Here is a 57,671-nt window from a genome sequence, read left to right on the forward strand (position 1 = left end):
TCTCCAACATCTTCCTTTACCAATCGGTGGTTTTTTCCCTGAACCTTGGCCTACCCTGACTCCACAACTCCGTGTTTCTCAAATCACCCTCTCTACTGCCTGATTTTTAATTCCCTACCCTTGAAAGCCTCTCCCATCCCACCCAAGCAAGTGCATCATCTGATGTTGGCTGTAAAGGCGACTCTGTTGTTACGATAATTTTATATAAGATTTTTTTAGATGTTGCAGCCTTGATCCAAGCGGAAACTTTAGAACTACTAGAATGGCATCGCCTCTGCCAGCATTTGGCGACATTTGCGGCTACTAAGCTAGGGGCGATCGCATCCACTAATTTACAAATTCCGACATCACAGTCAGTCAGTGAGCAGTTATTAGCACAGACTAAAGAAGTTTACCAACTGGAAAGTCGGCTGACTACAAGCTTATCTTTTGATGGTATTCAAGATATTGGCGATTCTATCGAACGCGCCGAACTCCGTGGGATTTTGGCTGGGGATGAATTACTGGCGATCGCAACTACCCTTGCTGGTGCGAGAAATTTACGGCGTGTCATCGATAACCAAGAAGATATACCAGTATTAACTGAGTTAGTCGCCGATTTACGCACTTACCCAGAATTAGAACAGGAAATTCACCGTTGTATTGATGAACGCGGCAATGTAGCTGATCGCGCTAGTCAAAAGCTGAGTGAAATCCGCGATGATTTGCGTAAATTGCGTAGTCAAATTAACCAAAAACTGCATAATATTTTACAAGCAAAATCCAATGCTGTTCAGGAACAATTAATTACACAACGGGGCGATCGCTATGTTATCCCAGTCAAAGCCAGTCACAAAGATGTGATTCCCGGTATTGTTCACGATACTTCTACCAGTGGCGTGACTCTGTACGTGGAACCCAATTCTATTGTGCCGATGGGTAATCAGTTGCGACAAACGCTGAAGCGAGAACAAGCAGAAGAAGAAGCAATACGCCGTGCTTTAACAGAGCAAGTCGCAGCCGTCACCCCAGACTTAGAAAGGCTACTCGCAATTGTGACTACCTTAGATTTAGCGGCGGCGCGATCGCGTTATAGTTACTGGCTAAAAGCAAATCCCCCCAGATTTATTAACCGCGACGAACAAGAAATCATCACTTTACGCCAATTGCGTCACCCTTTGTTAGTTTGGCAACAACAGCACGAACAAGGACACGCCGTAATTCCTGTAGATTTACTGGTTAGTCCTCATATTAAGGTTGTGACAATTACCGGGCCGAACACTGGCGGTAAAACTGTCACCTTAAAAACCCTGGGTTTAGCAGCCTTAATGGCGAAAGTGGGTTTATTCATCCCCGCCCGCGAACCTGTGGAAATGCCTTGGTTTGACCAGATATTAGCAGATATCGGTGATGAACAATCGCTCCAGCAAAGTTTATCGACATTTTCTGGGCATATCCGCCGCATCAGCCGGATTTTAAATGCTTTAGAAAATGACTCCCAACTCCCCACTCCCCACTCCCTCGTATTACTCGACGAAGTAGGCGCAGGTACAGATCCTGCCGAGGGAAGTGCTTTAGCGATCGCCCTCCTACAATATCTCGCGGAACACGCCCAGTTAACAATTGCTACAACTCACTTTGGGGAACTCAAAGCCCTGAAATACGAAGATGCACGGTTTGAGAATGCCTCGGTAGAATTTGATGAAGCGACTTTATCACCTACCTATCGTTTATTATGGGGGATTCCGGGACGTTCTAATGCTTTAGCGATCGCTTTACGTTTGGGCTTAAAGCCGGAAGTCATCGAACAAGCTAAAACCCAAGTCGGCGAAGCATCTGACGAAGTTAACCAAGTAATTGCAGGTTTAGAAGCCCAACGTCGCCGCCAAGAAACCAAAGCAGCCGAAGCCCAAAAGTTATTACAACAAGCGGAACGGTTATATAAGGAAGTATCAGACAAAGCCGCCGCTTTGCAAGAACGGGAAAAATCTTTGCGGGTTTCCCAAGAAGTTGCTGTGCAGCAAGCGATCGCTCAAGCCAAAGGTGAAATAGCCCAAGTCATTCGCCGCTTGCAACAAGGTACACCCACCGCCCAAGATGCCCAGCAAGCCACCAATGCGTTAAATCAAATTACTCAGAAATACCAGCCAGCCCCAGCACCTAAGCCGAAAATTGGGTTTATGCCAAAAGTGGGCGATCGCATCCGTATTTCCCAATTTGGACAAACGGCGGAAGTTTTAACCGCCCCTGATGAAGATGGCGAGTTAAACGTCCGCTTCGGCATTATGAAAATGACAGTCAAATTGCAAGACATCGAATCTCTCGATGGGCAAAAAGCCGAACCGATTGTCAAACCCAAACCAACACCAACACCAACCACTCCGCCGCCCCAAGCCGCACCAGCTATTCGTACTTCTAAAAATACAGTAGATTTACGAGGTAAGCGGGTAGCCGATGCCGAAATTGAATTAGACAAAGCCATTTCCGAAGCAAATGGCCCTATTTGGATTATTCACGGACATGGCACAGGGAAATTGCGTCAAGGTGTTCACGCCTTTTTGCAACAACATCCGCGAGTCAGCAGTTACGAACCAGCAGAACAAGCTGATGGTGGTAGTGGTGTTACTATTGCTCACGTTTCTTAAGCTTGATCATATTAACTAGAAATCTTGTCTATCTCTCATTTTTAGCAACTTAGATCATCGATCATCCTGTGCAGAATTAGGCAGAAGTTATAGCAGTAATCAAATCCTGCCTTCTGCCTCCTGCTAGATGGTTAAGTTTGCATATTTTTGCTATTTTTTTGTTTCGCTCAAAGGTGCAAAGAAAATTAGGCAAATAATGACTTGAGCAAAAGAATTTACAACCAAAGTAAAGAAAATTCCTTCCCCTTACACCCTTATACTCCTATACCCCTACACCCATTTACAAAACAGTTCTCATCAATCACAAAAATCTTGTTTTCTAACCTCTAGCCTCTAACCTCTAGCCTTTAACCCCTCACTTGAAACATCTTTGTAGTTACTTACAAAAAAAATCGCTGCAAACCCCCTCACAATTTGATACCCTAGCTAGAACAGTTTTGATAAAAGTTAACAGCGTGGACATTCAACTTGGGCGGGGAAAAACAGCTCGCAGGGCTTACGGAATTGATGAAATTGCACTAGTCCCCGGTAAAAGAACATTAGATCCTAGTTTGGCAGATACTAGCTGGCGGATTGGCAATATCGAGCGAAATATACCAATTATTGCTAGTGCAATGGATGGTGTAGTTGATGTAGGTATGGCTGTGCGTTTGTCAAAGTTAGGTGCATTAGGTGTGCTTAACTTAGAGGGTATCCAAACTCGTTATGTTGACCCAAATCCCATCCTTGATCGAATTGCTTCTGTAGGCAAGGATGAATTTGTCTCCTTAATGCAAGAACTTTATGCCGAACCTATCAAGCCAGAATTAATTGAAAAGCGCATTCACGAAATTAAAGAACAAGGCGGTATTGCGGCTGTAAGTGCGACACCAGCAGGGGCAAGTAAATTTGGTGAAGTTGTTGCTAAAGCTGGGGCAGATTTATTCTTTATTCAGGCTACAGTCGTCTCTACAGCCCATTTATCACCAGAGTCGATAGTTACCCTTGATTTGGCAGAATTTTGCCGTTCTATGCCCATCCCAGTGGTCTTGGGTAACTGTGTTACCTACGATGTCACCTTGGATTTAATTAAGGCTGGTGCGGCAGCTGTATTAGTGGGTATTGGCCCTGGGGCTGCTTGTACCTCTCGTGGTGTGTTGGGTGTGGGCGTACCCCAAGCAACAGCGATCGCAGATTGTGCCGCCGCCCGCGATGATTATTATCAGCAAACTGGTAAATATGTGCCTGTAATCGCTGATGGTGGTCTAATTACTGGTGGAGACATTTGTAAATGTATTGCTTGTGGTGCTGATGGTGTGATGATTGGTTCACCCTTCGCCAGAGCAGCTGAAGCCCCAGGACGCGGTTTTCATTGGGGAATGGCAACACCCAGCCCAGTGCTACCTCGCGGAACTCGAATCAAAGTAGGTACAACTGGCACTCTAGAGCAAATTCTCACTGGCCCCGCAGGCTTAGATGATGGTACTCACAACTTGTTAGGAGCTTTAAAAACAAGTATGGGTACATTGGGAGCCAAAGATATCAAAGAAATGCAGCAAGTTGAAGTTGTAATTGCTCCTTCTTTATTAACTGAAGGTAAAGTTTACCAAAAAGCTCAACAATTAGGTATGGGCAAATAAAGAAATTATGAAGGTTAAAAACTGGAGGATGAAATTTTAGACTTCAAACTTCAGTTAAAATTCTTGAGGAAATTTTTCCAGACTCCCAAACATTCAACTGGAAAAATCCCTTCTGTCGCCTACAATAGAGAAAGCGGAGACGCATGTTTCCGTTCACTCCTCACACCACACTCCGCCCGGACTACTGTTCGGGCGGTTCCTTATGTATATGAATATATAAATAAATTCTAGGGCTTCTTAGCAAATGTACATCCTTGCTCTTCAAAGCAGATGTTTTTGCTATGGTAGAATTTTCACGAAACTCAGAAATTTAATTGGCAAAGGTTTTTAGGCATGTCAGCAGCCGCAGCAGTTACAGATTCTACTTTTAAGCAAGAAGTACTCGACAGCGAACTACCTGTTTTAGTTGATTTTTGGGCTCCCTGGTGTGGCCCTTGCCGGATGGTAGCTCCGGTTGTCGAAGAAATAGCAGCTCAGTACAATGGTCAACTCAAAGTTGTGAAAGTTAATACTGATGAGAATCCGCAAGTCGCCAGTCAGTACGGCATTCGCAGCATTCCCACATTAATGATTTTTAAAGATGGAGCCAAAGTTGATATGGTTGTCGGTGCTGTACCTAAAAGTACATTAGCTACTACTTTGGAAAAGTATGTTTCACCTCCTACACCTTAAACTCAATCGGTAATACAATCCTTTTGAGGCGCTCTTTTGCTTTAGTTTTGTGTAAATATTTTTCAATGAGTTCATGAGGCGCGGGGTTTCGCGTCTCAATCAAACTTTCTCCACCTGTAGCAAATCTACATACAAATATCTGAGAAACTTTATTTTGCTTCTCAAATATCTAATAGCCAACATAGGCTAAATTTATGTTTCCTCAGACTAGTAGTTTGAGGAAAATTTGTTTTATTGAACAATTTTTTTCTATGATAGCTATTGATAAAGTAAATATTAAGTAGGATGTGTTACGGCTATACAAGGATTTTGGAACTTAAAAGAGTGAGAATTGAACCTAAAGTGCCATCTTTCCTAGTGCGTTAAGCTACAATTTTATAAATAATTATTGTCGGAAAATTTAATATATTTAATCTTCAATTTCACTAGTTACTAAGTACCAACAAAAACTCAAAAAGACAGGCAATATGCCTGTCTTTTGTAAAAAAAGGATTTATCAGAGAATTTTAGAAATTCATTTCAGCAGCTTGAACTTTCTCAACCTGTTTCTTCTTGAGAACTAGCATTACTTGAGCTAACATTACCAAACTGATAAAGGCAATTAGCCAAGCAACTCTGCTAGAGTCTTGCAATACAATTTCTGTATCTTTTTGACCGAAACCACCAACGTTGGGGTTATTAGTCAAAGCGTCACCAGATTTTACTGTTTGTCCTTCAGAAACAATCAGTTCTGGGCCGAGAGGAATTGTATCAGTGACCACATCACCAGCTTCGGTTGTGATGTTCACCAAATATTTCACGTTACCTTCACCATCATCTTGTTTGGCAATCTTGCTAATGGTGCCAGTAGCGGAAGCGTTGTAAACTGAGTTGTTGCTCTTTTCACCAGTAGGATAAACTTGTCCGCGTCCTCTGTTGCCACCTACGTGAACTGAGTACTTACCAAAGTGGATGTTTTTGTCAGTTGCAGGGTTAGGAGACAGAACAGGGAAGACAATTTCCTGATATTGTTCGCCAGGTAAGGGGCCAACAATCACAACGTTGTCGGAACCTTCTTTGTAGGTTTGGAAGTAGGTATCACCAACTTCTTCTTTCAGTTCTTCAGGAATGCGGTCTTCAGGAGCAAGTTTGAAGCCTTCGGGGAGCATCAAAACTGCACCAACGTTTAAGCCAACTTTAGAACCATCTGCACCAACTTGCTGCACGCTGGTATCGTAGGGAATTTTCACCACAGCTTTAAATACTGTGTCGGGCAGCACTGATTGAGGTACTTCGACTTCTGTAGGCTTGGCTGCTAGGTGACAGTTAGCGCAAACGATTCTACCTGTAGGTTCGCGGGGAGTTTCAGGGTAGGTTTGCTGCGCCCAGAAGGGATAAGCAGCAGCACTTTGAGGCAAAGCAATATCGCTAGTAAAGAAGAATGTTACTGTAGCGATCGCTATGAGCAATGTTTTGGTAATTGCTCTAGCACTGCGAGTCAAACTCGCTATTGTAAAGGCATTTCTCATCTCTATAAGGACAACGATTCTTGGATGAAGTAGTCGGTTATTGGTCATTAATCATTAGTCATTGGTCATTTGCTCAAAAGACAAATGACGAAGAACAAATGACAAAAATTAAGCCCACCAAGGTTCTTCGCCGGTGCGGAAGTCGGTTTCAGTCCAGGGTGTGAGAACAATCTTGTCGTTTTCAGCTTTGGCGTGGCTTAAAGCCAAAGAACGGGGTGCAGGGCCGCGAACTACTTTACCAGTTGCGTCGTATTGAGAACCGTGGCAAGGGCATTTAAATTTGTTTTCCGCAGCGTTCCAAGGAACAACACAACCCAAGTGGGTGCAAACAGCGTTAATGCCGTAATCGGTGATTGCTTCTTTGCTTTCGACCACAATGTAGGTGGGGTCGCCCTTCAATCCTTGAACGAGGGTGCGATCGCCTACGTTATGGCTGGATAGAAACTGACTGACGCTCACATCGTTGCCTAGGCTGTCTTTTGCGGTTGTACCGCCACCTGCCCCACCAGCAGCAGGAGGAATAAAGTAGTTAACAACGGGATACAATGCACCCAGAGCTACTCCAGTGACAGTCCCAAAGGTGAGCAGGTTCATGAATTGACGACGACCCATATCTGGCACGTCTGCTGATTCCGAAAATTGAGCCATATCCTACGCGCTCGCTCTTTGTATATTTTGTCTAAGCATTTTGACAAGAGTACTAATACTTGAGCAACTCTTGTCTGGGTCGAAATGCTAACTAACGATGCTAAACTTCTTTATTGCAAGACACTTTTAGCAGCTTTTCTGTTAGCATTACATTTCTTTATATCCTTATCATACTTGAGTTACGGAACTTAACATCATAACTAAATGTAAAATCTAATTGAGAGAAGCTATGACAGGAAAGGAATTACACCAACTGTTACTGGATAAGTGGGGACATTCTTACGATGTCCAGTTCCGCCGTACTCAAGGCAAGATATTTCTGCAAGTGATGTGGAAATATCTTGAGCAAGCTTCTTTTCCCTTAACAGAGGCAGAGTACCAAGAACATCTTGATACCATCGCTAATTATCTTAATGCTTTAGATGGTACAGCACAGGTAAAAAATTTTATCAATCAAACACGCGATCGCCCCCGTCTTGGTAAAGCTGTCAGCATCCCTCTCGATTTGGGGGAAAGAGCTTCCGAATGGATAGTGTGAACAAAGGCAGGAGGACGACACTTTGCTCAAGTCGGGAAACCTGCCCACGCAAGTGTCTCCAGAAGGCAGGAGGGAAGAAAGTTTATTTTAATTCATTCACTATATAGTTCTGCCTTCCATCTGTTCTAGCTAAATCTGTAAAATCCTGCTTTTTTTGCTGATATGTATTGATTAGTAATTGTAACTGTGATGAATTTCCCTACAAAAATTTCTACTTTTTCAAAATCACTATAAGTTATTTTTATTACTTACCTGTGAGTTTCACTAAACCAATTCCCCCCATATAAAGCCCTAAAACAGCTCCTGCTAACAAAGCTTGGGTTAAAGGGTCAGTAGAAGGTGTTAGGACTGCACCTAAAATTACAGCTGCCATAATGACATATCGCCAGCCAGAAAGCATCCGCTCAGAAGAAACAATACCTAAATTACCTAGCAATAATTGAATAATCGGAATTTGAAATGCTAAACCAGTGCTAAATAACAATAGCAATACAAATTCAAAATACTTATCAATTGACCAGATTTGTTCTACTACATCCGCACCATAGCTAATAAAAAATCTTAAGGCGGCGGGAATCAGCGCAAAATAGGCAAATACTAACCCACCAACAAATAACACACTCGATCCCAAAACTATTGGCCCCACTAGGCGACGTTCGCGGCGAGTTAAGCCTGGCAAGACAAATTGGATAATTTGATAAAGAATAAACGGGCTAGAAAGAACTAAACCACTGTAGCCAGCAACTTTTATGGAGACAAAGAAATATTCCCCTGGTGCAAGCTGGAGAAATTTCACTCCGGCGGCTGGTGCTTCTAGTAATTGCACAATTGGCTTAACAGCAACAAAACAGCCAATTACAAAAATGACTACAGCTATTAGTGAATAGAATATGCGCTGTCTTAACTCTTCTAGGTGGTCGAAAAGGGACATTTCGACTTCACCAGGCAACTCATCAAGAGGATCAGTCTCAGAGTTGCCTTGTCCTTCTAGGTCGATTTCAGGATTGATAATGGTGTCGGCTTCAGATGAAGGAGTCATGAGTAGGCTATTAGGCAACATTTGTTAACTATTCTATTACTCATGGGTGTAAGGGTGTAAGGGTAAAAGGGTATGGGGAGTGTGGGTAGTGTGGGGGAAAGATTTCTTCACCATCCTCCCATACTCCTGGATTTCTCTCTTGTGAGAAATCCAGGTAAGGGTTTTGGAGAAATACACCTTTAAATCCAATCTCTACAGCAATTTTGGTGCGTAAGTCCTGAATGAATTTGTTTGTGATTGCGGATTTTTTTCCTGTTTCCTTGTAGTTAGGCTTGCATAAGTTAATGGGAAGCCATCTTATGAGTCATGACCATCCTGTAAGCTACACAAATCTGAGGATGGAACTGATATTTTAAAAATTGCGTCTCTGCGTCTAGGTTAATTGCATCAATTGATACAATGTCAATATGCGATTATCTGTTTGGAAAGTCCGATTCATCAAGGTGGAACTGACCAAATGACGTAGGCGGAAATTGTTTGCTGAGGTTGGTATGTATAGGATATTTTGCATTGGACTCATAGCATTAACTGGTTATTTGTACAATGCGGAAGCTAGTTTAGCAAGCGGCAATAGTAATGTTTTAATTGTTACTACTAGCACAAATAAATCTAGTGTTTATACTACATCGAAGCGATCGCCACAGCGACTTGCTTCCAGAGATGATCAAACGGGGGATTGCTTGCGAATTGGTGGGTGTAGAGATTAATCGGCTGATGAGTAAACTGTGCTGGCGATCGCATCCCCAAATTCTTACCCCAATCTTTATCGCAAAATTTGGTCAATCATTCGGTTGGCTTGGGAACCATAGCCACCACCAAATAAATTGAAGTGATTCAAAATGTGATAAAGGTTATACAAAGTTTTCCGGCGTTCATAGCCTTGATCTAGGGGAAAAGCGGCGTTATATCCTTGATAAAAGGCGGCGGGAAAACCACCAAAAAGTTCTGTCATCGCAATATCTACTTCGCGATCGCCATAATAAGTGGCTGGATCAAAAATTACTGGTTCGCCTGACACAGTACAGCCAGCATTTCCACCCCACAAATCGCCATGTACCAGGGATGGTTGTACTTCGTGATTGGCTAACAATTCGGGAATCGTGGCTAATAATTTATCTTGTTTGGGAAAATTACCTCCACGCCTTCTGGCTAACTGAAATTGATAACCAAGGCGATGTGTACAGTAAAAATCAATCCAATCTGCTGTCCAAGTGTTGATTTGGGGAGTGGAACCAATAGTATTGTTCATATCCCAGCCGAAACCATTTTGGCTGGTTGCTTGGTGCATAGCCGCTAAATTGCGCCCCATTTCTGCCCAAGATTGGGTATTACCGCCACCCATTTCTAACCATTCCAAAACGATATAGCCAGAATCGCCTGATGTTCCCCAACAAATGGGCTTGGGTACACGGATAGTATTTGTGGCGAACATTTGCTTTAAACCCAACATTTCAGCTTCAAACATCGCTACTTGCGATGCTTGGTTGAGTTTGACAAAGTATGTGATTTCTCCGTTAGAAACGGCGTAACCTTGGTTAATACAGCCGCCACTCACAGAACGCCGTTGTTGATTGTGAAATTTTTCGCCAGTGACGCGGCTAATATGGGCATCAATTTCAGTCCAAAACATTCTGAAGTATGAAGTATGAAAAACATAGTTTAGTCACTAGTCAAATGACCAATGACAAATGACTATTGACTATTGACTAAAATTTACAACGGTTTCATGACCACTACACCATAAGCATCTGGACAGAGATATTGATTGGCGGCGAGGAGTAAATCGTTAGCTTCTTGTTGTTGAATGTGGAGGGGGTAGTTAAAGGCTGGTTCTAAATCACCGACTAATGATTGATAGTAACCATATAAGCCACTGCGATCGCTTGGGGTTTCGTTACCAAAGATAAATCGGTTGGCGACACGTTTACGGACACGGGCGATTTCTTTTTCTGTGACTAACTCAGTTTGTAATCGACGGATGTGTTGGGCGATCGCATCTTCAACGGCGGCGATGTTTTCAACTGCACATTTAGCAGAAATATAAAATGTACCTTGTAATAAATTGCTCATATTACTAACTGCGATCGAAGATACTAATCCTCGTTCTTCCCGCAAATCTCTAACTAATCTTGATGTCCTGCCATGTCCTAAAATGCCAGCTAAGACATCTAAAGCATAAGTCTGATTTAACTCCGCTAATCCCGGAACTCGCCACACCATGACTAACCGCGCTTGCTGAAGACTTTTATCAACAAACTCTCGCCGCACAATTTCTGTAAATGCCGATTCAAAAGTATAATTCGGCTCTTGACTCTTGATTATTGACTCTTGATTCTTGCCAACCTGAGTAAATCCTTCCGCAACGCTGGCAATTAATTGTTCTACAGGTAAATTGCCCACAGCTACAGCCGTAATCATTGGCGGTTGATACCATTGAGCATGAAAATCCCGCATTTGTTGGGGTTCTAGCCCAGATATGACCGATTCTGGCCCCAACACCGGACGGCGATAGGGTAAAGTATCAAATGCCATTTCCATTGCACGGCGAAAAGTCCGGCGGTGGGGATTATCTTCAGAACGGCGGATTTCTTCTAAAACAACAGCACGCTCACGTTCAAAAGCATCATCAGGAATACTCGGATTAAATACAACATCTATTTGCAGTGGAGCCAATTCAGCAAAATCTTGGGGCGCAGTCGTTATATAGTAATGAGTATAATCTTGACTGGTAGCAGCATTAGTCACAGCACCCCGTTCTTCAATCCGCCGCTCAAACTCTCCACTGGCTAATCGCTCAGTTCCTTTAAAAATCATGTGTTCTAAAAAGTGAGCCATCCCGTTAATCGCATCAGATTCTACAGCCGAACCAACTTTAATCCAGAGGTTGAGGTTGACAACATCAATAGGCATTTGTTCGGCAATGATTGTCAAGCCATTAGGCAAACGGTGTATTGTTGGGGAATTGAGACGAGAAGACTTTAATAGAGTTGAGGTCATGAGTAGTGGTGAGTGGACAGGGTTCTTACTTCTTTATCTTATCTGTCACTTCAAAATATCTTTGATTGTTGCATCTGAAACAGACTGAACACACAAAGATTTTGTGAGGCTGGGTTTAAGAGTTGTTCTCAATCACCCGAATACTCAGCTTTTACCACTTTGCCATTTTTGAAATAAATATTCACCACTTCCGCATCGTAATCACCATTGTTTGGGTCAAGAATATAGTTTAGATGCTGGTCATATACAAATGAGCCAATATTTTCCCGCACATCCTCATTCGCACCCATGAAGTCCCCTTGTGGCTGATAAAATCTTCCGCCTTTGGGAAAACGTTGGTTCAATCTGCTTTGCACTTCTGGAATTGTCATCCCATGTTTAATGTCGGAATGAAACTGCATAAAGGGTTTGACAGGCGAGAGAGCTACAAAGTGCAAAGCTAATAAACTGAGATTGAACCCGATAAATAGCCACAATTCTTGTTTCCGCCGAGATGGTAAGTACACTGGCAAAAGTAAAATCAAGGCTAAAACAGCCATAAATATGTAATATTGCCAAAATAAGGAAGCAGCGTATTCATACTCCAGCCAACATCCCAGCAGAAATAAGACTAATAAAAAAATCATCTCGACAATAAGCTCAATTTTATTAGCGTGACGCTTGATATATTTCATGTGACTGTATCTTGTATTTTTTTCTCAGAAACTGAAAATTTGGTGCTAGACAAACAAAGCCTGCACTTCGGCTACGCGGTTCGCTCGATTACCGCGCAGTCAAAACTCAGTAAACACCTTCCCAGGCTAATTACTACGTTAATATTCAGAGTAGGTTTTACCAGTAAAAAAGCATACTTAGCTGTATAGTGTCAGGAGAAAAAATACTTAAATTTACTCAGCCTCCTGAAAAATTCTTGGTACAAGGTTAATAACAGTAGTAAATCCGAAAAAATAAATATACAAATACAGCCATCATTCTCATACCTGTTCTTAGGCGATCGCCCCAACTTCACCACGATTAGCTTGTAAAATTATGAGTAGTAATATTAATTTTTGTAAAGCTAATCTTAATGTCACATATTGTTGCTAACCAAGGTAAACCCCGCGTAGTTGTTATCGGTGCGGGAATTGGAGGACTGACGGCGGCTGCATTGTTAGCCCATCGTGGGTACAGTGTTTTAGTCCTTGACCAAGCAATTGTACCGGGGGGCTGTGCTTCGACATTTAAACGTCAAGGGTTCACTTTTGATGTGGGTGCAACCCAAGTTGCAGGTTTGGAACCGGGCGGAATTCACCAGCGCATTTTTGCAGAACTAGAAATTGATTTACCAGAGGCTACCCCTTGTGACCCTGCTTGTGCAGTCTTTTTACCAGGGGAAAACACACCGATTAATGTTTGGCGTGACCCCGATAAATGGCGGGAAGAAAGACAACGGCAGTTTCCCGGAAGCGAACCTTTTTGGAAGTTAATGGCGAGTTTATTCGATGCTAGTTGGGAATTTCAAGGACGTGACCCAGTGTTACCGCCGCGTAATTTGTGGGATTTGTGGCAATTAATACAGGCGGTACGTCCGAGTACATTTGTCACTGCGCCGTTTACATTGTTCACGGTAGGTGATGCGTTAAGAATATGCGGTTTGGGTCATGACCAGCGTTTGAGAACTTTTTTAGATATGCAATTAAAATTGTATTCTCAGGTAAACGCTGAAGAAACAGCCTTACTATATGCAGCCACGGCTTTGAGTGTTTCCCAACTGCCCCAAGGATTGTATCACCTGCAAGGTAGTATGCAGGTGTTGAGCGATCGCTTAGTTACTGCCCTAGAAAGAGATGGCGGACGCTTATTAATGCGCCACACTGTTGAACACATCAAAGTAGAAGACGGTCAAGCCACTGCTGTTGTGATCAGAAATCAAAAAACAGGCGAAGTCTGGACAGAATCAGCAGATCATGTAGTAGCTAACGTGACAGCCCAAAACTTAGTGCAGCTTTTGGGGGATAAAGTACCATCCGGTTACAAACAGCGAGTTGAAAAACTGCCGCCACCATCAGGGGCTTTTGTGGTGTACTTGGGTGTGGATGCGAGTGCGATTCCTGTAGATTGTCCGCCCCATTTACAGTTTTTATACGATGCCAATGGCCCGATTGGCGAGAATAATTCCTTGTTTGTTTCTGTGAGTCATCCTGGTGATGGTCGCGCCCCAGAAGGTAAAGCCACAATTATTGCGTCATCTTTTGTAGATTATCAGCAATGGTGGCAAACTCCAGATTATCAAGCATTGAAACAAAAATATACCGCAGATGCGATCGCTCGTCTCAACAAATATTTTTACCTCAAACCAGAAACCATCATTTACCAAGAAGCCGCCACACCCCGCACCTTTGCTCATTACACTGGGCGCGATCGCGGTATAGTTGGGGGCATTGGGCAAAGAATACCCACCTTTGGCCCCTTTGGTTTTGCCAACCGCACCCCGATAAATTCTCTCTGGTTAGTCGGCGACTCTACCCACCCCGGCGAAGGAACGGCTGGAGTGAGTTATTCAGCGTTAACCGTAGTTAGACAAATTGAGGCGCAAGCTTGACCGGAAGAGGCAGGGGGGAAGGGAGCAGGGAGCAGGGGGAAGAAAATATATTTTTGCCCCAGTCTACCCTTACACTCTTACACTCTGATTTTGCGCTTCATTGCGTCCCGCTTGTTGGGATAACTTCTGTAGAATATCTGCCCACTTCACACCTGCGAGGCTTGGTAAGACTACATGGGCGGCACCGACACGTTCAACTGGGCCTAGTCCTACTGTCCACATACCCCCGGCTAAAGCGGCTTCTATGCCGGCGGCGGCATCTTCTACAACTACACATTGTGCTGGTTGTAGTCCTAGTTCTTTGGCGGCATATAAAAATAAATCCGGTGCTGGTTTGGGTTTTTCTACACTGTAACCATCGGCGATCGCATCTACTTTATCAGCAATCCCCAAGCGTTGAATTACAGTACAGGCATTTTTACTGGCTGAACCAATGGCGGTCTTAATTCCAGCTTGCCGTAATTCATCCAAAAGTGCGATCGCACCCGGTAATAAATCTTTTGGTGTTACATGATGGATAAGTTCTACATAGTAGTTATTTTTACGTTCCATCATTTCTTGGATTTGTGCTTCGGAATACTTGCGATCGCCAATAATCAACATCAAAGATTCCCGCCGCGACACACCCCGTAAAGCTTCATTCGCATGACGGTCAAAGGGAATACCTTCTTCATCAGCTAATTTCTGCCAAGCTTGATAGTGATACTCAGCCGTATCAGTTAACACACCATCCAAATCAAAAATTACACCACGAATCTGAACCATTCTTCCTTGTCCTCCTTGTCCCCCTTGTCTTCCTTCTTCCCCTTCTCCCTGATGTAAATCAAACTCACACCACTCACCACGCCAGTGAAGTTTAAATTTCAGTCGCGTCCAGTGAGAAGGTAGATGGGGGTTGGCTACGGGGCCGTTTTCTGTTAACTGAATGCCACCAAATCCAAAAACTACGGCTTGCCACACACCACCAGCACTCGCGCCGTGAATACCGTCGTTGGTATTCCCGCGACTATCTTCTAAATCCACCATTGCGGCTTGCATAAAACGTTTGTAGGCTCTTGTCGATTCACCGACATCAGAGGCGATGATGGCGTGAATTGCCGGGCCGAGGGATGAACCGTAGGTAATATCTGTACGGGGTGCGTAGTAGTCCCAATTTGCTTGTAGGGATTTGGAATTGTAAGGAAATTCTGCTGATTCCCGCATTAAATAAAGCAGCATCAATACATCTGGCTGCTTCAGGACTTGTCGCTTGTTACCTTCTTCGATACCTAAAATTGCTTGGATGGAACGCTGACGCGGTTCGTAGTCGTCTAAGTTAATGTCTTGGAGTTGAAAAAATCCCTCAAACTGCTCAATTAATCCGGTTTCTGGGTCGTAGAAAATCCAGATTTTGTCAATGATATCTTGCCAATGCGATCGCACTTCGGCTGTAATTTGCAATTTCTCTGCTAATTCCGTCACGCGTTCGGGGAAATTTTGCTGCAACCAATCATCAATCAATAGTGCTTTTTCTAAATGCCATTGCACCATTCTGTTAGTGAAGGTATTGTTGTGAACCAATTCGTGATATTCATCGGCTCCAATTACTCCGCGAATCTCGTAGCGTTGTTGTTCTAAGTTATACTCAACTCGGCTACCCCAAAAAATAGCGGTATCCAAAACAATCTCGGCACCGTAATCACGCAGCCACTCATCATCACCTGTAGCTAACCAGTAATACCAAACGGCATAGGTAATATCTGCACTAATATGAATTTCGCGATCGCGGCACCAAATTCTGATATCCTCACCATAAAAATCATTGGGAAGTGACCAGCGTGGTGTGACTTCATCACCAGTGTCGGCACTTTCCCAAGAGTACATCGCGCCTTTGTAACCAGAATGCAAAGCTTTGCGTCTCGCACCTGGTAAAGTGTGGTAGCGGTAAGTAAGTAGATTGCGTGCGATCGCAGGTTGAGTAAATGTAAAAAATGGCAAGATAAAAATTTCTGTATCCCAAAAAATATGACCACGATAGCCAAAGCCAGACAGAGTTTTGGCGGGAATACTTACTTTATCGTCATAGCGAGGCGCAGCAATTAACAACTGGAAAAGGTTGTATCGAATCGCAAAAGCCGCCGTATTATCACCTTCCAGCAAAATATCACTTTGTTGCCAAACTGCGTCCCAAGCTTGTTTGTGAGTCTTAACTAAACTTTCGTAGTCGGCAATTTCCGCCAGTTTTTGCTGTGCTGCGGTGACTGGTGTCTCAACTTCCCGTGAGGTAAATACTGTCACGAATTTTTCGACTGTCACTGTTTGCTGTGACTTCGCCATAAATGTCGCAGTTAAGGAAGGATAACCAGGCGCGATGTTAACCTGTATCGATGCTTCCGTTCCTGATACACTCATCTTGGCTGCCATACCAATCGTAATTCGGGAACTACGAGTACGGCTATGCAGCCAAATGCCTTGTTCAGTTTTACCTTGGTCTAAATCTACCCAATGATTGAAACCTTGGTTTTCAGGATAGCCATTGATGCTACCTTGCACTTCAATCAAGCCATCAAAATCAAGTGGTGTTAATTGACAGCGTTGCGCCAAAATATGTTGATCTGCCAGACTCGCAAAACGTTCAAAGTGAATATCGATAGTTTTGCCACTAGGACTACGCCACCGCACAGAACGGCTGAGGATTCCGTGACGTACATCTAGCCGTCGTTCATACTGTATGATTTCCCCTTGGTCGAAACGAAAGCGTTCCCCATCAATCATCACTACTAGAGGTAGCCAGTCAGGACAGTTAGCAAGTTCTGTGTAAACTACAGGTACATCATCATAAACACCGTGAATAAATGTAGCTGGCAATGCACCAGGATATTCTCTTTCAAAACAACCCCTGGTACCTAAATAGCCGTTGCCAATTGTGAAAATAGTTTCTCTAGAATGCAATTGCTCAGGGTCAAACTGGGTTTCTGTTAATGTCCAGTCTGTATAGATAAAATTGCTAGTAGTACTTTTTGTCTCCATAGGCTGGGGGTTAGGGGTGAGAGGCTAGGGGTTAGAGGCTAGGGGCTATATAGCAGTCCTAAAACATTTGTAAAATTTCTATATCTTTTTCTTCTTTCTTACCTTTGCGTCCTTGGCGTTCTTGGCGGTTCGTTAAAAATATTATTTTTTATTTACGTAAATGTTGTTCTAAAATCTTCTCTGCTCTTGGTTTAAATATGAGATGAAATAAACTTTCCATATAGCGATCGCGTGCCTCATTATTTTCCGGTGCGACAAAATTCCAGAAACTAAACATTTTCGCCAGTAATAATAATTGGTTGGTATGGGATGACCAATTATATTTATTAATAATTCGCTGACTCATCCATTCCGAAACTTCTTGCCAATGGTGCGGATGATTTTCACACTCATCAAGGAAGGATAAAATTTTATCGGCTGTACCTTCTAAATCAGTCGGATTAATAATAAATCCATCTTCTCGATTTTCGATAATTTCTAAAGCACCTCCAAACTGAGTTGCAAAAGTTGGCAATCCCGAAATCATCGCTTCTAAAATGCTTCTGCCAAAAGATTCAAACCGCGCAAAATGTACATAAATTCCTTGGCGATCGGCAATCACCCGGTACGCTTCACCAATATCTCCACCAGTCATACGCATTCCCAACCAACGAATATGATTATGGAGATGATACTCATCAATAATGTCATGTAGTCTTTGAATTTCTTTCGCTTCTTCGGCATTATGAGCATCTGAGGGCTGTAATTTACTTGTTAATAAAATTAAATTACATCGCTTTTGTAATTCTTGACTTTGACCAAAGCATTCTGCCAAGCCAGTCAGATTTTTAATCGATGATATTGGAGCTACAGCAAATATAGGTCGTTTATTAGGTTCATCTAAAATGCCTATAATTTGCGAATCTTGGCGATGAAATATTAACTCTGCAACTTGTTGGCTTTGATGAAAATCACGGTCTGTTTTTTGGGTATAGGGAAAGAAGATTTTTTGATTAACTCCTGGCGGTACTAAGTTAAATTTTGGGCTGAATAAATCAATCCCATCCACTACATGATATAGGTGCGGCATCGTGAAAAATTTATAAGATTCATACTGTCCCATCCCATCAGGTGTACCGACAATTTCTTGATAGGAAGAAGTAATAATAAAATCCGCCGCATTCATACTGATTAAATCAGCAGTGAATTGAGCAGAGAAATGATATTGGTCTTCTAATTTATCCCAATATAAATTACTAAATAGATATTTAGGCTTTTCTAAAGAATGGGCAATATTACATTGAGTAACTTTGAACCGACTAGATAGCAGCGAGGCGACTAAATTACCATCACTATAATTACCAATAATTAAATTAGGACGACCTTTAAACAAAGTCAGGAGTTCTTTTTCTGCATCATTAGTAAAGCTTTCTAAGTAAGGCCAAATCTCAAATTTAGAAATCCAATTATTAGTGATATCTGGATTAAATTCAGCAAAGGGAACACGCAAAATCCAAGCATTTTCTGTATCTTCGACTTTTTCTAGGCGCAGTCCACAGGATGTTCCTTCACAGTTGGGAATAAGTCGAGTCAGAATGATGATATGGGGTTGAATACCTAAGACATCCAGTCCCGCGAGTGTGATTTCTTGGCGGAGTTTGTTTTCTAAACTGCGTGCTTGTTCCAGAACATAAGCGACTTGACCCAAGGTTTCATCGCGTCCTATGACATCTTGTTGTCCCACCCAGCCGTGAATGGAAATCAAGACGACGCGAAACACAGCCGGAACCCTCGCCACAAATGCTTCTAATAGGGGAGGTTGAGGGGAATCAAGTAACCTATCAAGTAATGACAGAGTTTCACGGACTCGTGCTGCTGTATTTCCCCATCCTGGTGCTAAACCAAGGTCTTGGAGGTGAAAATAAAATTTTTCGTAGGGTTCGTCAGCTGGTTTGTCACTAAGAAACTTGATTGCTTCCTTGATTTGTTTAGCGAATTGATTACCAGAACGAATGCGATCGCCAATTAACAAACGTTTACCATCACACTGCACGCGCCGCAATGCTTGAAACACTACCTCTAACCAATGTTGCGGGTCATTCAACAATTGATTACACAGGTAATGATTGAGAAAGGCTAAACCTTGACCAATATTTCTGGGGTCATCAATAGAAGGAGAATCTGCGTAAAATGGTGCAAGGTCAATTTCCAGGATATGGGGTTGGTAGCGATTCACCAAGCGATCGCACACATCTAAAAACGCCTGGGGTGACATCAACTCCCACTGACTCAAGTCAGCACTCAACCGCCAGACTTCTTGGTTAGCAATTTTAGGACGTACCACAAACCAAATATTATCTTCTGACAAAACTATTTCATGGGTGTAGTGAATAAGTTTGCCAACAGAAGAAGAGTAGTAAAAATAAGCAGGCTTTTGGGAAGTATGACAATATTCTGCAAATATTTGCAGAATTTCATTCCTCAGAAAGTATTGTTTACCTGATACAGTTAATGAAGATATCAATTGCAGTAAAACAGCTTTTTCATCACTGTTCAACACAGCTTGCAGCAGTTCATTCATAACTAATTCCGCCACTTCAATAGGTCACAACCTCATTTTTTCTCCTCAACAGTAGTAATTTTCTCTATAGGCTGTTAGAGGTACATTACCGTTATTACCTCTTTTATGCTAAAGCCGCACCTTACTTCTGCCTTCTAGCTCTGGTATGAATTATACAAACCTAATTTCTCAGCCATTAACTTAGGAGAAAAGCAGGCGATCGCTCCCAAAATTTCCAAAAATTCATCCAAAAGATATATGTAATTAATTTCTCAATTAATTAAGAAAGTTTAATGCTCAAATCAATACCTTCTTATCTCTATTGTTCACATATCAAATAGAACTGCCATAGCTCATAGTCTCTGTATTATTAAGTAAGTCGGTGGAAATAAACCCAACTACATTACGAAGCATAAATAGCCTGGAAAAACTTACAAATGACCAACGACAAATCACAAATGACAGCCCTCACTAGTTATCTTTAATTCCACCGACCTGCTTACCCTAAGTATTTAGGGCTTTCACTAAAAAAGTGCCAATTTGGCTAAATTTACCGCGACTTAAATAGTATTCTGTGTATCAGGTAACTATTCATTAGGCAAAAATCTGATATAGAATCTAGATTTTTAGGAAGTTAAGCACCACTACAGGGTTAGCCATGAACTACCAAGTACCTTCTTCTCAAAACAACTGTCATAGTTTGATTACCCCTGAACAATTAGATCAAGTAATTGAAGCTATTAGTGATGGTAGATATTCTTGGGCTTGTGTATTAATTTTGCGTTTTGTCGGCTATAATCCACTTCATTTTATGCCTCAAAGAACTTACAGCCGTCTAATAAAAGAACAGAGCCAATATATGGCAGCAAAATTAAATTCAGATAATAATATTAGTCCTTCAAGTGAGAAGACGGACATCCCAGTGAAAACGCATAATTTAAATCAATCAAATTCCTTGGATCAATCTGAAATCAAACCAAGAAATATCCAAGGAATGAATGTACTATATTTAAAATCAAATATGTCTAACCTTTATTCATCAAAAGACGAAGATATACAGAACTAATCATCTTAAAAAATAACAGGTAATACCAATTTTTTATGAAGCTGCATAGAATCAGATCCCCTTAGCATCCCCTTCAAAAGGAGGGAACCGGAAAAACATATATCAAAGTCCCTCTTTTTAAGGGGGATTTAGGGGGATCAAAATATGTGCAACTTTAAATTAAATTGGTATAAGAAGATTATGCTAAATTATTACCTTGTTAAATCACACATAGCTATAATATAGGAATCCGATTTGATTAATGAACATGTTTGCGTAGGGAGGGAACAGGGAACAGGGAACAGGGAACAGTAAAAAAGGGATTTAGGAGTACACTGAGTTTTTTCAGAAATCAAATATGAGTCCTATAGAAAAATTTTGCAATAAATAATTTGGTGGGTAATACCCACCTTTAGTTTGATATCTTCACGTCTTTGCGCTACGCTAGTTGCTTCTAGTTGGCAGAGCCGCCCGACGCACTGGCTCCTCTGGGCGCAAATTTTCCTAACTTAACTAAGCACTTTTAATCGGAATAACACCCTGATCAAAAACACGTTTATCAGTACCAATAGCCTTAACTTCTATTCTATCGGCATACACTTCATAAGCCGCAAAACTCAAGCTAGAAGCAGAATACTCAGTCCATTCAGAACGACCAACAGGGCGAGTTCCCGCACCACCACCAGTAATTAAATAAGTTGTGCCATTGATAGATTTTGTTCGTTCATAGTGATGTTCATGGCCATTAATATAAAGTTGCACACCATATTTTTGAAACAGAGGTGTAAAAACTTTAATAAACCCTGGATTATTACCATAAACACCAGAAGCGTAAACTGGATGATGACCAAATACAACTTTCCAAGGTGCATCACTGCGGCTTAATTCTTGTTCTAACCAAGGTAGTTGTTTTTTCCAATCAGCATTGCTGTTAGTATCTAACGCAAAAAACTGCACTTGATTCCGGCGAAATGTGTAGTAACGTTTTCCCTGCATATTAAAGCCGGGGTATTTAAGTTGCGGTTCACCGTTAGCTGTCCGAATATCGTGATTACCTAAACAAGCGTAAAACTTAACACCTTTTTTGAGTAAAGGTTGATAAGGACGTTCAAAAACTGCATTTATTTTTTCGATTTCGCCATTGTTATAAATATTATCGCCAGCTAAAACCACTAAATTATATGGGTTTTGCTTGTGATAGAAATTCATTGCTTCAGCTACAGCATATTGTCCTTTGGCACCAGTTCCGGTGTCTGCCACAGACACAAAACGCAATAGTAAGTCTTTTTTAGTGGGTTTAGCTGCTATGGCGGCAAAATCATCAGAAGAACTATTGTGATGAGCTAAAGTCCAACTAAGAATTCCTGTACCAACTGCTCCCAAGCCACTTAAAGATAAAAATTGACGGCGTTTCAGTTTCATAATCTATAAAGTATGAAGTATGAATGCTCTATTCAGGCATCAATATTGTTATATAGCAAAGTTTTAAGTACTGAGTGCTGAGTAGGAACTCCATCAGTATTTTCCAGCCTGTAACCTATCACCTGTAACCTATCACCTGCTATATATTGTTTGTCTTTGATTCGCTGCTTTTGGTGAAAGTTCCATGTCACGAGACAACCGAAATTCACAACCTTCTCCCCAAGAACCTTATTCTAGAAAACCGCCAATTTGGAAGGCGGCTATTATCGGAGTGTTGCGAGGGACAATTGGGGTTTTAGAAACAGCCGTGGTGAAATTAGAGGCTGAGTCATCTACAACCAATCCAACTTGGCAGCAGTTTCAGTTAGTCTGGAGTGGGTTATTAGCAAAAATTCGCTTTTTATTACCAGTAAGTTTCTCTAGGAAGTTGTCAGACACGACTTTGACAGGAATTATTGCTGGAATTACTTTAGTTTTGGTGATTGGGACAACTTCTAGCTTTTTTTCGAGTAAATCGACAGAAATTGCTACCATTCCGCCTGTTGAAGAAGTTCCTGTACCTACGCCAACGCCAATTGTTCCGCCAGAGTCTACAACATCAGAACCTCAGCAACCAGTAGAAGTTACGCCTGTACCAGAAGCAGAAGTCACGCCAACAGCGAAACCGGAAGCCGAAGTTATTCCTACACCCACACCTACACCAGAAGCAGAAGTTACACCTACACCGGAACCGGAAGTTACACCTACACCAATACCAGAACCAACACCCGCCGTAGAATTAACCCCAGAACAAATTTTGATTGCAGCGATTGAAAATCAAGTAGCAGAAATTAGCGATCGCTTTACCTCTGGTCTGATACAGTCAATTCAAGCGAATTTTCGTACTAGCAATCTCATTATTAAAATCAATGATGATTGGTATTCTCTTAAAGAATCTCAACAAAACAAACTGGCATCAGAAATATTACAGCGTTCTCAAGAACTCAATTTTAGTCATTTAGAAATTTTCGATTCTCAAGATAAATTAGTCGCGCGTAACCCCATTGTCGGTAACGAGATGATTATTTTTAAACGCCGCACCGCAAATTCTACTATTTCAATTCCTAGCTGACATTCATTGTATATTTAAACTCTTTATATTATGAATGTTATACCTCGTTTGCTAGAGGATCGGCGATCGCTTATAAAATAAGATAGTTAATAAATTCTTTGCAATTGGCTTAAACGCCAATCGATTTAATAAATAAATTCAAAATTATTCTTAAGGGGAGCATGAAACTATGGATATGCAAGTCCTGAGAGAACGTGCTGGACTTAGCCGTGCAGAGGTGGCCTTCAGGCTTGCAATTAGTGAAACCAGTGTACGTAACTGGGAAGCTGGGCGCACGGAACCCACAATGACACCCAAAAAATATCTAGAGGCTATACGTCTATTTGGCTGTACACCAGAAGAATTAGCCTCCGCCAGTGAAAAATCCATCAATCAACGCCATAAACGTAAACCCGGTAGACCAAAGCGTTTTCCTGACAATTCAGTAGCGCAAGTCCCAGATGCAACTGTTTGTGGTTAAATTCTGGAAGAATTCAGAATACAGAATCCAGTAGTCATCAACTTATACCTAGCAGACTCCTGATTGCTTCTGAATTCTGACACCTGATTACTGAATTCTTACTCTAACGGTGGTAATGGTTTTGTTACCACCTCTTTTCGCGTTAAAATATTGATTTCAGTCACGAAATTTTTTGCATCTGAGGTGTAAAAAACTAATAAAGTGGATTCATTTGGTTGATAGGTTCCTAATACTTGGTCTACTTGGCGGATAACTTCAGTATAATTTTTGCCAGCAAAATCAGAAACAGCAATTGTTTTGCGATCGCTTGCTGTCAAACGTTTGTCACCATCGCTGTCAGCCGTTACCACTTCATACCAAATTCCTTGCACCTTTTTGATAACATTTTCAGGAGGTGTTGATAAGCCTAATGTTTGATAGCGTACAAACAACGAGTTATTATTGGGAATTAACTTCCAAGCTGATTGATCACTGGTATTAAAAAATAAAAAATTCCGAATGCCGGCAGCTTCTTTTTCATAGTAAGACTGACGATAATTTTGTTGGGAACTGATCGTTGCCATCAGGTACGGTGTACCTTTAATCACTTCAAATGAACTCAAGTTAAATTGCACTTGAATATCAGAATCAGTTTCTAGATTAACTATGTCACCAACATGACGTTCTCGAAATAATTCTTGATAAATTCGATAAGCTGCATAGCCTAATATCGAGAAAGTCATCAAACCACAAAGTACAATAATTATTGCTCGAATAGTAGTCAAAAAATTCGGAAATCGAAATCTACTCATTTTCTGGATGATGCTGAATAACAGCAAGATACAACCGTAATTGTGACAAGTTATGTATATACTAAATAAACATTATTGAGTATTGAATTCAGTAGATTTACTAATATTTCAAAAACTCATCTCCAACTAGTGCGATCGCTCACCGTATTTGCTACGGCAGCGCGATAAGATTCTAAAACAACCGTCGTAACTAAAGGTTTAAATGGCAGAAACATTATTTTTCAACGCTCTGCGGGAAGCCATTGATGAAGAAATGGCGCGTGATTCCAGTGTATTTGTTCTGGGTGAAGACGTAGGACACTATGGCGGTTCCTATAAAGTCACCAAAGACTTGTACAAAAAGTATGGTGACTTGAGGGTTTTAGACACTCCCATCGCCGAAAATAGCTTTACTGGTATAGCAGTCGGGGCGGCCATGACTGGGTTGCGACCGATTATTGAAGGTATGAACATGGGCTTTCTGCTCCTCGCCTTCAACCAAATCTCCAATAACGCCGGGATGCTGCGCTATACTTCCGGCGGTAACTTTAAAATTCCAATGGTAATTCGCGGCCCCGGTGGTGTCGGTAGACAATTAGGCGCAGAACACTCCCAACGCCTCGAAGCTTACTTTCAAGCCGTACCAGGGTTAAAAATTGTGGCTTGTTCCACACCCTACAACGCCAAAGGTTTACTAAAATCCGCCATCCGCGACGATAATCCTGTACTGTTCTTTGAACACGTACTTTTGTATAACTTAAAAGAAAATTTACCAGAAGAAGAATACCTCCTGCCCTTAGATAAAGCAGAGGTAGTGCGTCAAGGCAAAGATGTCACAATTCTGACTTACTCCCGGATGCGTCATCATGTGGTGCAAGCCGTAAAAGCTTTAGAAAAACAAGGTTACGACCCCGAAGTCATTGATTTAATATCACTCAAACCTCTAGATTTTGATACCATTGGAGCATCTATACGCAAAACCCACCGCGTCATTGTCGTGGAAGAGTGTATGCGGACTGGCGGTATCGGTGCAGAACTAACTGCTTCCATTAACGATCGCCTCTTTGATGAATTAGATGCACCAGTACTGCGTCTATCTTCCCAAGATATTCCTACACCTTACAACGGCGCTCTAGAGCGGCTCACCATCGTTCAGCCAGAGCAAATCGTCGAAGCTGTACAGAAAATGGTCGCAATGCGTGTGTAAACAATTCTGAAGTGTGAAGTGTGAAGTCTGAAATTTGAATTTCAACATGGCTGACAGCAAGACGCGAAGCGTCTACAGCTTTCATAGTTCATACTTCACACTTTCCGTAACTCCATCAAAGAACGCTATTATAGCGTTTGTCAGTTGCGAGTTATGGTATGCAAAGACAGCAGTCACTATTAGCTTTGATATTAGTTTTGGTAATCGCTGCGATCGCAGTAATTGCCACAATTCCGATACCTCTGGGGTTGGATTTACGCGGCGGTTCCCAGCTTACAATTCAAGTCAAACCCGCACCAGGGATGAAAGAAATCACCGAACGCGAATTAGCAGGCGTTCAAAAAGTCGTAGAAGGAAGAATTAACGGCCTTGGTGTTTCCGAACCAGTCATCCAAACCGTAGGTGCAGATAAAATTCTTGTCCAGTTACCAGGGGTGAATGATCCCGAACAAGCAGAAAGAGTGCTAGGCGGTACAGCACAATTAGAATTTCGTAAACAAAAACCTGGAACTGAAACCCAACTTTTTGCCTTTCAATCTTCACGAGTAGAACTGAAAGCCAAGCAGCAAGAATTACGCAACAGCACAGATAAAGCCGCAATTAACAAAAATCAAGAAGAATTACAAAAAAATAATCAAGCTATCCTGGAATTATTTGAAAGCACCGATCCTCCACTCAATGGTAAATACCTGCAAGATGCCTACGGTGAACCGACTCAACAAAATAATTGGAATGTTGCGATTCGCTTTGAGCAGAAGGGTGGTGAATTATTTGCTGAAATTACCAAAAATTTAGCAGGTACAGGCCGTAGTATTGGCATTTTCTTAGATAACGAACTGATCAGCGCCCCTGTAGTCGGGCCAGAATTTGCGGCTACCGGGATTACTGGTGGTGCAGCCGTTATTACAGGCCGCTTTACAGCCCAACAAGCCAATGATTTAGGTGTGCAACTGCGTGGTGGTGCGTTACCTGTACCAGTGGAAATTGCTGAAATTCGTACCGTTGGCGCAACCTTGGGTAAGGACAGTATTGTCAGCAGTATCTATGCTGGCAGTGGTGGTCTGCTTTTAGTATTAATATTTATGATTTTGTACTATAGACTACCAGGATTAATTGCGAATATTGCGCTGATTATCTACGCTATTCTGACTTGGGCTTGCTTTGCCTTGTTAGGTGTAACTCTGACATTGCCAGGTATTGCTGGTTTTATTCTGAGTATTGGTATGGCGGTGGATGCTAACGTGCTAATTTTTGAGCGCACCAGAGAAGAACTACAAGCAGGTAAGTCATTGTATCGCTCTGTGGAATCTGGCTTTTACCGCGCTTTTTCGAGTATCTTAGACGGCAACGTCACAACAGTGATTGCTTGTGCAGCGTTATTCTGGCTAGGTGCTGGTTTGGTGAAAGGCTTTGCGCTCACCTTGGCTTTGGGCGTAGCAGTGAGTATGTTTACTGCAATTACCTGTAGTCGTACCTTTATGTTTTTAGCAATTTCGATTCCTGCACTGCGAAAACCAGAATTTTACTGTCCGAACCTGTCAGCATCAGGAGCATCTAATAAGACTGAGGTAGCGCAATGAAACTGAGTATTAACAAATCGCGATCGCTTTGGTGGATTATCTCTTGTGCAGTGATCCTTGCTGGTATCATCTCAATGGTGATTTCTTGGCAAAACCCAAATATTCGTGCGCCTCTACGTCCAAGTTTAGATTTTATCGGCGGTACGAGACTACAGTTTGAACGAGATTGCAGTCAACCGAAAAACTGTGAACAGCCACTTGATATCAACGTTGTTCGGGAAGTCGCCAAAGAACAAGGGCTAGGTGATAGTAGTATCCAAATTGTTGCCGATCAAGAAACCAAAAAAGAAAACGGTATACTAATTCGGACAAAAAATTTAAATCGCGATCAGCGTACCCAGTTGCAAAATGCTTTAAGCGCCAAAGTTGGTGCTTTTGACGAGCAGAAAAACCAAATTGACACAGTTGGGCCAACCTTGGGAAGAGAATTATTTACCTCTGGGATAATTGCTTTGGTGGTGTCCTTTGCGGGGATTATCGTCTACCTAGCTTTCCGATTTCAGTTAGATTATGCCGTCTTTGCGATCATTGCTTTGTTTCACGATGTGTTGATCACAGTAGGCATCTTCTCAATTTTAGGTCTGGTTTTGGGAACAGAAGTAGATAGCCTTTTCATCGTTGCTTTGCTGACAATTACTGGATTTTCAGTCAACGACACAGTGGTAATTTACGATCGCATTCGTGAAACCCTCAAAACCAATCCTAACCGCCCAATTGCCGAAATTGTTGATGATGCCGTCAATCAAACCCTAAGTAGGTCAATTAACACCACCTTAACTACCTTATTGACCTTATTTGCCATCTTTCTGTTTGGGGGAGAAACCCTAAAAAACTTTGCCTTAGCTTTAATTATTGGTTTCATCGCCGGGGCTTACTCCAGTATTTTTATTGCTAGTACTCTCCTAGCTTTGTGGCGAGAACGTACCGAGAAACCCAATCCAGTTACCAACAGCGAAGCATTTGACGCATCAGCAGATAGTTAATCAATTATTGGGGATTTTCGATTAACTTGCTGAAATGTTGTTTATACTGCTTCCACATTTCTCAAACTAAGACTCAAATTCAAAAACTACCCAAAATCTCGCATTTAAAATCAAAAATTGCTAACACTATTTGCATCCACGTCCGCGTGACCTTTTCCTGCTATGGATCAATCAGAACAACCATCAATTAATGACCCATCTTTTGCTAAACAAGTTCAGAAACTACATCAGCTGACAGTGTATGGCAGATGGTTGTTTGTGGCATTTTTATGGCTGTTGATTGCACCTGTGAGTCTGTGGAATTTACGCTCAGAAATTGCCCTATGGCAACAATACTTTACCTGGGTAGCAGTGCGATATGGACTCATCTCTCATCCCCTGTCTACCCTGGGTTTAAGTTTTTGTATTGCCATGACTGTTTCTGTTTTAGTTTGGCAAAGCCGTAATATTTTAATGGGACTACCACAGCTAGAAAAAGAACGCCTAGAAAAACAAGTTTGTCGCATCCGCCAGCAAGGGCCTAGTCATCCTCTATGGAAGTTCATTTGTCAGTAAATCTGAGAAGAGTTAAATAAATTTGTATATAGTTGCATTTCGCTATGCCTATGGAAAAATTTTCTGCACAATATGACTAAATAAAAGCAAACATACTTATTGGTGCAATTGAGTTGCTACACATGAACCATCCTCAGATTAAATTTAGCGATCGCCATTCTGACATCGACCTTTACCAACTCCAAGAATTATTTAATATTGCAGCTTTTTGGGCAAAAGGACGTAGTATTGAGGATTTAAACATCGCTGTTACCAATAGCGAGCCAGTAATTTCTTTATGGGATGATACAAAACTCGTTGGTTTTGCTAGAGCAACTTCTGATGGTATCTATCGCGCCACAATCTGGGATGTAGTCATTCACCCAGACTACCAAGGTGCTGGGCTAGGTAGCAAATTAATCACAACCGTTTTGAACCATCCCCGCATGAATGGGGTAGAGCGAGTATATTTAATGACTACTCACCAGCAAGGATTCTATACAAAAATGGGTTTTACAACTAATAGCAGCACAACTATGGTGCTACACAACCAATCCAAACAGCTAAATTCCCTTTCCGCAGCAGAACTACAGTTTCAGGAATAGGGGTTAGAGGCTAGTACAACAAGGCAAAAGGCACAAGTCAAAAGTCAAAAAGCTTATAACACAAGCTTTTCACTAACTTGAAATGGGATCTTTATTTCCACCGATCTGTACTAGAGGCTTTTTACTTAGCACTCAGCACTCAGCACTTTCTCAAGCTACAGGAATGGTAATTTGTACCCTAGTTAGTGAATCAGTTGATTCTGGACTTGTTAAATGGGGGAGCATTTCTAGTTTTGCTCCCATAACGTCTAATAATATTTGATTGAGTAATAATTTCATTCCCGGAGAAAGATTGACCTTCTCATCTTTAGTTTGAGAAGGCTCATTATTATGTTTCATGAAATCTATCGGCTCACTTTCAGGTAAAGCATGGGCGGGAATATCTAAATAGATATGAGCCATATTAGTATTATCTGAAACTGTGGCGGAAACCCAAATACTACCTTCTTGCATTTGGGTAATTGCAGTGTCTACTAAATTAACTAAAATTTGGCGTAACCAGCGATGATCTGCCAACACATGAACTTCTGGATCTATGGGTGACATCTGCAACAAAAAATTCCGATTCGCCGCCAGCATATAAGTTAAGTCTTTAACTTCTTGAAAAACTGTGTCTAAACATCGGGGCTGAATATCTAATTTATTTGTACCGTATTCGGTTCGAGAAACGCTGAGAATTTCATCCATCAAATGCAGCAATTTCAGAGCCTTTTCGTGAGCTTGGGCGATAAATTCTCGTTCTTCTTCGGGATTTTCACATAAGTCTGACAAAATTAATTGATGCAAGCTAATCACACTATTGAGTGGCGATCGCAATTCATGGGTAGTACGTGCTAAAAAACCCGCTTTAAATTGACTCATCTCCTGCGCCATTTGATAAGCCAACTGCGTTTGTTTGATTTCTTGCCGCAGTTGTGACACAGTTTCTTTTTCTTCTGATATTACTGGCGATATGTTAGGACTAGTGTTTGCTGACTTGGCAAATAACCAACGAAAACCGATTCCTAAGATGATTCCGACTCCGAGATATGCCCAGTTGCTCCAGTTCATAAATATGGCAATTATTATTCTGATTAATCCAGTGTGATGCTTCCTTGACGCAAAATTTGCCAGTTTTCTTCTGTCCACTTAGCAACAGTAGAAGGTACACCAACCCCAGAAATTTCCTCAATAAGTCCTTTCGTCTCTAAGGTTAACGCATCAGGAAATTGCCTCGTAATTTCTGCCATCGTTTGTAAAGGTGGCTGTCCAGAAAAGTTGGCACTGGTTGTTGCTAAAGGGCCTGTTTTTGCCAAAATAGAACGGGCGATCGCATTATTTGGGACTCGAATACCAACCGTAGTCGGGTCAGTTGGGTTCATTTCTTTAGGCAAGCGATCGCTCGCTGGCAATACTAAAGTTAACGCCCCCGGCCAATATTTACTTACTACTTGTTGCCAAATTTCATATTCATGTTCGCCACCCTTGACATAAGGCCATAAATCCTCAGCCTTAGCACCCATCAAAATCAAAGGTTTATCCTGACTGCGCTGCTTGGCGGCAAAAATTAAGGCAGCTTTTTCTGGCAAAGTCGCCAGTGCTGGTACAGTATCAGTCGGAAAACTCACTAAACGGCCAGCCTGTGCGCCTGCTATCAAATCTTTTAGAGCAACTTGAGCCATATTTACCAATGTCAGAAGTTATGAATGAAAACACGTAATTTTTGTATTTTCACTCATAACTCCTGTCAAGGTGTAGGGATGTATATATCCAAAACCTTTCACCCCTATCTGTCACCTATCCTCTGTTCCCTACATACGCTAAAGCAAAACGTTCAACGCCTTCTAAATCAGAGTGGATTTGAATATCGCTATAGCTACCTTGATTTTGCAGAAGTTCTCGCACTGCACCCGCTTGTCCCGCCATCATTTCAATCAGCCACACGCCACCAGGCCGCAAATAACTGGGTGAGACTTCAATTAAATGACGAATATCATCTAAGCCATCCGCACCGCCATCTAATGCCAAATGTGGTTCATGCTGCTTGACTTCTGGTTCTAGGGTAGCCACAGTTTCAGTCGGGATATATGGCGGATTAGAAACCATTCCACTGATTTGGCCTTTGAGAGTGGTTAATGGTTCCCACCAAGAACCTTGATAAAAATGAATCCTGTCGGCAAATCCTAGATTTTTGGCGTTGGTTTGGGCAATTTCTAAGGCGGCGTTGCTGTAATCAACAGCATGAATAGTAGCGTTTGGCAACCCATCCGCCAACCCAATAGCGATCGCACCACTCCCAGTCCCCAAGTCTACCCAATGCCCTTGATCTAATGACTGGGCAACCTGATTTTGAGCGATCGCCGCTACTGCTAAATCAATGATGCACTCTGTCTCTGGTCGAGGAATTAACACCGCACTCGACACCGCCAGTTTAAAATTTCGCCAAGGTGTTACACCCGCGATGTACTGCACTGGTAAGCGATCGCGCAATCGTTTCTGCCAAAGTTGTTCTAAATCTCTTAAAGAGATTGTAATGGGGACTTCCACCCAATCTTTAAAAGATTCTAAACGCAGGGACAAACGGTCTAAACCAGCAATTTCTTGCAGCAGCCAATCAACTTCTAATGGGGGTACAGCAGCAGCGATCGCAGCTTGAATTGCTTGGTTACGCCACTGCCAAAGTTGTAGCCCAGAAACTACCTGTGGCTGTTGATCTGCCATACTTTAACGTTTTGGCTTTGCAGGTTGGGAATTATTATTCCCGCTATTGCCAGAATTTTTTGGTAAAGTCCGAATATACTCTCTGGATTCTTGAGAAGGCACTAACACCACTTGCTTGAGCCAATCCTCGTTCTTATCTTGTAAAGTCTTGATTACGCCATCTATGTCTATAACCTGAATATCCGCCTTGGGATATTTTGGTTTGACTTGGTTTAACAAACCTTGAGCATCTTGCTTACTCACAAACAACGGTACGACTTGTTCTTTGTCGTTTGTCAATTTAATGGGTACATAACCTTGATCAGGTGCAAAGCGAACTGCAAAAATCGGCACACTCCGAAACTGATCTACTTTCTGACCGCTTTGGTTGAGTAATTCCAATGCGCCTTTGACATCCTGATCTACTGGTTTAAAAGCAAATACTAAACGGTTAGGTTGGTTTTTAGTTTGTTGCAACTGCTGATAAATAATTCCCAACGGTACAGCTGTCACCTGGAGACTCTTGACAATTTCTGCCATTTTGGGATCGTTAGCGTTGGTAGTCCGCAGTTGATTAATAAAAGCCTGAGCCTCTTGACGGCTGAGATAAACACCAGTGACTGAACCACCTAGTTTTTTACCATCTTGATTTTCTGGTAAAGGACGACTCAACGGTAATCCTTTATCATTGGTAATTAGATACACTGGTACTGAGTCTAGTTTTTCTTTGATTTGTTGTTCTGACAATGCCAGCACTGGGACATTACCGACAAAAACTGAGCCTAACAGAGTACTCCCGATTAAACCCAATGTTGCGCCCCAGCGAACTAATGCTTTCATGACTACTCCTCGCGTCAATGGTTTTTAATTAAAGTCAGACTAATTGGTTGGATTTGCACAGCACTAACTTGTTTTAGTTATATAGCAATCCATTGGAGATGTAAAAACGCCATAATGGCTGTTAAATGGTCACAATCAACTCGCAAAATGGGAGATTTCTAAATTCTTGAGAACTCCTACGCTATTTTTGTCGCAGTCAATTGTGCTGCAACCTGATTTTGTTATTTGGCTTTGCCTGATTCCTGCACAAGAATTATAGATGCCTATTATAGACTGCTCTCAAAAAATGAAAACTTTTGCTGACCGTTGAGATGATTAATGCCATTTTATTGTCTTTCTCAAAAACTAGTGACGCGATCGCAAAATAATTCGTTCCAGTTATTGATTGTCTTGATAACTCCTTAAATCAAGACCTAGACCTCATTCAGCCTGATTCAATTATTCGATATATAGTTTCTCAAACTTTGACACAACCCGAAAAAATCAAATTACTCTTTTCTGTAGTATCTACAAGGTAATTGTCAAACTTAGTACACCAGTTTCATTCTCGATAGATTTTCAATTTCAACGATAGTAAATTCTAATCGCAACTTAAAAATATAAAGAAATATCCTATCTATAAATAATTAACAGATAGGATACTTCGCAAAACATTGTATTTGAATCGGGATGACAGGATTTGAACCTGCGGCATCCTGCTCCCAAAGCAGGCGCGCTACCAAGCTGCGCTACATCCCGGATATTTTGGTTGATTATTAATGATTTTGCTTTTTTGTAACTTCTTTAAGTATTACCAAAAAATCAACTTAACATACAACCTTTACTAGTATAGCAAGCCTAACATATATTTGCCAACAATTTCTCTAAATTTATGGTCAAAAGCATATATTCAGGCATTCTGAAAAAATGCTAATTGGATTTTAGATTAGGAGCATATTTCAATCTAAAAGACGCTCGCTGACTTGCTAAAGCTGTGCTAACGGCAATCCAAAATCTTAAAATTCTTCTGCTCCTAGCCTCTAGTCACAATATTTTAGTGAGGATACCAAAACATTCCCTTAATGCCTTCAGGGTCTGCCATAAAACCCATACCCCTATAGAAATCAACTACATGGGGATCAGCAAAGAGAGTGACATTACTGATTTCTTCACTTCTGAGTTTTTTGAGTACGTATTTCATTAAAGCTTTACCCAGCCCTTTCCCTTGAAAGTCTGGATGAACTACTACATCCCAAATCGTGGCATTAAAAGCATGATCTGAGGTAGCGCGAGCAAAACCAATAAGCCGACGTTGGTTTCCTCGTACTTGCCACATTGAGGCAACGAGAAAACTATGCTCTATGGCTTTTTTTACTTTTCGCAAAGGACGACGTGACCAACCAACTGCATCACACAGTTCTTCTAACTCATACAAGTCAATGTCTCTCTCTGTGCTGAAAACAATGCGTTCCGCATTTCGCGCCGCATCACCATTAACACTAGAGTTGCCATTTTCTCCTGTATGTTCTTCAAAGGAAGTTGCTCTATTTGCCGTTACAGATTCAGGAGTACTAAACCAAGTTTTCCAAAAACCCATGCCAACGTGGTTCGGGTAGTATAACTGAATTGGCTACCACTCTTTTAAAGAGATGATACACGTTTTATCCAGCCAATGCCATCTTCTATCCTACACCCTGATTGTTTTCAGATGTTGTTGGGATCAGCAAGGGCAACAGCTTTTAATCGCGTGTTTTGTACCAATCATCTTCAACTTTAGCATTTTGTTGTAAAGGCTAGGAGAAATTCCCCAAAAGGCAAAGTTTTGAGAATCAATGTGTATATATGAATATTGGATATTAAGTACTGGTGTTGGGAATAATGTTTACTAGCACCCAGTCCCCAGTCCGCAGCCCCCAGGTGAAAACAGCAAGCGAGTCTTACCCCAAAAATGGCTTCTGGTTTAAAATCTTCGACACTGGAACTCCTAAAACGCTTTAATCGAGCGTTTCCCCAGTTTTATGAGCAATTTGTCAGCAGTGAAATTCAACTGCAAAATCTCCGGTTAGCTTACCGTCTTTATAAAACCAGACGTGCCGTTATCGAGTTGAAGCCGGAAGGTAGCAAAAGTGCTTTACACTTTGCTTACCGTAACCAGTCCTTTCTCCTCAGTGATATTTTTGGTGTTCTGGCAGCTTATGGCTTGACTATCCACGGTCTTAGTCTGTATGGTCAAATTCGACCACCAATGTTAGTTTTCATCAAACTTTTAGTCTCTCGCGGTAGCAAAGCTTTGACAGAAAAAACCGCAGAAAATGTCTGTCGGGCAATTCGAGAGGCTTTAGGAGGCCGCTTTGAAGTAGAAGAAATGCTGGCAGTAGAATTTAATTTAGATGCTGGCTTAGAACAAGTACAAACTGAGTTTTATGTCGATCCAGTATTTCATCTGCCAGCTTTGGTAATTGAAGCAGATAACCAACCAGGATTGTTTTACAAAGTTATGTACGCTATCTGGCAAGAAGATTTGCTAGTGGTTAACGCGAATTTATTGGTTTGGCGAGGACGCACCCGGCTGATTCTTTATTTGTTGGGGCCAAATGAAAGCTTGATTCCTGAATATCTCGGACACAAAATTGCGGAGGGAGTGCGACAGCGGTTGTTGGGGAAATAGTGACCAAGTGTGAAGTTCTTAAAATTAGAGTTTAGAGACTAGAGGCTAGGGGCTAGAGACGAGATTTTTTATGGGGAAATGAATCTCTAGGTGGGCAAAATTCCTCGTCAAATCACCTGTACAAAAGTGGGGAAATTGTTTTTCATGACTGGTTATGAATTATTTCTGTAATTTAACGTCTTAAATCAGGCAAGTGTTTTACATAACAATTGCCCTAGTCTCTAATCCCTAGCCCCTGCATACATTTTCTACTCTGTATTTAGTCGTACCCATCCTTGGGGGTACGATATAAATATGGCAACCATAGAAATCTTAGGCGTTCCACACGCATACGAGTTAACGGCTCCCACTGCTTGCCCCCATACTTTGGTATTCATCCACGGTTGGCTAAATAGTCGTGGGTACTGGCAACCTGTGATTTCCCGTCTGTCCGTAGATTTACAGTGTTTATCTTATGATTTACGCGGTTTTGGGGAGTCCCAATCCAGCGCAGAAACTGATGTAAATCGTTTACAAAGTAGTGTTGGTTTGACATCCCAATTACTGGATAGTTCTAATTCCCAATTTGATTCTCTGTATACACCAACTGCTTACGCTCAAGATTTAGCAGCTTTATTAAAAGAGCTAAATATTACCAGTGCTTGGTTAATTGGGCATTCGTTGGGCGGGACGATCGCACTTTGGGCAGCTGCTTTACTACCTGATCTGGTTCAAGGTGTAATCTGTATCAACGCTGGTGGTGGGATTTATCTCAAGGAAGCTTTTGAACAATTTCGTTCAGCAGGTCAGCGATTTTTACAAGTTCGTCCGCGCTGGCTATCCCAATTACCTTTGATTGATTTGCTATTTACTAGAGCCAGTGTAGCCCGCCCTTTAGACCGTTATTGGGCGCGTCAACGGGTGATAGATTTTGTGGTTGCTGACCCCGAAGCGGCTTTGGGAGCTTTATTAGATTCCACAACCGAAGAAGAAGTAAATCGCTTACCCCAGTTGGTCTCACAATTAAAACAGCCTGTATATTTTTTGGCTGGTGCCGATGATAAGGTCATGGAACCCAAATATGTTCGCCATTTAGCCAGCTTTCATCGGCTTTTTCAATACTGTGGTGACAATGTGATTGAAATTCCTAATTGTGGGCATTTAGCTATGTTAGAACAACCAGATGCCGTTGCCAGCCATATTCGGGCAATTGTCAGTAGTCAGTAGTCAATGGTCAAGAGTTTTGGATAAAGAACAAATGACCATCAACCCTGTAACCTATCACCTCTCACCTCTCACCTGTCATACAACTTCATCACCTGACCCAGAGATAACCGCGATTCCACACCCAAAGTCAAGGGTGAAATATGACCGCGAGATAAGTGGTCAGACGCGGCGCAGGCAATCATAGCGGCGTTATCGGTACAAAATTTCAAGGGTGGGAATAAAACACGCAGGTTATGTTGACTGGCGGCGGCTTGCAAGTGCTGTCTCAAGCCGCTATTTGCTGCTACTCCACCACCGACAGCAATGGTATTAAGTCTATAGTCCAGGGCGCAAGCGATCGCTCTTTTGGTGAGTGCCTTGGCTACTGTTGCCTGAAAACTGGCGGCTACGTCTGCCACAGGCACTGTCCCACCATTTTTGTCAAATTGCTGCACTAGCCTGAGTACTGCTGTCTTTAAGCCGCTAAAACTGCCATCATAGCGATGAAAACCGCCACCCGGTAGGGAAACTTTGCCCTCTGGTAAGGCAAAAGCTTGGGGATCACCCTGCTGTGCTAACTTGTCAATTACAGGGCCTCCTGGATAACCTAGATTTAACAAGCGTGCTACCTTATCAAAGGCTTCCCCTGCCGCATCATCACGGGTTTCACCCAGGGTTTCGTAGCTACCACAGTCTTTAACATAAATCAAGCTTGTATGTCCGCCTGAAACCAGTAAGCTAAGAAAAGGGGGATCTAAAGTTGGCTCACTCAAGTAAGTCGCAAAAATGTGGCCTTCGAGGTGATGGACTCCCAAAAATGGTTTATTGTGTACGATCGCTAAAGTTTTGGCAGCAGTTAACCCCACCAATAACGCTCCCACTAAACCAGGGGCGCAAGTGGCAGCGATGCCATCGATTTTTGACCAGTCTAATTGTGCCTGTTCCAGAGCTTGGGCGATCGCTTCGTTGATCGTCTCTAAATGCTGGCGTGATGCCACCTCTGGGACAACTCCACCATATTGCTGATGAACTGGAATTTGGGAGGCGATAATACTACTGCGAACTTGACGATTGTTAACAATTGCGACGGCAGTTTCATCACAACTGGTTTCGATTGCTAAAACGGTTGCCATCTGAGGGTTCTACAAAATAACGATTTGTTTGAGAAGCTTTAACTTTTATTTACTTAAACTTTACTCGGTTCCCAGGCAAGAGTATGATGACTTGCTAGTTAGCCAAATAAAGAATGTACAAGCCGCTTCGTTTTGTACAAAAAACTTTTTCTTTTGTAATAAAAGGAAACAACTCCATGCGACGATTGTTTGCTTTGATTTTAGCGATTTGTCTTTGGTTCAATTTTGCTCCCCCAGCGAAAGCTCTAGGGGCTAATCTTACACCCTGCCAAGACAACCCCGCATTTCAAGCACTAGCTAAAAACGCCCGAAATACAACTGCCGATCCCCAATCTGGTCAAAAGAGATTTGAGCGTTACTCTCAAGCACTCTGTGGCCCTGAAGGCTATCCTCACTTGATTGTTGATGGCCGTCTAGACCGCGCTGGTGACTTTTTGATTCCCAGCATTCTATTTCTCTATATTGCTGGCTGGATTGGTTGGGTAGGCCGTGCTTACCTAATCGCAGTGAGAAAAGAATCTGACACCGAACAAAAAGAAATCCAAATCGATTTGGCTTTGGCACTACCCATAATTGCCACAGGTTTTGCTTGGCCAGCAGCAGCTTTGAAAGAATTCCTTTCTGGCGAATTAACTGCTAAAGATTCTGAGATCCCCGTTTCTCCTCGTTAGGTTTTGCTTAACTGATTCATTTTTTGGAGATTAAATACATGGCTGAAAAAGGCGATCAATCATCCTATTTGATTAAATTTATTTCCACAGCACCAGTGGCAGCTACAATCTGGCTGACAATTACAGCAGGCATTTTGATTGAGTTTAACCGCTTTTTCCCCGACCTACTGTTCCACCCACTGCCATAACCAAAGCATTGGGATTTTAAACTGTTGCATGTGTAATTGAGAGGCGAACATCGAATTATGGCGCAAGCAGTAGACGCATCTAAAAATTCACCCAGCGATGTGAGAAACAGAGAAGTCGTGTTTCCCGCAGGCGGTGATCCTCAGTTGGGTAATCTCGAAACCCCTGTGAATTCTTCTCCCGCAATCAAGTGGTTCATCAATAATCTGCCAGCTTATCGTCCAGGTTTAACTCCTTTCAGACGTGGGCTAGAAGTTGGTATGGCACATGGCTACTGGATATTTGGCCCCTTCGCTAAATATGGCCCACTGCGTAGTGCAGAAAACGCTAACCTAGCAGGCTTATTAGGTGCGATCGCCCTAGTAATTTTTCTGACAGGTGGCTTGTCTTTATATGCCAATAGCAATCCCCCTAAAGCCCTGAACAGTGTAACTGGCGCTTCAGCCCCAGATGCTTTCCTATCTAAAGAAGGCTGGAATAACTTTGCTAGTGCTTTCTTAATCGGTGGCATTGGTGGTGCAGTAGTTGCTTACTTCTTAACTAGCAATATTGCACTCATTCAAGGCTTAATCGGCTAATTGGTTTTTGGTAATTGGTAATTAGTGATTAGTTAAAGTTTTTCATCATCAAGTTGTTAATTAAATTAAATAACTTGAGATCATAACTTTCTAATTACTGATTACCACTTGCCAACATATGAGGGATGAGAGTGTAGGGTCTAGAGGCTAGTTGTTTTAGAAGTCACATTATCAAAAAAATGGTTATTTATCAAAAAATTTTAAGGACACATAATTCTATGTGTCCTTAATTATTTGGTGTTAAAAATGCTTGGTTGTGCTTATTAAAATATCGCTGCTTCAACCGCTGCAAGGGCGGTTTCAAAATCGTCATTGACAATTTGAATATCAAATTCATCAGCAGCTGCAACTTCTGCCTTGGCGCGGACTAGGCGACGGGAAATTGATTCTTCAGAGTCTTGTCCACGGCCACGTATCCGTTTTTCTAATTCATCAAAAGAAGGCGGCAAAATGAAAATGCTGAGAGCATTAGGAAAGGAAGCGCGAATTTGTCTTGCCCCTTCTAATTCAATTTCCAGCACTACTAACTTACCAGACTGAATTTGATTGACTACAGTTTCTCGCGGAGTACCGTAATAATTCCCCGCAAATTCCGCCCACTCTAAAAATTCACCTTGAGCAACCAGTTGTTCAAACTTACTACGGTTAATAAAGTAATAATTTTTGCCATCAATTTCTCCAGGGCGAGGAGAACGAGTTGTCACGGATACAGAATAATACAGTTGCGGATGACGCTGCAACAGCGATCGCATTAAGGTGCCTTTGCCAACTCCACTAGGGCCAGTTAAAACAATTAACTTGCCTGTAGGCTGGCATTCTGTGGTAGTAGCACTAATCTGGATGGGTAAAACTTGCATCATCCGTTCAACCTGTGAATTAATCAACAATCATGATTTTTGAATTGGGTTCGTTGTCAGGCTGACCTCGACTAACGAATTTGTAGCACTGGTGACAGAAAACCAGTCTAATTCACATGGTACTGCCGATATGGTGCAAATAAAATAGTCCTTTGTCAACTATCCTTGGTTAATTATCTACAGTATGGTGATCGCGGGAAATCACGAATCGGTTTGCTACCGTTTCGGGCTGAATTGCGGAAAGGATGACATGGTTAGAATCGGTGATAATTACAGCCCTTGTCCGACGACCATAAGTTGCATCAATCAGCTGGTTTTTTTCCCGCGCATCGGTGATAATCCGCTTAATTGGCGCAGATTCTGGGCTGACGATCGCAACTACTTTGTTAGCCGACACAATATTGCCGAAACCGATATTTATTAATTGAATGTCCATAAAATAACTGAGACTAAATGTGGTACGAGAATCCAGTAGGGATTTTATTTCCATGTTATCCCTAAAAAACTGGAGTTACAACGCATCACATCTAGCTTGCTTTAGTTTTTAGACAGCCAATGCTTTTTTTAGCTGTTTATCTGCCAAATATACTGAAAATCATCCCATAGACACATGCGTAATTGTGAAAAATTAATCTATGGCCGTTGGGGGGGTGTGGGAGGTGTGGGGAGTGTGGGGAGTGTGAGGACAAGGGGGACAAGGGGGACAAGGGGGAATTGGGGAAGATTCTCCCCTCTGCACCCTGCACCATGCACCCCTACCTCTTGTGACCTTTTTTGATTTCTTGCCATTTTTGGCGTAATTGTTGCAAGTTGGGAGTCTGTCCACCATAGCGCCAAGTCACGTAAGCTTGACTAATTTCATCGATAACTTGAGCTGTGGCTGGTGGATGGTGTTGATATGACACTTGGGCATATTCTAGAGGTGTTTGTGACGGATGCTTACCTAGACCTTTGGTGGCCGTCCATTGGAGCATTTGTTGATAAAGCCTTTCCATTGGTGGTAATTTACTCAACCACCGACTCTTTAACCACTTCCGCCACTGTACCCAACCTAGCCAGCCAAAGAAAGCGATAGTAGTTCCCAAAATTAAGCCAGTTAACACACCCAGCCAACCTTGAGCGAATAAAGCAAAAAACCAAGCGATCGCTTTAAATATCCAACCCAAGAGTTTCCCAAAGAACGTGTTCAAAAAGCCCGTCACAGGGGAAGGTAGCCACCCAGCCACCCAATTCCAGAATTGCCGCAAAACGCTAAAGGTTTGGGAGTCTTCAACAGAAGGGGGAATTAAGGGATGATTGGGAATGGGGTCAAAGGTAAACCAACCATATTTAGGAAAGTAAACTTCTGTCATCGCGTAAGCATCGGTGTTACGGACGACATACATTCCTGTAAAAGGATTAAATTCGCCGGCACCAAACCCCGCCACTAACCGCGCGGGAATCCCAATCGAGCGCAGCATGACTGTTAAGACAGTTGAAAAATGGTCTGGATAGCCGCCTTTAGATTTAAATAAGAAAGCTTCCACTAAATCTTCTTTGTCTCCCAAATAAGGAAATTCCAAGGGATTTTGGGGAATCGAATAATTTTGCTTGAGGTATTGGGCTAGGTAAAGTACCTTTTCATAAGTTGCATCTAAAGTTTTTGAGACCTTAGATACATTATTGCGATGGTAATTCGCCAGAATTTCTTCAGTTAATTTGCGGACTTTGGGTGAAATTTCTGGTGGAATTTGCAAATAGTATTTTGTAATGTTTTTTGGATAGTTAGTAGTAGCCTTACCTAACAAAGTCCGATCGCGGTAAGGTACTTCGGAAATCACTGTGTAAGTCAAGTCTTCCGCTAAAGCAACTGGCGATCGCAGTCCATCTTCCTGATCAACAGCAATAATCGGGGTGGGGAAGTAAATTTCTTTGGCGTAAGACATTGCCGGAATCAAATTTGGCAAATCTGCTACCACTGTATAAGTTTGTACGACTTCTCTGGTTTTAGCGGTGGTTGGAGGTGGAGACAGATAAATTTGATAAGACCAAGGCGATCGCTTGAGGGTAGTAACATTATCATTGCGGGAAATTTCCCAGCCTTTACCTGTGTAGCGATCAAATGCTAGTACCCGCCAAAAACCTTCCACCTGCGATCGCACCCGCATCACTACCTTGGATGTCATGCTTCCTCGCAAGTTTTGATTCATTTGGCTATTAAAGCCATAATAAAAGCTATCGTTTAATTTTCCTGGTTGACCATTTTGGCTTTGTTCTGTGCCATTGCCTTGATTTTCAGCATTGCCTTGACGCACATAACCAGGATTAATAATACTGCGTCCGGTAAAACTGCCCTTAACTTCTATGGGCGAACTAACGGGAAATGTCCGTAATTGATAACCAGGGAACCGGGGTAGAACCGCAAAAATTCCTAACCCTAGCCCCACAATTAAAGTAAAAAGCAAAAAGTAAAAAAGTAAATATGATTTTAATTGTGATTCTTTTGCCTTTTCCCTTTTAACTTCTGACTTACCTAACCCAATTTGGGAACGATAATTTAAGACTAAAGTGGGTAAGGCGATCGCTAAAAACAACAATAATACAGGTGCAAAAGCTAAAGTTTGACTCAGCGTTGCTGCTACACCCAACAAAATTAAACCAATCACAATTGAATAGCCCAAATCTTTGCGTCTGGGCATATCAAAACTATGGAGTATTTGCAGTTGAATTAATAACTCTGCTAAAGCCAGCCGCGTATCATTTAATTCTCCCAACACTCGCCCAAAGAAAGCACCTAAAGCCACCAACATTCCGATAGCGATGCAGAACTTCACTGGAATATTTTGGCTGCGGCGATAGCGGTAACTCCAAATTCCCCCGACAACACTGAAAGGTACTGCCCAAAAACTAAATTTGGTATCGGCGGCAATATCAACCGCCACAATTCCCATGATGATTAATCCAAAAACTAGCACTCGCAGCGAAACAGAATCTTCCACTACCATTACAGGTGCAGTCTGGATATGTTGTCGCCAACTATTAACTATAGGTAGACGCGAAGACCAATCAATCCTAGATAAGTTAAACATTTACAAGGTCAGGTGTAGATGCAGTCAAACAATTTTGGATTTTGGACGGTTCAATAACCAACTTAAAATTGCAAATTTCAAACTGGCTAAGTTAAACTATCTACCTAGTTGTAACTTATATAGCAGTCGAAGTATAAGTGAGGCAATTTAAAAAGCACGAATACTAGGCATAGCAAAGCTTTTAGCTCTGGTTGGTGAGCGACTTGCCTTGAGCGCAGTCGAAAGGAGCCGAACCACTGCCTTCTACTATAACCTGCCGAAATTCTGGTTCAGATAGCAGTAACTCCCCTCAGCATTCTTTGGGAGTCTCTTAGTTTTAGCCCTAATGATCGTTTAAAAAAACGTAGAAGCCCTAATGATCGCTTATTAAAAAAGATAAGCTCCAAAACCACAATAATTTTTTTAATCTCTCAGATGTCTTTGATCTGGACTAGATTGTAGGATTAATTACAAACAGCAAAGGCTGTTGATCGATGTCGGGAAACTCAACTTCTAAAGTATAAGTTGGGTTAAATTCCTGACAGGATAACTCAACATTCAAGCAGCCCGCACTAGAAGACTGAGCCATTGCCAAAGTACCATCAGCTCGCAATGTCACAATTCCTTTGGTGGGTAAATCAGCCTCAACTCGTAATTGAGTGTGTTTGCTACGAGATTGGTATTCAACCCGCAAAGTCAACAAACCTTCACTTGTCAACCATTGTCTTTCTACCACTGGACTGTTTGGTGTCACTGGCAGACTTAAATTTTCTAGCAGTTGTTTGGCAGCCATTAAAGACAATGCCATTTGTTGACGCGGTTGTAAATCTGGGTAATCGCTCTCGATGTTGAGTTTTTGATCGAGAACATCCGCAGACCGATAAGTACTTCTGAGTACCAAACCAGCGATATCATTCAGTGCATAAGAAGATTCTTGTGGGAAGAAGTCTTCCACTGCCTGAACTAATTTAGCTCCCAAAGGCAGTGAAGCAGTTAACAGTGTTTGGCACTTTTCTAGTAATTCGCGGAAAACTGTTTCTGGCAAATTAATTGGCAGATTCAGCTTAGATTGTTGTGCTTTCCAGCCCCAGGCAGGAACTAAACTGAGCGATCGCTCTTCCAAACGCTCAGGATATTCCATCAATTGTGTTTCCCAAGGAAACAAAGGAGGCTGGTTTTCGATTTCGGTTTGTAAACGACGCTTGAGTACGGCTTGGAAACGGTCTTGCACAGTAGGAATATCTCCCAGTTTAAAGTTTTGGGGTATCCCTCCCAACTCTAGATCGCCACTGGCGAAAGTGGCTGCTTGTTGAAGAGAGTTTTCTACCCCGTCTATTTCCTTAAACTCGACCAGGTTAGACTCACTGGTGTTAACATCATCTGCTAACAGCCAAGTGAGTAATTGGTTTTTTAAGGATTCTGAGTCACTATTCATGAGTAGATGCACCTGATCCGGACACTAATGAGTTACGAATTTCCCAAGCTTGTTCCAGAACCTTAAACCAGCGTTTTTGCAGTTGTGCCATTGATAACCCTAGAGTTTTTGCAATTTTATCGTCGGGTTGTCCTTGCTGTTTTAGGTCGAGTAAAGACCGTTGTTTCTCGTCTAGCTGCGAGGTGTAGGCTTCCCATTGCTGGGGAGTCAACCCCAAATTTGTGTGTAAAGAAGCTTCTAACCATTCGTGTACTAGTTCCCAACGGTGTAATAAAGCGAACCTAATTAAATGATACTTGAAGCGTTGTTGTAAGTAATCTCTCTGACGAGGAGTGAGATTTAAAATTGCCTCAATTTCTTGTGTGGATAAATCTTTAAGTCTGAGAGAGAAATAATCAGCACAGTCAGATTGTTGTTTCTGCTCCAAATAACTCATTAACTCGGTAATCACAACCGAACGCAAAGTGTCTTCTTCGGGTTCTGGTTCTGCTTGTGTGGCCATTGTAGAACGTAATTGCTGGACTGCGGGTTCTTCCCAAGAACCATCGCCATCACCAGAACTACCTTCCGCCGCTTGTTCGATATCAACGCTGGTTTCGGGAGGTTGTTGTTGGGAGAAAGTCTGCGCCCGCAAAATAATTAATTGTTGCTGACGACCAGGTAAGGGAATGCGCCGTTTACCATAGCGTTCGGTAAAGGCCATATATTCTGCTAATTCCAAAAGAGTTTGGGGACGATAGGTAGTACCCAATTGATTCTCTCGTCGGAAAGCGTTTAATGCTTCTAAATAAAAACTTTGTAGAAAATCTTCTATGATAGTCAGCCGCCCTTGATAGCTTAATTGCTTCTGGGGAGGATTAATGTAACGATAAATAATGGCACTCAGAGTACTGTGTAATTCAACTCTGCCTCTATTAGAACCCAACTGATAATATCTCAGACATTGTTGCAGCCGATGTCTGGCTAAGGTCATGGCGGAGCTTTCTACTGAACCGGAAGCTTGGATGCGTTTACTTTCGCTGCAAATTCTGTATACTTCGGTAGTAATACGTGTTGCCACGTCATGGCAATTCTGTTCTGAGGCTTTGGTTGATTGCCGAAACTCCTTGTACAGGAGTTGAAAGATCACCTCCACGCCGATAGTATGTTCTCCCAGAAAAGTTGCGGTTGGAATAGTTGCGGTTGCGGCTGAATTCATAGTCTCGGTGTTTAAAAGACCCTAACATATATAGAAACAACCTGTACGACTGTAGGTATTGGCTTTTTGCGTTTTGCCTTGAAGCTAAACGCAGGTCTATCCTGCATTCAGGATATAGCTGATTTTATTATTCCCAAGTTGGCGGGAATTGTTCACACTTTAACCTGCTGTGATTGCCATTACCCAAAAGCCGTTGACAAGTCATGATGGATTTAGAAACACAAATTCAATTGCTGATCGACAATGCACCCCGCGATGGTATTTCACCTCATCTTGTTACAGCAATTGTTCCTGCTTTTCGTGCGATCGCTCAACAATTACGCCACTCCCAGTACTATATTCTCCAAAAGGAGGGAAGCTGGGTCTTAACTACATTGAGCCACCGTACAGATCCAAGTTTGGAGAAGCAGGTGATTTACGCTTTTTCTACCATACAGGATGTTTCCCTAATTTCATCTGCTGGGCGAGACCCTCAAGTGGTGGCCACACCCATTGCTGTCACCCATATTTTGTTCCAATTAATCGCCCTCGAACCCGTAGATAGCATAGTTTTTTTAGAAACACCTGGAACATTAGCTCATACTGTTGAAGTCCAACGTTCTCAGTTGGAAAAAACCATTCAAAAACAACTAAAACAAAGCCTCAAACCCAAAAAAACTTCCAGAAAAATACCACCAGATATTGCTTAAAAAAATTTGGAGTCGGGAATTCTTGGATACATCTCCAATTTTTTGAATCCCAACTCCAACATCAAAACTTTATGATTAAAAATTTTTAATAAAGCCGACTCAAGACATATTCAGTGATGTCAATTAAGGCTTGGCGTGATTCTGATGGGGGCAGAATCCCAATGTCTTCAGCTGCCAATTTGGCGTGATGTGCGGCTAATTCCCGCGCTTGCTGTATGCCTTGACTATCTTGAATTAATGCCAGTGCTTGCTCTAAATCTTGTGATTGGGCAAACTGGCGTTCAATCAGCACTTCTAAATATGGTTTTTCCTCTAGGGCGAATAAAACAGGTGCGGTCAAGTTACCACTTTTTAAATCAGAACCTGCTGGTTTACCTAGAGTGTCTGTAGTACTGGTGAAATCTAAGATGTCATCCACTATCTGAAATGCTAAACCCACATTCCGCCCATAGTTATACAAGTGCTGGGCAATTTCTGGGCTAACATCACTCAGTAATCCTGCGGCTTTGGCACTGTTAGCAATTAATGAGGCAGTTTTGTAATAGCTCTTTTGCAGGTAAGTTTCTATTGCCAAGCCGCTATCAAAGCGGTTCATTCCTTGCTGGATTTCTCCAGTCGCCAAATCCATAATTACTTCGGAGAGGAGTTTGACTACCTCTAAATTATTCAGGTTTGCCAAATACCAAGACGATTGAGCAAAAAGAAAGTCTCCTGCGAGGACAGCAATGCGATTGCCAAACAAACTGTGAACAGTCGCTACGCCACGGCGCATCTGTGACTCATCTACCACATCGTCATGGACTAAGCTGGCCGTGTGAATCATTTCTGTGATTTCGGCTAGACGGCGGTGACGCTGGGTGATTTCTTTTTCTAACATTGTCGCCCGCGATATCAGCAGGACGATCGCTGGTCGGATGCGCTTTCCCCCAGCTCCGAATAAATGTTCGGCGGCGGCAAAAAGAATGGGATGGCGATTGCCAACTAGCTGCTTTAGGTTATCGGCTAGTATTTGCAAATCTGCTTCCACAGGGGTAAACAGGGAGGTAGCTGGGGTCATGGATGGCCGGACTCTGGCTTAGGTTACGAAAGTTTACATATCCTATACTCATTTTAAGATAACCATGTGCCAGCGCAAAGTTTTGCTGAGAGAATACTTGCTTTCTCGTTAAATGACAATCACAGCTATTGCCCTACTGTCAAGGCAAACAGGCTGTTTTAGCGGTCTTAAACTTGATGAAAAAAATTTTTGTAGTTCCCAAAGAAATCTGAGAACTGCACCACAGTATGGTTCCTACACAGCAGTTTTAAACATACAAATTTATACTTAATAATTATTAAGCGTAAAATTATCTGCTGCTGCAAACATATGATGTAAATAAATATAACAAGTCACTTTGGGATAATCATAATTTTTATCAATGGTTCTAGCGACGATTCCCTATGAGTAGTTTATGTTTTCTAGACTCAGAATTTTCTGTTTTTTTCAGTATGCTAAGTATATATACAAGTATAAGAAACGTAAATAATTAAGCTGGCTAATTCAGTAAGCATTATTCTTGAGGAATATCTTTGATTTTTACTATAAATTTATATTTCACCTCCCTAAACGTGAGTAATAATAACTACATTAACAGGGTGTTGGGTTTTGATGATCTATGCTCAAATAAAACAAAAAGAATATTTTTAATCAAAGAAAAATTTGTGGCATCCGTGAATTTAGCCTGCTAAAAAATTCAAAATTTAGCCTCAAGTTTGCCTTAAAAGTCAGGTTCATTGTGTTACGCTAAAATGTAGGGATTTTAAATTTTTCAGGTATTGACAGCGTGAAGGTAAAGCACTTTTGGGTGGTGTTACCTGATTGTTGTTTTGAATCCAGAATAGCTAATTGCCAACAGCATAAAACCAAGAAAGTTATTTCTTGTAATTCTGTAGTGGCAGATAAACTTCTTGGGATGGAGTTAAGCGATGTCCTGACAGGATTTCGTTTTCGGCTTACAGCTTGCGCTAGAAGTCATGGTATATCCTACCACAGAGGGATTAAAAGCAATAATGCAGACTAAGTAAACTGCTGAGGAGCGCGGTTAATTATGCCATTTGGCAAATTGACTGTTGTGGTATTTGTTGTCTGCAAATAACTTCAATTAAATAGTTAAGTTGGTTGACCGTAGAGCTATAAAGCTCTACGGCAGATTTAGCATAGAAAACTGCAACCATCAAGAACGATCTTGCATGGTTTAAGTTCTACGTATGGCATAAAATTTGATATTTTTTGGGGAAAAAGTTGGTAGAACAATGATTTACGCTAATATGCCTATGATGATTTTTATTTTAGCTGCTGGGTATTTATTCACGGTTTACCTATTATTAGCACTAGCAAAGCGCAGTAGTCAAAAATCTGTTGCTCAGAATTCTTTCTCAAAATCCAAGAATTATGAGAAACATCAGCAGGAGATATCTGTAACCTCACAAGTAACTGAGGCGGTGAATAGTCACGAGTCAATAGTCACATGAATTATGGGAATAAGGTTTGATTCCCAAATCTACTTGTGTAAACAGGGAGTAGGGAGTAGAGAGTGGGGAGTAGGAAAGAAGTCTTATCTGGAATCAAATATGAGTCCTATGATGAAGTATGAAATTGCTGAAGTTTCATACTTCATTTTGGTTTATGAGAGTTGGGAAAAAACTGTGTTATTTAAATCTACGACTTCGACCAATGGGGTATGACCTAGCCATTGGACTGCTGACTGAGCAAATTGTTGGGGACAGCCGCTAACAACAAAGCGAGTTGGTAATGGCGGATGAGTATTAGTTAAGCCCAGCAACTCTAAATCTTGAGAACAAGCACCGACAACGTGAACAGCCGGGTCAACTAATTTGACATAGCTGGGAAGTAGCGATCGCAGTACTGGCGCTAAATGAGGATAATGAGTACAGCCGTAGACTAAAGTATCAATTTCTTGCTGAAGTAAAGGCTCTAAATAAGAACGGGCTACCTCAGTAGTGTAAGGGTCATTGATGCGATTCTGCTCAATTAGTGGGACAAACTCTGGACAACCAACTTGCCAAACTTGTACTTCGGGGTCAATTTCGAGAATTGCTTGCTTATAAGCATTACTTTTAGCTGTAGCTGGGGTAGCAATTACACCAATGCGCTTACCTTGTTGTACCGCCGCCTTCGCGCCAGGGAGAATTACGCCCAAAATTGGTAGATTAAATTCTTGACGAACAATGTCTAAAGCGAGGGCGGAACTGGTGTTACAAGCCATCACTACCATTTTGACTTTTTGCTGCTCCATCCAGGAGAGAATTTCGCGCACAAACTGAAGAATTTCGGCTTGAGAACGAATCCCGTAAGGTAGTCTGGCGGTATCACCAAAGTAAATAATCGATTCGTTTGGTAGTTGGCGGTAAATTTGTCTCAGTACCGTTAACCCACCCACACCACTGTCAAAAACCCCGATAGGGGCGCGTTGAGGTTCTTTATCAGAAAAATCGTAAAGATTACCTTCAAAAATGGAAGATGAATACACAGGCAGATATTGATTTAGGTTTTAGCAATTAAAATACAGAATTTAGCAGACAATTTGTGAACTGACTAGTTTAGCAAATAGAAGTCAGGAGTCAGAAGTCAGAATAAGTGAAAGATTTCTCTACAAATAGCGGGTTTAAGACCTCTACTGATTAATTCTGACTGCTGAACTTTTGCAAATATCACCTCATTAATTAAAAACTTGTACTATATTTTGAGACTGGCTGTATTCTTACCTTTGGCGTAAGTACTTGAGAATACCACGAGCGATCGCTTCAGCCATCCGATTTTGATATTCTGGAGAACCTAAGCGGGGATTATCTTCTCGACCAGTCATATAACCTGTTTCTACTAAAATCGAGGGCATAGAACTTTTTCGCAAGACATAAAATCGCGCTTTACGTGTGCCTCGGTCTTTAATTGTGCCAATATCTTCCAGAATAGTTTTACGAACTACTTCAGCTAAAGCATAACCACTATCGTAGTAATATACTTCTAAGCCATTCACATCAGGGCGACTATCTACAGAATTAGCATGGATACTCACAAATAAAGTTGCATTGGCGCGTTCAGCAATATCTACCCGTCCTTGAAGTTCAACAAAAAAGTCAGCATCTCTGGTGAGGACTGCTTGTACACCATTGCGCTCTAGAATTGCAGCGACTCGTTTGCCTATGGGTAAAATCACATCTTTTTCTAATAATCCACCCAAACCAGGAGCGCCAGAATCTTTACCACCATGTCCAGGGTCAATCACGACTATCAGTTTGCCGTTGGGGACTGGGGGTTTTACTGGTTGAGTGTTGCCAAGTTGATCATTGATTGGAGGTAGAGGCGGAAAACCTATTGGTGGTGTAACTGCGCGAGTGCGTTGTAACTGGACAGCCAACAACTGATTACTAACTTGGTTGACTTCCCCAATTTGGACTCCCGCAGCTGGTTGAATCAAAATATTGACGGAATCGTCTTGGGGTTGCAAGCGTACCCGCAAAATGGGACTATTGGCACTTAAAGCAGGGCCGATAACTCTGGGAGCTAATTGAGAATTGGCGATCGCAATCCGAAATAAACCAGAGGATCGATCCCAGCCACCCCTAGCAGATACAGGTCTGTTAGAGCGAATTAACAGTTGTGTACCGTTCTCGGCTAACTCCACCGCTTGAATAATGGCGGGTGAGTCATTCGCCTGGGAAATGACATTGTTATCGCTATTTCCTGGTAACTTACCTAGCCGATTCGGTATAATTATAAACCCACCAACGCTACTATTACTGGCTCGCCAGTCGGGACTATTGGGTTCTACATACAAAGTGATGCGGGCTGTTGGCTGTCGGGTTTGCAACTGAGAAAATTGAATCCGACTCACACCATAACGATTTACCGATAAATCTTGTGATGATAAAGCAGAAGACAAAGACGCACCAGCAATATCGATATGTACTGCGCGTTTGTCAGAACTGCGATTTACCTGAATCTGGGGATTACCGCCATTAGTCCGAACAAAAAAACCATCCCCAGTGACTCGCAAACTTTCCAGTTGAGTTACGGCGGCGAGAGTGTTACCCAGGGGTCTGGTGTTTGATGTTACTGGGCCGGGTTTGATAACAGAATAGATATTTCTGGAAGGAAAGTTGGAATTAGGCGTTGTTTCTAAAGGCTGGGGTTCTGACTGGAGTGAAATATCTGCTGATGAAGTGACGGGTATGCTGGTTGGTGTAGGTAACTGTACTAACCAACGGCTACCATTAGTAGGAATAAATTTGATTGCTTGGGGGTCAATAGTATAACCAGGAGCTAGTTCAACAACAATTCTGGCTGTTTGGGGGTCAAATTGTCCCACCCGAATTGATCTGACTGCGCCACCTACAGGTTGTGTTAATTGTGGTCTGCCAAAATCTGTATCTGGTAAATCAATTACCAACCGAGTGGGATTGAAGATAAGTTGAGCTTTGGGTTGCACAGATCCCAAAGTATTAAATTCTAAGCGGTTTTGCCTAGCATCAAAGCGCCAAGACTCCAGCTTTGCTGCCAAAGCGGGTGACGATAGTAAAAAGATTGTTCCAATAGTACCGGTTAGTAACCAGTGTAGTTTCACAGTCATTTCTCCTAAATTGCGTTCATAGAAGCAGTCAATATGTCCACGTATCTATTGGTAAATCCTCACACCGTCACCGCCAAACCTAGTTTTAATTCTAGAAGTCTGTATGGTGGACATTGCTCATCAGAACTTCTGTAACAGCCAGTAATTATGCGCTGGCACTCAAGACAATAAATACTTTCAGTCAATATACGTAAAATCAGTAGAAATTAGTTTTGAGTTGTTTGATGGCTGATTATCAATGTACCCAAAAAGTTATTGCTACTATCAACTAACTACGGGAAATCTGGTGACATTTAATTTAGCATTTTGAGCAGAAAATGATATGTAAATGTATCTACGTAATACTAAAAAATTTGTTCTCACCCAAAAAGTGAGAACAAGAAATTTTTATCAGTGATATTACAGTTAACTCTTGCTTGGTATCAGCAAGACGACGATGAAGCAGACAAAACTAGGAGTTATTCATCAGATTAGTTAAGTATTTTTACTAAAATTTGCTAACTATATGATTTATCTCCGTTTGAGGTACTGGAGTACACCACGGGCGATCGCTTCTGCCATTTGATTTTGATAAGCTGAAGTCCGTAACTTCGCAATGTCTTCCCTTCCAGTTAAATAACCAGTTTCGACCAAAATAGAAGGTATGGAATTCTTTCTCAGAACATAAAATCTGGCTCGGCGCACACCCCGATCTCTGACATTCAGACTTTGTAGAATGGTACTGTGGACAACCCTAGCTAGACCCAAACCACTATCATAATAATAAGTTTCTAAACCACTCACGTCTGGACGACTCGCACCTGCGGAATTAGCGTGGATACTCACAAACAAAGTAGCGTTGATTCTCTTGGTGAGTTCTACTCTTCCTGGAAGTGTCACAAAGTAGTCAGAGTCCCGCGTTAAAACTGCTTGTACACCATTTTGCTGTAGGATTTCTGCCACCCTTCTACCGATAGGCAAAATAATATCCTTTTCTCGAACACTTCCAATACCAATGGCTCCAGAATCTTTACCGCCGTGTCCGGGATCAATAACGACAATTACTCGGCCTCTGGGGATAGGACGTGAGCCAACTGGAGGTCGAGAAGTGGAATTTTCATTAGGATCTGGTAATTGGCCGCGCTCTGAAGGAAAAGGTAGTGTGCCAGGAACTGTGACAAAACTGCGTGAACCTTGTAATTGCAGTGCTACTTCGTCATTATTTTGGTTAATTTGCCCAAATCGTATTCCCGCCGCAGGTTGAACTAAGATAACCACCGTGTTCGAGTCTGGTGTTTGCAGGCGCACTCGCAAAATGGGACTGTTGGCATTAAAAGTGGGGCCTTTAATCCGGGGTGCTAATTTAGCATCATTGATAGTGATGCGATATAACCCAGAAGTTCTATCCCATCCACCCCTAGCAGTGATGGTTTGGTCGGCTCGAATTAAAAGTTGCTTATTATCATCAGACAGTTCGATAGCTTCAATTGTGGCTGGTTGGTCACTGACAATGCGGCGAGTGGGGGGAGAATATTCGGGTTGATTATCAGAAGAGTTATTTCCTGGTAGTCGGGCAAATCGGTTGGGTAAAACAATTAAACCAGTTGCACCGCTTCTAGCTGCTCGCCAGTCTGGGCTATTTTTATCTACTCGCAAAGTCATCCGAACTGCTGGGGGACTGGTTTGGAGTTGGGTAAATTCTACACGACTCACACCATGCCTGTTAACACTGAGGTCGCGTTGTGCCAAATTTGTGGATAAAGTGGCACCAGAAATATCCATAAAAATAGTAGAGCGATCGCGGCTGCGATTTACTCTAATTTGGGGATTGCCACCACTAGTCCGAATAAAAAAACCGTCCCCTGTCACTTGTAAGCTGTCGATTTGAGTTGAACTTTGGATATTACTGCTAACCCTTGGCAACTCTGGTCTTGTATCTGAGTCCAGGCTAGTGACTACGTTGTAAACATTATCTGCGGAAGAATTTACAGGCTCTAGTCTGGGTCTGGGTAATTGTACCGTCCAACGGCTGGGCGTTATCCCCACAAATTTTATGCCTTGGGGGTCAAGTGTGTAACCAGGAGCAAGTTCAACCACAATACGGGCTGTTTGGGGTTCAAACTGACCAACACGAATAGCTCGAACTGCCCCACCTACAGGTTGTGTTAACTGCGGTCTGGCAAAGGTTGTGTCTGGTAAATCAATAACCAGGCGTGTGGGATTGAAAATGAGTTGTGCTTTGGGTTGGACACCCCCAGAAGTATTAAACTCCAGACGATTTTGCTTAGCATCAAACCGCCAAGACTCCAGTCTGGCTGCCAACACTGGCGAAGAAAGTAAGCAGATCATCCCAACCGTACCGGGTAGTAACCAGTGTAATTTCACAATCCTTTCTCCTGATTCACATTCATGGAAGTCAATATCTCAAAAATTGGCGTAAATTGTGCGCCAGTTACGAAATAATTTTGAGATTTGACCTGAGCTTTTTTTGGGTTAAAAAAACAATTAATAGTGTAAATTCTCAACTGCTTACATAATCTTGAATTTTGATTTTGCTGTACTATCCAGACATATAGTAGGGGACAGGTGGCAGAGTTCAAAGTTTTTTAGTGCCTAAATTTTCTGCTCTGTGGATTCCTAACCACCTTGGCTATTCCCAGACAACTAGTATGAGAGGCAACACAAATATAACCAGATAATTCTGGTTTCGGTCAATTCTTGTTAATTTTGTGTTTTTTTGGATCAGCCAGCAATTTTAGGATTAACAAATTTCAACTCGTTTTCAGGAATGTTGCAATATTGGTAATTACTAGTTTTTAGTCACTATGAACACATTGAGATGAAGATGATTAATCAGGTAAGTTTGGTAACAAATTAAGTTCTCAAAGTTAAGAATCAATAGTCAGAAGAACAGAGAAACAACGATATCAGAGGACGCAGATTTAAACACAGAAGTTTCCTGTAATGTCAGTATTCAGTACCCAAGAGTCAGAAGTCAGAATTTAGCGGTATCTAGTAGATTAGTAAGTTAATCCATCAAAATATTTCTCCTATTCTTTAACCCTTCTGGCTCCTGGATTCTGACTCCTGAATTCTTACCCTGTCATGAACTTAGGGATGAGGAAATCAGAAAGGAGGAAGTAGATAATTTTATTGCCACCTTTCTGTTTCCTAGTCTCCAGTTACTCAGCTTTCATCTTGAATTAATTGTTCGGAGTCAGTTGCCACTTTTTGGGAATCGGGAAATACGAAACGTAACAAAGGCGGAGCTAAAAAAGTTGTGAGGATAACCATCATAATAATTGCCGCCCCCAATGATTTTGAGAGAACGCCACTAGCAGCGCCGACACCAGCAAATACTAATCCAACTTCTCCTCGTGGAATCATCCCTACACCGATCGCTAAACGATTGATTTGGGGTTGACCAAATACGCTCAAACCTGTAATCACTTTACCAATAATGGCTACTGTAATCAGGAAAATCGCCATAATTAAACCTTCGCGGTTGCTGGGAATGGCAGGGTTTAGCACTCCTAAATCAGTTTTTGCACCAACGGTGACAAAGAAGATTGGCACCATCAAATCGGCTACAGGAATAACTTGCTTTTGCAGTTCTTTACGTTTATCGGTTTCTTCCAAGACTAAACCAGCAGCAAAAGCCCCCAAAATCGCTTCTAATTGAATGATGGCAGCCAGATATGCCATGACAAAGGCAAAAATAAAGGCAGGAATGACTAACTCACCACGGGTTTTGAGTTGATTTGCGATCGCCACAAATGTTTTATTGAACACATTACCCAAAACAATCGCACCCAATAAAAATGCTGTAGCACTGATAATTAAGTAAATTACTTTGCCTACATCCACTGCACCATCTTTAGCAAGACTGGCAACTACCGCTAAGACAATAATTCCGAGTACATCATCAATCACAGCTGCACCGAGAATAATTTGCCCTTCTTTGGAATTGAGCTTACCAATTTCTGCCAAAACTTTAGAGGTAATGCCAATACTTGTCGCTGTTAAAGCCGCACCTGCAAAAATTGCAGGTACAGCACTAATACCAAACAAAGTCATTAAACCCACCGTTCCAGCCGCAAAGGGGACGGCTACTCCCACTACTGCCACAATGGTTGCTTGGATACCAACAGCCATTAAGTCTTTTAAGTTCGACTCCAAGCCAATTTCAAATAACAAAATAATTACACCCAATTCTGATAACACAGAAATCACTTCTGATTGGGCGGCAAATACCTGGGGTGTGGCTTCTGGGGTCAAACCGGCAGTAGTTTGGAGAAACACCATAATTAAAGAGCTAGAACTGTCTGCACCACCTTCAGGAAAAACCAACAGATGCAGTACAGAAACACCCACAACTACACCACCGACAAGTTCGCCCAACACAGGTGGTAAACCAATGCGGTTGGATAACTCCCCACCAACTTTGCTGGCGAAGTAAATTACTACTAAACTCAGCAGCACAGCCGCCAATACCATAGAACTGTCTGCTGCTTCTGGTGTGCTGGCCAGCAGAGGAAAAGAAAAGTTGATGACATCTAAAAACTGCATGGTTTCCGCGAAAATCCTTCTCTTTATTTTTACCTGTTTAAGATGAAGGCTTGTAAGGAAGTTCAGAAATGATGGGCAGTACTTCCGTATAAATTAAAGATGCGGACTGCGGGGAAAATTTTTATAGAACCACAGTGTACTTGCTAAAGCTAGAAGTAAATTGTAAATCCACTGTATCCAAGATGGCAGTAATAAAATGAGAGGACGGCCGGCAAAAATAAAAAAGAAATTAAAGATGCCAAAGGTATAAATTGTAAAAATCCGATGGCGAATGATGTAAGGAGACAGATAAAGGTTACGCCGACGACTATAGGCTTTTGCTTGTGTTTCTGCCCAGCGTCCTAAAATATAAGCGATCGCTGTACATCCTCCCAAGATGATTGGCACAGTTATGAGTTTGGGTATATTAATTTGCCGTTCAAATAAATAAAGTCCTGGACTCCAGAGAGTTGCCAGTTGGTTAGTTTGCCGCGCCCAAGCCCCAGAAAAGTAATATTCCCAATTGCCTGCATACAGGTAGTAATAAATAAAGTAACCAACGACTAAACCACTGTAGCCATAGCGCACAAAGGATTCTGACGGTTTTTTTAGGTCTTGCCAATAAGCCCGTTCCCCATCTATATCAATACAAGCATTTTGACAGCCAACACAATCACTCTGTTCTTGACCTTCTGGCAAAACAATGCGGCACATTGATTGGCTGATTGGCTGATTCTTCCTATCAACCTTGCTGCTGAATAACCCACTGGGTTGACTATAAATCTTTTCTACTGGTGCCATCGGACAGAAATAATTACACCATGTCTTGCCGCTATAAAAGTAGCCAACAGTAATTGCAAAGACAATTGTAAATAACA

General features: G+C 42.0%; 48 protein-coding genes, 1 tRNA gene and 1 pseudogene (1 of these 50 running past the window's edge). 20 read left to right on the top strand and 30 right to left on the bottom strand.

The features are described 5' to 3' along the window. Positions 1–230: 230 nt before the first annotated feature. From H6G75_RS23925 to trxA, 3 genes and pseudogenes are all read left to right on the top strand, one after another. Positions 231–2,624 carry an endonuclease MutS2 gene (locus tag H6G75_RS23925; protein ID WP_190982438.1) on the top strand — a complete coding sequence of 798 codons (2,394 nt, stop codon included), beginning with the start codon at positions 231–233 and terminating at the stop codon, positions 2,622–2,624. A gap of 455 nt (positions 2,625–3,079) precedes the next feature. Continuing rightward, positions 3,080–4,243 carry a GuaB3 family IMP dehydrogenase-related protein gene (locus H6G75_RS23930; RefSeq protein ID WP_190982439.1) on the top strand — a complete coding sequence of 388 codons (1,164 nt, stop codon included), beginning with the start codon at positions 3,080–3,082 and terminating at the stop codon, positions 4,241–4,243. A 312-nt stretch (positions 4,244–4,555) separates the two neighbouring features. Continuing rightward, a pseudogene (trxA, locus tag H6G75_RS23935) lies at positions 4,556–4,915 on the top strand (thioredoxin); the annotation flags it as partial. Positions 4,916–5,421: 506 nt separating this feature from the next. Here trxA and petA read toward each other — a convergent pair. Both petA and petC read right to left on the bottom strand, forming a co-directional pair. Then, on the bottom strand, positions 5,422–6,423 hold the full coding sequence (gene petA / locus H6G75_RS23940; RefSeq protein ID WP_190982490.1) for a cytochrome f: 1,002 nt from the start codon (positions 6,421–6,423) through the stop codon (positions 5,422–5,424). Between the two features lie 108 nt (positions 6,424–6,531). Beyond that, positions 6,532–7,071, bottom strand: a complete 540-nt coding sequence (gene petC / locus H6G75_RS23945; protein ID WP_190982441.1) for a cytochrome b6-f complex iron-sulfur subunit — start codon at positions 7,069–7,071, stop codon at positions 6,532–6,534. Positions 7,072–7,300: 229 nt separating this feature from the next. On the opposite strand from petC, the gene H6G75_RS23950 reads away from it, so the two are divergent. Beyond that, positions 7,301–7,609 (top strand): DUF3067 family protein, encoded by a 309-nt coding sequence (locus H6G75_RS23950; protein WP_190982442.1) that lies wholly within the window; start codon positions 7,301–7,303, stop codon positions 7,607–7,609. A gap of 244 nt (positions 7,610–7,853) precedes the next feature. On the opposite strand, the gene tatC is transcribed toward H6G75_RS23950, so the two are convergent. From tatC to H6G75_RS23980, 6 genes are all read right to left on the bottom strand, one after another. Beyond that, a complete protein-coding gene (tatC, locus tag H6G75_RS23955) occupies positions 7,854–8,648 on the bottom strand; it encodes a twin-arginine translocase subunit TatC (protein WP_190982443.1) in 795 nt (264 codons plus the stop codon). A 373-nt stretch (positions 8,649–9,021) separates the two neighbouring features. Next, the gene (locus H6G75_RS23960) at positions 9,022–9,168 is read right to left on the bottom strand and encodes a hypothetical protein (RefSeq protein ID WP_190982444.1); all 147 of its coding nucleotides are present in this window, start codon (positions 9,166–9,168) and stop codon (positions 9,022–9,024) included. A gap of 101 nt (positions 9,169–9,269) precedes the next feature. After that, entirely contained in the window at positions 9,270–9,431 is a 162-nt protein-coding gene (locus tag H6G75_RS23965) for a hypothetical protein (protein ID WP_190982445.1), read from the bottom strand. Continuing rightward, positions 9,412–10,278 carry a fructosamine kinase family protein gene (locus H6G75_RS23970; protein ID WP_190982446.1) on the bottom strand — a complete coding sequence of 289 codons (867 nt, stop codon included), beginning with the start codon at positions 10,276–10,278 and terminating at the stop codon, positions 9,412–9,414. The genes H6G75_RS23965 and H6G75_RS23970 overlap by 20 nt, the downstream gene beginning before the upstream one ends. Before the next feature lie 83 nt (positions 10,279–10,361). Then, a complete protein-coding gene (locus tag H6G75_RS23975) occupies positions 10,362–11,645 on the bottom strand; it encodes a pitrilysin family protein (RefSeq protein ID WP_190982447.1) in 1,284 nt (427 codons plus the stop codon). 128 nt (positions 11,646–11,773) lie between these two features. Continuing rightward, positions 11,774–12,319, bottom strand: a complete 546-nt coding sequence (locus H6G75_RS23980; protein ID WP_190982448.1) for a hypothetical protein — start codon at positions 12,317–12,319, stop codon at positions 11,774–11,776. Between the two features lie 392 nt (positions 12,320–12,711). Between H6G75_RS23980 and crtD the strand changes: the two genes are divergently transcribed. Continuing rightward, entirely contained in the window at positions 12,712–14,226 is a 1,515-nt protein-coding gene (crtD, locus tag H6G75_RS23985) for a C-3',4' desaturase CrtD (RefSeq protein WP_190982449.1), read from the top strand. Positions 14,227–14,295: 69 nt separating this feature from the next. Here crtD and pgmB read toward each other — a convergent pair whose 3' ends face one another. Both pgmB and H6G75_RS23995 read right to left on the bottom strand, forming a co-directional pair. Continuing rightward, positions 14,296–17,235 carry a beta-phosphoglucomutase gene (gene pgmB, locus H6G75_RS23990; protein WP_190982450.1) on the bottom strand — a complete coding sequence of 980 codons (2,940 nt, stop codon included), beginning with the start codon at positions 17,233–17,235 and terminating at the stop codon, positions 14,296–14,298. Positions 17,236–17,383: 148 nt separating this feature from the next. Further along, a complete protein-coding gene (locus H6G75_RS23995) occupies positions 17,384–19,795 on the bottom strand; it encodes a sucrose synthase (RefSeq protein ID WP_190982451.1) in 2,412 nt (803 codons plus the stop codon). 637 nt (positions 19,796–20,432) lie between these two features. Here H6G75_RS23995 and H6G75_RS24000 point away from each other — a divergent pair. Continuing rightward, a complete protein-coding gene (locus H6G75_RS24000; RefSeq protein ID WP_190982452.1) occupies positions 20,433–20,840 on the top strand; it encodes a HetP family heterocyst commitment protein in 408 nt (135 codons plus the stop codon). Between the two features lie 492 nt (positions 20,841–21,332). Here the strand turns inward: H6G75_RS24000 and H6G75_RS24005 are convergent, their stop codons facing one another. After that, entirely contained in the window at positions 21,333–22,241 is a 909-nt protein-coding gene (locus tag H6G75_RS24005) for a metallophosphoesterase (RefSeq protein WP_190982453.1), read from the bottom strand. A 184-nt stretch (positions 22,242–22,425) separates the two neighbouring features. Between H6G75_RS24005 and H6G75_RS24010 the strand changes: the two genes are divergently transcribed. Further along, positions 22,426–23,352: a hypothetical protein gene (locus tag H6G75_RS24010; protein WP_190982454.1), complete on the top strand. Its 927-nt coding sequence runs from the start codon at positions 22,426–22,428 to the stop codon at positions 23,350–23,352. A gap of 169 nt (positions 23,353–23,521) precedes the next feature. Further along, positions 23,522–23,812 carry a DNA-binding transcriptional regulator gene (locus H6G75_RS24015; protein ID WP_190982455.1) on the top strand — a complete coding sequence of 97 codons (291 nt, stop codon included), beginning with the start codon at positions 23,522–23,524 and terminating at the stop codon, positions 23,810–23,812. 98 nt (positions 23,813–23,910) lie between these two features. Here H6G75_RS24015 and H6G75_RS24020 read toward each other — a convergent pair whose 3' ends face one another. Further along, complete coding sequence (locus H6G75_RS24020; protein ID WP_190982456.1) at positions 23,911–24,603, bottom strand: hypothetical protein; 693 nt, start codon at positions 24,601–24,603, stop codon at positions 23,911–23,913. A 202-nt stretch (positions 24,604–24,805) separates the two neighbouring features. On the opposite strand from H6G75_RS24020, the gene H6G75_RS24025 reads away from it, so the two are divergent. The 5 genes from H6G75_RS24025 to H6G75_RS24045 all read left to right on the top strand — a co-directional run bounded on the left by H6G75_RS24025 (position 24,806) and on the right by H6G75_RS24045 (position 29,491). Further along, positions 24,806–25,789 carry an alpha-ketoacid dehydrogenase subunit beta gene (locus tag H6G75_RS24025; RefSeq protein ID WP_190595010.1) on the top strand — a complete coding sequence of 328 codons (984 nt, stop codon included), beginning with the start codon at positions 24,806–24,808 and terminating at the stop codon, positions 25,787–25,789. Positions 25,790–25,947: 158 nt separating this feature from the next. Beyond that, positions 25,948–27,369 carry a protein translocase subunit SecD gene (gene secD, locus H6G75_RS24030; protein ID WP_190982457.1) on the top strand — a complete coding sequence of 474 codons (1,422 nt, stop codon included), beginning with the start codon at positions 25,948–25,950 and terminating at the stop codon, positions 27,367–27,369. Further along, positions 27,366–28,352 carry a protein translocase subunit SecF gene (gene secF / locus H6G75_RS24035; RefSeq protein WP_190982458.1) on the top strand — a complete coding sequence of 329 codons (987 nt, stop codon included), beginning with the start codon at positions 27,366–27,368 and terminating at the stop codon, positions 28,350–28,352. Before secD ends, secF begins: the two co-directional genes overlap by 4 nt. A gap of 162 nt (positions 28,353–28,514) precedes the next feature. Beyond that, on the top strand, positions 28,515–28,907 hold the full coding sequence (locus H6G75_RS24040; RefSeq protein WP_190982459.1) for a hypothetical protein: 393 nt from the start codon (positions 28,515–28,517) through the stop codon (positions 28,905–28,907). A 122-nt stretch (positions 28,908–29,029) separates the two neighbouring features. Continuing rightward, positions 29,030–29,491, top strand: a complete 462-nt coding sequence (locus H6G75_RS24045; protein ID WP_190982460.1) for a GNAT family N-acetyltransferase — start codon at positions 29,030–29,032, stop codon at positions 29,489–29,491. Positions 29,492–29,641: 150 nt separating this feature from the next. On the opposite strand, the gene H6G75_RS24050 is transcribed toward H6G75_RS24045, so the two are convergent. From H6G75_RS24050 to H6G75_RS24075, 6 genes are all read right to left on the bottom strand, one after another. After that, positions 29,642–30,541, bottom strand: a complete 900-nt coding sequence (locus H6G75_RS24050; RefSeq protein WP_190982461.1) for a sensor histidine kinase KdpD — start codon at positions 30,539–30,541, stop codon at positions 29,642–29,644. 23 nt (positions 30,542–30,564) lie between these two features. Further along, positions 30,565–31,152: an L-threonylcarbamoyladenylate synthase gene (locus H6G75_RS24055; protein ID WP_190982462.1), complete on the bottom strand. Its 588-nt coding sequence runs from the start codon at positions 31,150–31,152 to the stop codon at positions 30,565–30,567. A 115-nt stretch (positions 31,153–31,267) separates the two neighbouring features. After that, a complete protein-coding gene (gene prmC, locus H6G75_RS24060) occupies positions 31,268–32,191 on the bottom strand; it encodes a peptide chain release factor N(5)-glutamine methyltransferase (protein ID WP_190982463.1) in 924 nt (307 codons plus the stop codon). 3 nt (positions 32,192–32,194) lie between these two features. Then, positions 32,195–33,010 (bottom strand): Tic22 family protein, encoded by an 816-nt coding sequence (locus tag H6G75_RS24065; RefSeq protein WP_190982464.1) that lies wholly within the window; start codon positions 33,008–33,010, stop codon positions 32,195–32,197. A gap of 664 nt (positions 33,011–33,674) precedes the next feature. Next, a tRNA-Pro gene (locus tag H6G75_RS24070) sits at positions 33,675–33,748 on the bottom strand. A gap of 295 nt (positions 33,749–34,043) precedes the next feature. Next, positions 34,044–34,586 (bottom strand): GNAT family N-acetyltransferase, encoded by a 543-nt coding sequence (locus tag H6G75_RS24075; protein WP_190982465.1) that lies wholly within the window; start codon positions 34,584–34,586, stop codon positions 34,044–34,046. A gap of 351 nt (positions 34,587–34,937) precedes the next feature. Here H6G75_RS24075 and H6G75_RS24080 point away from each other — a divergent pair, with 351 nt between their 5' ends. Next, entirely contained in the window at positions 34,938–35,657 is a 720-nt protein-coding gene (locus H6G75_RS24080) for a hypothetical protein (RefSeq protein ID WP_062296711.1), read from the top strand. Between the two features lie 294 nt (positions 35,658–35,951). Beyond that, positions 35,952–36,863, top strand: a complete 912-nt coding sequence (locus H6G75_RS24085; RefSeq protein ID WP_190982466.1) for an alpha/beta fold hydrolase — start codon at positions 35,952–35,954, stop codon at positions 36,861–36,863. Between the two features lie 68 nt (positions 36,864–36,931). Here H6G75_RS24085 and tsaD read toward each other — a convergent pair whose 3' ends face one another. Continuing rightward, entirely contained in the window at positions 36,932–37,975 is a 1,044-nt protein-coding gene (tsaD, locus tag H6G75_RS24090) for a tRNA (adenosine(37)-N6)-threonylcarbamoyltransferase complex transferase subunit TsaD (protein WP_190982467.1), read from the bottom strand. A gap of 176 nt (positions 37,976–38,151) precedes the next feature. Here tsaD and H6G75_RS24095 point away from each other — a divergent pair, with 176 nt between their 5' ends. From H6G75_RS24095 to H6G75_RS24105, 3 genes are read left to right on the top strand one after another with little or no spacing between them, the layout of a single operon-like run. Continuing rightward, positions 38,152–38,646, top strand: a complete 495-nt coding sequence (locus H6G75_RS24095) for a Photosystem I reaction center subunit III (protein WP_190982468.1) — start codon at positions 38,152–38,154, stop codon at positions 38,644–38,646. 38 nt (positions 38,647–38,684) lie between these two features. Next, positions 38,685–38,834 carry a photosystem I reaction center subunit IX gene (gene psaJ, locus H6G75_RS24100; RefSeq protein ID WP_062296705.1) on the top strand — a complete coding sequence of 50 codons (150 nt, stop codon included), beginning with the start codon at positions 38,685–38,687 and terminating at the stop codon, positions 38,832–38,834. A 57-nt stretch (positions 38,835–38,891) separates the two neighbouring features. Next, entirely contained in the window at positions 38,892–39,410 is a 519-nt protein-coding gene (locus tag H6G75_RS24105; RefSeq protein ID WP_190982469.1) for a photosystem I reaction center protein subunit XI, read from the top strand. A 263-nt stretch (positions 39,411–39,673) separates the two neighbouring features. On the opposite strand, the gene gmk is transcribed toward H6G75_RS24105, so the two are convergent. The 5 genes from gmk to hetZ form a co-directional block, all read right to left on the bottom strand. Next, the gene (gmk, locus tag H6G75_RS24110; RefSeq protein WP_190982470.1) at positions 39,674–40,270 is read right to left on the bottom strand and encodes a guanylate kinase; all 597 of its coding nucleotides are present in this window, start codon (positions 40,268–40,270) and stop codon (positions 39,674–39,676) included. A gap of 166 nt (positions 40,271–40,436) precedes the next feature. Next, the gene (gene remA, locus H6G75_RS24115) at positions 40,437–40,703 is read right to left on the bottom strand and encodes an extracellular matrix/biofilm regulator RemA (RefSeq protein ID WP_062296698.1); all 267 of its coding nucleotides are present in this window, start codon (positions 40,701–40,703) and stop codon (positions 40,437–40,439) included. A gap of 319 nt (positions 40,704–41,022) precedes the next feature. Next, positions 41,023–43,335: a transglutaminaseTgpA domain-containing protein gene (locus tag H6G75_RS24120; RefSeq protein WP_190982471.1), complete on the bottom strand. Its 2,313-nt coding sequence runs from the start codon at positions 43,333–43,335 to the stop codon at positions 41,023–41,025. Between the two features lie 430 nt (positions 43,336–43,765). Continuing rightward, a complete protein-coding gene (locus H6G75_RS24125) occupies positions 43,766–44,749 on the bottom strand; it encodes a PatU (protein ID WP_190982472.1) in 984 nt (327 codons plus the stop codon). Further along, positions 44,742–45,947 carry a heterocyst differentiation protein HetZ gene (gene hetZ / locus H6G75_RS24130; protein WP_062296694.1) on the bottom strand — a complete coding sequence of 402 codons (1,206 nt, stop codon included), beginning with the start codon at positions 45,945–45,947 and terminating at the stop codon, positions 44,742–44,744. The genes H6G75_RS24125 and hetZ overlap by 8 nt, the downstream gene beginning before the upstream one ends. A 206-nt stretch (positions 45,948–46,153) precedes the next feature. On the opposite strand from hetZ, the gene H6G75_RS24135 reads away from it, so the two are divergent. After that, positions 46,154–46,636 (top strand): hypothetical protein, encoded by a 483-nt coding sequence (locus H6G75_RS24135; protein WP_190982491.1) that lies wholly within the window; start codon positions 46,154–46,156, stop codon positions 46,634–46,636. Positions 46,637–46,721: 85 nt separating this feature from the next. Here H6G75_RS24135 and sds read toward each other — a convergent pair whose 3' ends face one another. After that, the gene (gene sds, locus H6G75_RS24140) at positions 46,722–47,693 is read right to left on the bottom strand and encodes a solanesyl diphosphate synthase (protein WP_190982473.1); all 972 of its coding nucleotides are present in this window, start codon (positions 47,691–47,693) and stop codon (positions 46,722–46,724) included. 1,235 nt (positions 47,694–48,928) lie between these two features. On the opposite strand from sds, the gene H6G75_RS33950 reads away from it, so the two are divergent. After that, on the top strand, positions 48,929–49,147 hold the full coding sequence (locus H6G75_RS33950) for a hypothetical protein (protein WP_242051629.1): 219 nt from the start codon (positions 48,929–48,931) through the stop codon (positions 49,145–49,147). Between the two features lie 152 nt (positions 49,148–49,299). Here H6G75_RS33950 and murI read toward each other — a convergent pair whose 3' ends face one another. From murI to H6G75_RS24165, 5 genes are all read right to left on the bottom strand, one after another. Then, on the bottom strand, positions 49,300–50,166 hold the full coding sequence (gene murI, locus H6G75_RS24145; protein ID WP_190982474.1) for a glutamate racemase: 867 nt from the start codon (positions 50,164–50,166) through the stop codon (positions 49,300–49,302). Between the two features lie 231 nt (positions 50,167–50,397). Continuing rightward, positions 50,398–52,260 (bottom strand): N-acetylmuramoyl-L-alanine amidase, encoded by a 1,863-nt coding sequence (locus H6G75_RS24150; RefSeq protein ID WP_190982492.1) that lies wholly within the window; start codon positions 52,258–52,260, stop codon positions 50,398–50,400. Between the two features lie 516 nt (positions 52,261–52,776). Continuing rightward, a complete protein-coding gene (locus H6G75_RS24155; protein WP_190982475.1) occupies positions 52,777–54,630 on the bottom strand; it encodes an N-acetylmuramoyl-L-alanine amidase in 1,854 nt (617 codons plus the stop codon). 801 nt (positions 54,631–55,431) lie between these two features. Then, positions 55,432–56,814: a cation:proton antiporter gene (locus H6G75_RS24160; protein ID WP_190982476.1), complete on the bottom strand. Its 1,383-nt coding sequence runs from the start codon at positions 56,812–56,814 to the stop codon at positions 55,432–55,434. A 93-nt stretch (positions 56,815–56,907) separates the two neighbouring features. After that, positions 56,908–57,671, bottom strand: the 3' portion of a protein-coding gene (locus H6G75_RS24165) for a 4Fe-4S binding protein (RefSeq protein WP_190982477.1). Its footprint extends 514 nt past the window's final position; the window shows 764 of its 1,278 coding nt (coding positions 515–1,278); its start codon lies beyond the right edge, outside the window; its stop codon occupies positions 56,908–56,910.

The sequence above is a fragment of the Nostoc sp. FACHB-280 genome, from assembly GCF_014697615.1.
In the GTDB taxonomy this organism is placed as follows: Bacteria; Cyanobacteriota; Cyanobacteriia; order Cyanobacteriales; family Nostocaceae; genus Nostoc_B.

Bases quoted from the DNA above. Each gene is read 5' to 3' on its own strand.
- petA (WP_190982490.1), bottom strand. From the start codon at position 6,423: ATGAGAAATGCCTTTACAATAGCGAGTTTGACTCGCAGTGCTAGAGCA.
- petC (WP_190982441.1), bottom strand. From the start codon at position 7,071: ATGGCTCAATTTTCGGAATCAGCAGACGTGCCAGATATGGGTCGTCGT.
- H6G75_RS23950 (WP_190982442.1), top strand. From the start codon at position 7,301: ATGACAGGAAAGGAATTACACCAACTGTTACTGGATAAGTGGGGACAT.
- tatC (WP_190982443.1), bottom strand. From the start codon at position 8,648: ATGACTCCTTCATCTGAAGCCGACACCATTATCAATCCTGAAATCGAC.
- H6G75_RS23960 (WP_190982444.1), bottom strand. From the start codon at position 9,168: ATGAGTCCAATGCAAAATATCCTATACATACCAACCTCAGCAAACAAT.
- H6G75_RS23970 (WP_190982446.1), bottom strand. From the start codon at position 10,278: ATGTTTTGGACTGAAATTGATGCCCATATTAGCCGCGTCACTGGCGAA.
- H6G75_RS23975 (WP_190982447.1), bottom strand. From the start codon at position 11,645: ATGACCTCAACTCTATTAAAGTCTTCTCGTCTCAATTCCCCAACAATA.
- H6G75_RS23980 (WP_190982448.1), bottom strand. From the start codon at position 12,319: ATGAAATATATCAAGCGTCACGCTAATAAAATTGAGCTTATTGTCGAG.
- crtD (WP_190982449.1), top strand. From the start codon at position 12,712: ATGTCACATATTGTTGCTAACCAAGGTAAACCCCGCGTAGTTGTTATC.
- pgmB (WP_190982450.1), bottom strand. From the start codon at position 17,235: ATGGAGACAAAAAGTACTACTAGCAATTTTATCTATACAGACTGGACA.
- H6G75_RS23995 (WP_190982451.1), bottom strand. From the start codon at position 19,795: ATGAATGAACTGCTGCAAGCTGTGTTGAACAGTGATGAAAAAGCTGTT.
- H6G75_RS24000 (WP_190982452.1), top strand. From the start codon at position 20,433: ATGAACTACCAAGTACCTTCTTCTCAAAACAACTGTCATAGTTTGATT.
- H6G75_RS24005 (WP_190982453.1), bottom strand. From the start codon at position 22,241: ATGAAACTGAAACGCCGTCAATTTTTATCTTTAAGTGGCTTGGGAGCA.
- H6G75_RS24010 (WP_190982454.1), top strand. From the start codon at position 22,426: ATGTCACGAGACAACCGAAATTCACAACCTTCTCCCCAAGAACCTTAT.
- H6G75_RS24015 (WP_190982455.1), top strand. From the start codon at position 23,522: ATGGATATGCAAGTCCTGAGAGAACGTGCTGGACTTAGCCGTGCAGAG.
- H6G75_RS24020 (WP_190982456.1), bottom strand. From the start codon at position 24,603: ATGAGTAGATTTCGATTTCCGAATTTTTTGACTACTATTCGAGCAATA.
- H6G75_RS24025 (WP_190595010.1), top strand. From the start codon at position 24,806: ATGGCAGAAACATTATTTTTCAACGCTCTGCGGGAAGCCATTGATGAA.
- secD (WP_190982457.1), top strand. From the start codon at position 25,948: ATGCAAAGACAGCAGTCACTATTAGCTTTGATATTAGTTTTGGTAATC.
- secF (WP_190982458.1), top strand. From the start codon at position 27,366: ATGAAACTGAGTATTAACAAATCGCGATCGCTTTGGTGGATTATCTCT.
- H6G75_RS24040 (WP_190982459.1), top strand. From the start codon at position 28,515: ATGGATCAATCAGAACAACCATCAATTAATGACCCATCTTTTGCTAAA.
- H6G75_RS24045 (WP_190982460.1), top strand. From the start codon at position 29,030: ATGAACCATCCTCAGATTAAATTTAGCGATCGCCATTCTGACATCGAC.
- H6G75_RS24050 (WP_190982461.1), bottom strand. From the start codon at position 30,541: ATGAACTGGAGCAACTGGGCATATCTCGGAGTCGGAATCATCTTAGGA.
- H6G75_RS24055 (WP_190982462.1), bottom strand. From the start codon at position 31,152: ATGGCTCAAGTTGCTCTAAAAGATTTGATAGCAGGCGCACAGGCTGGC.
- prmC (WP_190982463.1), bottom strand. From the start codon at position 32,191: ATGGCAGATCAACAGCCACAGGTAGTTTCTGGGCTACAACTTTGGCAG.
- H6G75_RS24065 (WP_190982464.1), bottom strand. From the start codon at position 33,010: ATGAAAGCATTAGTTCGCTGGGGCGCAACATTGGGTTTAATCGGGAGT.
- H6G75_RS24075 (WP_190982465.1), bottom strand. From the start codon at position 34,586: ATGGGTTTTTGGAAAACTTGGTTTAGTACTCCTGAATCTGTAACGGCA.
- H6G75_RS24080 (WP_062296711.1), top strand. From the start codon at position 34,938: ATGGCTTCTGGTTTAAAATCTTCGACACTGGAACTCCTAAAACGCTTT.
- H6G75_RS24085 (WP_190982466.1), top strand. From the start codon at position 35,952: ATGGCAACCATAGAAATCTTAGGCGTTCCACACGCATACGAGTTAACG.
- tsaD (WP_190982467.1), bottom strand. From the start codon at position 37,975: ATGGCAACCGTTTTAGCAATCGAAACCAGTTGTGATGAAACTGCCGTC.
- H6G75_RS24095 (WP_190982468.1), top strand. From the start codon at position 38,152: ATGCGACGATTGTTTGCTTTGATTTTAGCGATTTGTCTTTGGTTCAAT.
- psaJ (WP_062296705.1), top strand. From the start codon at position 38,685: ATGGCTGAAAAAGGCGATCAATCATCCTATTTGATTAAATTTATTTCC.
- H6G75_RS24105 (WP_190982469.1), top strand. From the start codon at position 38,892: ATGGCGCAAGCAGTAGACGCATCTAAAAATTCACCCAGCGATGTGAGA.
- gmk (WP_190982470.1), bottom strand. From the start codon at position 40,270: ATGATGCAAGTTTTACCCATCCAGATTAGTGCTACTACCACAGAATGC.
- remA (WP_062296698.1), bottom strand. From the start codon at position 40,703: ATGGACATTCAATTAATAAATATCGGTTTCGGCAATATTGTGTCGGCT.
- H6G75_RS24120 (WP_190982471.1), bottom strand. From the start codon at position 43,335: ATGTTTAACTTATCTAGGATTGATTGGTCTTCGCGTCTACCTATAGTT.
- H6G75_RS24125 (WP_190982472.1), bottom strand. From the start codon at position 44,749: ATGAATAGTGACTCAGAATCCTTAAAAAACCAATTACTCACTTGGCTG.
- hetZ (WP_062296694.1), bottom strand. From the start codon at position 45,947: ATGAATTCAGCCGCAACCGCAACTATTCCAACCGCAACTTTTCTGGGA.
- H6G75_RS24135 (WP_190982491.1), top strand. From the start codon at position 46,154: ATGGATTTAGAAACACAAATTCAATTGCTGATCGACAATGCACCCCGC.
- sds (WP_190982473.1), bottom strand. From the start codon at position 47,693: ATGACCCCAGCTACCTCCCTGTTTACCCCTGTGGAAGCAGATTTGCAA.
- H6G75_RS33950 (WP_242051629.1), top strand. From the start codon at position 48,929: ATGATTTACGCTAATATGCCTATGATGATTTTTATTTTAGCTGCTGGG.
- H6G75_RS24160 (WP_190982476.1), bottom strand. From the start codon at position 56,814: ATGCAGTTTTTAGATGTCATCAACTTTTCTTTTCCTCTGCTGGCCAGC.